General features: G+C 75.8%; 61 protein-coding genes and 1 pseudogene (1 of these 62 cut by a window edge). 45 read left to right on the top strand and 17 right to left on the bottom strand.

Annotated elements, in window-relative coordinates; all coding sequences use genetic code 11:
* Together ACI79V_RS18260 and ACI79V_RS18255 are read right to left on the bottom strand one after the other, a co-directional pair.
* Positions 1-98, bottom strand: partial view of an endonuclease/exonuclease/phosphatase family protein gene (locus ACI79V_RS18260; RefSeq protein WP_456891451.1) — the start only. Its footprint begins 730 nt before the window's first position; 98 of the gene's 828 nt are visible here — the first part of the coding sequence; the start codon lies at positions 96-98; the stop codon falls past the left edge of the window.
* A gap of 4 nt (positions 99-102) precedes the next feature.
* On the bottom strand, positions 103-1818 hold the full coding sequence (locus tag ACI79V_RS18255) for an alkaline phosphatase D family protein (protein ID WP_456891449.1): 1716 nt from the start codon (positions 1816-1818) through the stop codon (positions 103-105).
* A gap of 70 nt (positions 1819-1888) precedes the next feature.
* On the opposite strand from ACI79V_RS18255, the gene ftsY reads away from it, so the two are divergent.
* Positions 1889-3121, top strand: a complete 1233-nt coding sequence (ftsY, locus tag ACI79V_RS18250; RefSeq protein WP_456891448.1) for a signal recognition particle-docking protein FtsY — start codon at positions 1889-1891, stop codon at positions 3119-3121.
* 112 nt (positions 3122-3233) lie between these two features.
* On the opposite strand, the gene ACI79V_RS18245 is transcribed toward ftsY, so the two are convergent.
* The 4 genes from ACI79V_RS18245 to ACI79V_RS18230 are packed head-to-tail and all read right to left on the bottom strand — an operon-like array spanning position 3234 to position 5775.
* Positions 3234-3983, bottom strand: coding sequence for an energy-coupling factor ABC transporter ATP-binding protein (locus ACI79V_RS18245; protein ID WP_456877040.1), 750 nt, complete (start codon positions 3981-3983; stop codon positions 3234-3236).
* A complete protein-coding gene (cbiQ, locus tag ACI79V_RS18240) occupies positions 3980-4759 on the bottom strand; it encodes a cobalt ECF transporter T component CbiQ (protein ID WP_456891446.1) in 780 nt (259 codons plus the stop codon). Before cbiQ ends, ACI79V_RS18245 begins: the two co-directional genes overlap by 4 nt.
* A 3-nt stretch (positions 4760-4762) precedes the next feature.
* Positions 4763-5074: a PDGLE domain-containing protein gene (locus tag ACI79V_RS18235; RefSeq protein WP_456891444.1), complete on the bottom strand. Its 312-nt coding sequence runs from the start codon at positions 5072-5074 to the stop codon at positions 4763-4765.
* Entirely contained in the window at positions 5071-5775 is a 705-nt protein-coding gene (locus tag ACI79V_RS18230) for an energy-coupling factor ABC transporter permease (protein WP_456891442.1), read from the bottom strand. The genes ACI79V_RS18235 and ACI79V_RS18230 overlap by 4 nt, the downstream gene beginning before the upstream one ends.
* A 313-nt stretch (positions 5776-6088) precedes the next feature.
* Here ACI79V_RS18230 and ACI79V_RS18225 point away from each other — a divergent pair, with 313 nt between their 5' ends.
* The 4 genes from ACI79V_RS18225 (at position 6089) to ACI79V_RS18210 (ending at position 10572) form a co-directional block, all read left to right on the top strand.
* A complete protein-coding gene (locus ACI79V_RS18225; RefSeq protein WP_456891440.1) occupies positions 6089-7459 on the top strand; it encodes an ammonium transporter in 1371 nt (456 codons plus the stop codon).
* Positions 7456-7794: a P-II family nitrogen regulator gene (locus ACI79V_RS18220; protein ID WP_073421809.1), complete on the top strand. Its 339-nt coding sequence runs from the start codon at positions 7456-7458 to the stop codon at positions 7792-7794. Before ACI79V_RS18225 ends, ACI79V_RS18220 begins: the two co-directional genes overlap by 4 nt.
* Positions 7795-7891: 97 nt before the next feature.
* Complete coding sequence (locus ACI79V_RS18215) at positions 7892-10291, top strand: [protein-PII] uridylyltransferase (RefSeq protein ID WP_456891438.1); 2400 nt, start codon at positions 7892-7894, stop codon at positions 10289-10291.
* Between the two features lie 89 nt (positions 10292-10380).
* Complete coding sequence (locus ACI79V_RS18210) at positions 10381-10572, top strand: hypothetical protein (protein WP_456891437.1); 192 nt, start codon at positions 10381-10383, stop codon at positions 10570-10572.
* Positions 10573-10645: 73 nt separating this feature from the next.
* Here the strand turns inward: ACI79V_RS18210 and ACI79V_RS18205 are convergent, their stop codons facing one another.
* Both ACI79V_RS18205 and ACI79V_RS18200 read right to left on the bottom strand, forming a co-directional pair.
* Entirely contained in the window at positions 10646-11692 is a 1047-nt protein-coding gene (locus ACI79V_RS18205; RefSeq protein WP_456891435.1) for a baeRF3 domain-containing protein, read from the bottom strand.
* Positions 11689-12120, bottom strand: a complete 432-nt coding sequence (locus ACI79V_RS18200; protein WP_456891433.1) for a hypothetical protein — start codon at positions 12118-12120, stop codon at positions 11689-11691. The genes ACI79V_RS18205 and ACI79V_RS18200 overlap by 4 nt, the downstream gene beginning before the upstream one ends.
* 188 nt (positions 12121-12308) lie before the next feature.
* Here ACI79V_RS18200 and ACI79V_RS18195 point away from each other — a divergent pair, with 188 nt between their 5' ends.
* The 3 genes from ACI79V_RS18195 to ACI79V_RS18185 all read left to right on the top strand — a co-directional run bounded on the left by ACI79V_RS18195 (position 12309) and on the right by ACI79V_RS18185 (position 15408).
* On the top strand, positions 12309-12611 hold the full coding sequence (locus ACI79V_RS18195; RefSeq protein ID WP_456891431.1) for a helix-turn-helix transcriptional regulator: 303 nt from the start codon (positions 12309-12311) through the stop codon (positions 12609-12611).
* Between the two features lie 152 nt (positions 12612-12763).
* Entirely contained in the window at positions 12764-14329 is a 1566-nt protein-coding gene (gene ffh, locus ACI79V_RS18190; protein ID WP_456891429.1) for a signal recognition particle protein, read from the top strand.
* A complete protein-coding gene (locus ACI79V_RS18185; protein WP_456891427.1) occupies positions 14326-15408 on the top strand; it encodes an amidohydrolase family protein in 1083 nt (360 codons plus the stop codon). Before ffh ends, ACI79V_RS18185 begins: the two co-directional genes overlap by 4 nt.
* Positions 15409-15499: 91 nt before the next feature.
* Here ACI79V_RS18185 and ACI79V_RS18180 read toward each other — a convergent pair whose 3' ends face one another.
* Positions 15500-16084, bottom strand: a complete 585-nt coding sequence (locus tag ACI79V_RS18180) for a hypothetical protein (RefSeq protein WP_456891425.1) — start codon at positions 16082-16084, stop codon at positions 15500-15502.
* A 148-nt stretch (positions 16085-16232) separates the two neighbouring features.
* Here ACI79V_RS18180 and ACI79V_RS18175 point away from each other — a divergent pair, with 148 nt between their 5' ends.
* The 17 genes from ACI79V_RS18175 to ACI79V_RS18095 all read left to right on the top strand — a co-directional run bounded on the left by ACI79V_RS18175 (position 16233) and on the right by ACI79V_RS18095 (position 30086).
* Positions 16233-18002, top strand: a complete 1770-nt coding sequence (locus ACI79V_RS18175) for a proline--tRNA ligase (RefSeq protein ID WP_456891423.1) — start codon at positions 16233-16235, stop codon at positions 18000-18002.
* Positions 18003-18198: 196 nt separating this feature from the next.
* Complete coding sequence (gene rpsP, locus ACI79V_RS18170; RefSeq protein ID WP_456877026.1) at positions 18199-18663, top strand: 30S ribosomal protein S16; 465 nt, start codon at positions 18199-18201, stop codon at positions 18661-18663.
* A 3-nt stretch (positions 18664-18666) separates the two neighbouring features.
* Positions 18667-18903 carry an RNA-binding protein gene (locus tag ACI79V_RS18165; protein ID WP_456877025.1) on the top strand — a complete coding sequence of 79 codons (237 nt, stop codon included), beginning with the start codon at positions 18667-18669 and terminating at the stop codon, positions 18901-18903.
* A 17-nt stretch (positions 18904-18920) separates the two neighbouring features.
* The gene (gene rimM, locus ACI79V_RS18160) at positions 18921-19445 is read left to right on the top strand and encodes a ribosome maturation factor RimM (protein ID WP_456891421.1); all 525 of its coding nucleotides are present in this window, start codon (positions 18921-18923) and stop codon (positions 19443-19445) included.
* Positions 19442-20182: a tRNA (guanosine(37)-N1)-methyltransferase TrmD gene (gene trmD / locus ACI79V_RS18155; protein ID WP_456891419.1), complete on the top strand. Its 741-nt coding sequence runs from the start codon at positions 19442-19444 to the stop codon at positions 20180-20182. Before rimM ends, trmD begins: the two co-directional genes overlap by 4 nt.
* Entirely contained in the window at positions 20175-20675 is a 501-nt protein-coding gene (locus tag ACI79V_RS18150; RefSeq protein WP_456891417.1) for an NUDIX hydrolase, read from the top strand. Before trmD ends, ACI79V_RS18150 begins: the two co-directional genes overlap by 8 nt.
* 178 nt (positions 20676-20853) lie before the next feature.
* A complete protein-coding gene (rplS, locus tag ACI79V_RS18145) occupies positions 20854-21210 on the top strand; it encodes a 50S ribosomal protein L19 (RefSeq protein ID WP_456877021.1) in 357 nt (118 codons plus the stop codon).
* 78 nt (positions 21211-21288) lie between these two features.
* Positions 21289-22194: a signal peptidase I gene (lepB, locus tag ACI79V_RS18140; protein WP_456891415.1), complete on the top strand. Its 906-nt coding sequence runs from the start codon at positions 21289-21291 to the stop codon at positions 22192-22194.
* A 258-nt stretch (positions 22195-22452) separates the two neighbouring features.
* The gene (locus tag ACI79V_RS18135) at positions 22453-23169 is read left to right on the top strand and encodes a LuxR C-terminal-related transcriptional regulator (protein ID WP_456877019.1); all 717 of its coding nucleotides are present in this window, start codon (positions 22453-22455) and stop codon (positions 23167-23169) included.
* A 229-nt stretch (positions 23170-23398) separates the two neighbouring features.
* Complete coding sequence (locus tag ACI79V_RS18130; RefSeq protein ID WP_456891413.1) at positions 23399-24199, top strand: ribonuclease HII; 801 nt, start codon at positions 23399-23401, stop codon at positions 24197-24199.
* On the top strand, positions 24196-24516 hold the full coding sequence (locus ACI79V_RS18125) for a DUF2469 domain-containing protein (RefSeq protein ID WP_387993427.1): 321 nt from the start codon (positions 24196-24198) through the stop codon (positions 24514-24516). Before ACI79V_RS18130 ends, ACI79V_RS18125 begins: the two co-directional genes overlap by 4 nt.
* A 131-nt stretch (positions 24517-24647) precedes the next feature.
* Complete coding sequence (locus ACI79V_RS18120; protein WP_456877017.1) at positions 24648-25007, top strand: YraN family protein; 360 nt, start codon at positions 24648-24650, stop codon at positions 25005-25007.
* Positions 25004-26524, top strand: coding sequence for a YifB family Mg chelatase-like AAA ATPase (locus ACI79V_RS18115; protein ID WP_456891411.1), 1521 nt, complete (start codon positions 25004-25006; stop codon positions 26522-26524). The genes ACI79V_RS18120 and ACI79V_RS18115 overlap by 4 nt, the downstream gene beginning before the upstream one ends.
* Positions 26521-27795, top strand: a complete 1275-nt coding sequence (gene dprA, locus ACI79V_RS18110) for a DNA-processing protein DprA (RefSeq protein ID WP_456891409.1) — start codon at positions 26521-26523, stop codon at positions 27793-27795. The genes ACI79V_RS18115 and dprA overlap by 4 nt, the downstream gene beginning before the upstream one ends.
* A gap of 84 nt (positions 27796-27879) precedes the next feature.
* Positions 27880-28815, top strand: coding sequence for a tyrosine recombinase XerC (locus ACI79V_RS18105; RefSeq protein ID WP_456891406.1), 936 nt, complete (start codon positions 27880-27882; stop codon positions 28813-28815).
* A gap of 88 nt (positions 28816-28903) precedes the next feature.
* Complete coding sequence (gene whiG, locus ACI79V_RS18100) at positions 28904-29707, top strand: RNA polymerase sigma factor WhiG (RefSeq protein ID WP_456891403.1); 804 nt, start codon at positions 28904-28906, stop codon at positions 29705-29707.
* Positions 29708-29714: 7 nt separating this feature from the next.
* Positions 29715-30086, top strand: coding sequence for an antibiotic biosynthesis monooxygenase family protein (locus tag ACI79V_RS18095; protein ID WP_456891400.1), 372 nt, complete (start codon positions 29715-29717; stop codon positions 30084-30086).
* Here the strand turns inward: ACI79V_RS18095 and ACI79V_RS18090 are convergent.
* The gene (locus ACI79V_RS18090; protein ID WP_456891399.1) at positions 30014-30616 is read right to left on the bottom strand and encodes a TMEM175 family protein; all 603 of its coding nucleotides are present in this window, start codon (positions 30614-30616) and stop codon (positions 30014-30016) included. The genes ACI79V_RS18095 and ACI79V_RS18090 overlap by 73 nt on opposite strands.
* Before the next feature lie 48 nt (positions 30617-30664).
* Positions 30665-31171 carry a M23 family metallopeptidase gene (locus tag ACI79V_RS18085; RefSeq protein ID WP_456891397.1) on the bottom strand — a complete coding sequence of 169 codons (507 nt, stop codon included), beginning with the start codon at positions 31169-31171 and terminating at the stop codon, positions 30665-30667.
* A gap of 300 nt (positions 31172-31471) precedes the next feature.
* Here ACI79V_RS18085 and rpsB point away from each other — a divergent pair, with 300 nt between their 5' ends.
* The 5 genes from rpsB to ACI79V_RS18060 all read left to right on the top strand — a co-directional run bounded on the left by rpsB (position 31472) and on the right by ACI79V_RS18060 (position 36019).
* The gene (rpsB, locus tag ACI79V_RS18080) at positions 31472-32413 is read left to right on the top strand and encodes a 30S ribosomal protein S2 (RefSeq protein ID WP_456891395.1); all 942 of its coding nucleotides are present in this window, start codon (positions 31472-31474) and stop codon (positions 32411-32413) included.
* A gap of 92 nt (positions 32414-32505) precedes the next feature.
* On the top strand, positions 32506-33321 hold the full coding sequence (tsf, locus tag ACI79V_RS18075; protein WP_456891393.1) for a translation elongation factor Ts: 816 nt from the start codon (positions 32506-32508) through the stop codon (positions 33319-33321).
* Positions 33322-33488: 167 nt separating this feature from the next.
* Positions 33489-34277 carry a UMP kinase gene (gene pyrH, locus ACI79V_RS18070; RefSeq protein WP_456877007.1) on the top strand — a complete coding sequence of 263 codons (789 nt, stop codon included), beginning with the start codon at positions 33489-33491 and terminating at the stop codon, positions 34275-34277.
* A gap of 66 nt (positions 34278-34343) precedes the next feature.
* Complete coding sequence (gene frr / locus ACI79V_RS18065; RefSeq protein ID WP_456891391.1) at positions 34344-34901, top strand: ribosome recycling factor; 558 nt, start codon at positions 34344-34346, stop codon at positions 34899-34901.
* 290 nt (positions 34902-35191) lie between these two features.
* Entirely contained in the window at positions 35192-36019 is an 828-nt protein-coding gene (locus ACI79V_RS18060; RefSeq protein ID WP_456891389.1) for a phosphatidate cytidylyltransferase, read from the top strand.
* On the opposite strand, the gene ACI79V_RS18055 is transcribed toward ACI79V_RS18060, so the two are convergent.
* The 3 genes from ACI79V_RS18055 to ACI79V_RS18045 are packed head-to-tail and all read right to left on the bottom strand — an operon-like array spanning position 35980 to position 38506.
* Positions 35980-37059, bottom strand: a complete 1080-nt coding sequence (locus ACI79V_RS18055; protein WP_456891387.1) for a GNAT family N-acetyltransferase — start codon at positions 37057-37059, stop codon at positions 35980-35982. The two genes, ACI79V_RS18060 and ACI79V_RS18055, sit on opposite strands and share 40 nt — an antisense overlap.
* Positions 37056-37820 (bottom strand): polyphosphate kinase 2 family protein, encoded by a 765-nt coding sequence (locus tag ACI79V_RS18050; protein WP_456891385.1) that lies wholly within the window; start codon positions 37818-37820, stop codon positions 37056-37058. The genes ACI79V_RS18055 and ACI79V_RS18050 overlap by 4 nt, the downstream gene beginning before the upstream one ends.
* A gap of 44 nt (positions 37821-37864) precedes the next feature.
* Complete coding sequence (locus tag ACI79V_RS18045) at positions 37865-38506, bottom strand: TrmH family RNA methyltransferase (protein ID WP_456891383.1); 642 nt, start codon at positions 38504-38506, stop codon at positions 37865-37867.
* Positions 38507-38611: 105 nt separating this feature from the next.
* Here ACI79V_RS18045 and ACI79V_RS18040 point away from each other — a divergent pair, with 105 nt between their 5' ends.
* The 3 genes from ACI79V_RS18040 to ACI79V_RS18030 all read left to right on the top strand — a co-directional run bounded on the left by ACI79V_RS18040 (position 38612) and on the right by ACI79V_RS18030 (position 41786).
* Entirely contained in the window at positions 38612-39835 is a 1224-nt protein-coding gene (locus tag ACI79V_RS18040; protein WP_456891381.1) for a hypothetical protein, read from the top strand.
* 62 nt (positions 39836-39897) lie between these two features.
* A complete protein-coding gene (gene rlmN, locus ACI79V_RS18035) occupies positions 39898-41073 on the top strand; it encodes a 23S rRNA (adenine(2503)-C(2))-methyltransferase RlmN (RefSeq protein WP_456891379.1) in 1176 nt (391 codons plus the stop codon).
* The gene (locus ACI79V_RS18030; protein ID WP_456891377.1) at positions 41070-41786 is read left to right on the top strand and encodes a VIT1/CCC1 transporter family protein; all 717 of its coding nucleotides are present in this window, start codon (positions 41070-41072) and stop codon (positions 41784-41786) included. The genes rlmN and ACI79V_RS18030 overlap by 4 nt, the downstream gene beginning before the upstream one ends.
* A 63-nt stretch (positions 41787-41849) precedes the next feature.
* On the opposite strand, the gene ACI79V_RS18025 is transcribed toward ACI79V_RS18030, so the two are convergent.
* Positions 41850-42170 (bottom strand): DUF2631 domain-containing protein, encoded by a 321-nt coding sequence (locus ACI79V_RS18025; protein WP_456877681.1) that lies wholly within the window; start codon positions 42168-42170, stop codon positions 41850-41852.
* A gap of 83 nt (positions 42171-42253) precedes the next feature.
* On the opposite strand from ACI79V_RS18025, the gene dxr reads away from it, so the two are divergent.
* Genes dxr through ACI79V_RS18000 form a run of 5 tightly spaced genes read left to right on the top strand, consistent with a single transcriptional unit; the run spans position 42254 to position 48867 of the window.
* A complete protein-coding gene (dxr, locus tag ACI79V_RS18020; RefSeq protein ID WP_456891374.1) occupies positions 42254-43456 on the top strand; it encodes a 1-deoxy-D-xylulose-5-phosphate reductoisomerase in 1203 nt (400 codons plus the stop codon).
* The gene (locus ACI79V_RS18015) at positions 43408-44835 is read left to right on the top strand and encodes a M50 family metallopeptidase (RefSeq protein WP_456891372.1); all 1428 of its coding nucleotides are present in this window, start codon (positions 43408-43410) and stop codon (positions 44833-44835) included. Before dxr ends, ACI79V_RS18015 begins: the two co-directional genes overlap by 49 nt.
* Positions 44836-44876: 41 nt before the next feature.
* Entirely contained in the window at positions 44877-46037 is a 1161-nt protein-coding gene (gene ispG, locus ACI79V_RS18010) for a flavodoxin-dependent (E)-4-hydroxy-3-methylbut-2-enyl-diphosphate synthase (protein WP_456891370.1), read from the top strand.
* A gap of 15 nt (positions 46038-46052) precedes the next feature.
* A complete protein-coding gene (locus ACI79V_RS18005) occupies positions 46053-46931 on the top strand; it encodes a GNAT family N-acetyltransferase (RefSeq protein WP_456891369.1) in 879 nt (292 codons plus the stop codon).
* A 43-nt stretch (positions 46932-46974) separates the two neighbouring features.
* On the top strand, positions 46975-48867 hold the full coding sequence (locus tag ACI79V_RS18000; RefSeq protein WP_456891367.1) for a penicillin-binding transpeptidase domain-containing protein: 1893 nt from the start codon (positions 46975-46977) through the stop codon (positions 48865-48867).
* A gap of 3 nt (positions 48868-48870) precedes the next feature.
* On the opposite strand, the gene ACI79V_RS17995 is transcribed toward ACI79V_RS18000, so the two are convergent.
* On the bottom strand, positions 48871-49326 hold the full coding sequence (locus ACI79V_RS17995) for a ferritin-like domain-containing protein (RefSeq protein WP_456891365.1): 456 nt from the start codon (positions 49324-49326) through the stop codon (positions 48871-48873).
* A gap of 12 nt (positions 49327-49338) precedes the next feature.
* Positions 49339-49839, bottom strand: coding sequence for a hypothetical protein (locus tag ACI79V_RS17990; protein ID WP_456891362.1), 501 nt, complete (start codon positions 49837-49839; stop codon positions 49339-49341).
* Positions 49840-50063: 224 nt separating this feature from the next.
* On the opposite strand from ACI79V_RS17990, the gene rimP reads away from it, so the two are divergent.
* From rimP to ACI79V_RS17955, 7 genes and pseudogenes are all read left to right on the top strand, one after another.
* Positions 50064-50702, top strand: coding sequence for a ribosome maturation factor RimP (gene rimP / locus ACI79V_RS17985; RefSeq protein WP_456891360.1), 639 nt, complete (start codon positions 50064-50066; stop codon positions 50700-50702).
* Positions 50699-51832 (top strand): transcription termination factor NusA, encoded by a 1134-nt coding sequence (gene nusA, locus ACI79V_RS17980; RefSeq protein ID WP_456891358.1) that lies wholly within the window; start codon positions 50699-50701, stop codon positions 51830-51832. The genes rimP and nusA overlap by 4 nt, the downstream gene beginning before the upstream one ends.
* Before the next feature lie 8 nt (positions 51833-51840).
* Positions 51841-52251, top strand: coding sequence for a YlxR family protein (locus tag ACI79V_RS17975; protein WP_456891356.1), 411 nt, complete (start codon positions 51841-51843; stop codon positions 52249-52251).
* A 69-nt stretch (positions 52252-52320) separates the two neighbouring features.
* Positions 52321-52464 (top strand): annotated as a pseudogene (locus ACI79V_RS17970) (translation initiation factor IF-2 N-terminal domain-containing protein); the annotation flags it as partial.
* Between the two features lie 1017 nt (positions 52465-53481).
* Entirely contained in the window at positions 53482-55314 is a 1833-nt protein-coding gene (gene infB / locus ACI79V_RS17965; protein WP_456877689.1) for a translation initiation factor IF-2, read from the top strand.
* 153 nt (positions 55315-55467) lie between these two features.
* On the top strand, positions 55468-55764 hold the full coding sequence (locus tag ACI79V_RS17960) for a DUF503 domain-containing protein (RefSeq protein ID WP_456877670.1): 297 nt from the start codon (positions 55468-55470) through the stop codon (positions 55762-55764).
* 75 nt (positions 55765-55839) lie between these two features.
* Positions 55840-56119, top strand: a 280-nt coding sequence (locus tag ACI79V_RS17955; protein WP_456891354.1) for a ribosome-binding factor A, incomplete at its 3' end; no start/stop codon positions are given.

Raw genomic sequence — 56119 nt, 5'->3', positions numbered from 1 at the left:
TGGTGGGTGTTGAAGGTGACCAGGCGGACGGGGATCGGGGGCTGGTCGGGGCCGGGTGCCGGCTTCGTGCCGTGCTCCTGCTCGTGGGGATCGGTCACGCCGTCAGCCTGTCACCCCCTGCGCCCCCACCGCCGCCGGGACGGGGTCGGCCAGCGGCAGGTCGAGCACCTGCTGCAGGCACTCCTCGCCGTTCTCGCGGTGGTCGCTCACGTGCAGGACGAAGCGCGCCGAGCGGCCGTCGAGCACCAGCTCGCCGACCTGGTTGCCGAAGAACGGCCCGGCGGCCTTGGCCCACTCGACCGACGGCGGGCGCACCCGCGCGGCGCGGGCCAGCGCCTGCGTGAACCGCCGCGCCCACCGGCTCCAGCCGATGCGGAAGCCCACCCGGATGGGGTGCGGCGCCTGGTTGTGCAGCGGGGAGACGGTGAGCTGGTGCACCCGGCCGGTCAGGCCGCCGGGCTCGACCACCTCGGCGGCGTAGGCGTGGTGGACGTCGCCGGAGAGCACCACCGCGGTCGCAGGCGCCCGGCCGTGCTCGCCGCGGGCCACCGCCAGCAGCGCGGCGGCCAGCCGGTCGAAGCTGTGCCCGAACGCCGCCCAGTGCTCCAGGTCGGCGGCCTGCCGCGCCGCCTCGGCGGCCCGCCCGACCAGCCGGCCCTCGTGGCGCACCGCCAGCGCCTCGTCGACGCGCTCGATGGAGTCGATGGCGTGGGGGAGCAGCCAGGGCAGCGACGTGCCGACCAGCAGGTGCGAGACACCGTCCCGCACCGCCTGCCGCATCTGGTCCTCGATCCAGGCGAACTCGTCGTCGTCGACCATCCGGCGGGCCTGCTCGTCGAGCACCCGGCCGGCCCGGCTGTCGACCACGAGCAGCCGGGCGTCGCCCCACTGCCGGGCGTAGCTCCAGCGCACCGTCCGCGGGTCGCGGTCGGCGGCGAGGGCCATCTCGCGCAGCAGCGGCCCGGCGTCGGCGTCCTCGGGCAGTGCGCGCACCGCCTGCCAGGTCGCGTTCTCCGCCAGCTCGGCGGGGGAGAGGTTGCCCAGGTGCTGGTAGACCCAGTAGGTGGCCAGCCCGCCGGCGATCCGCTCGTCCCACCAGCCGGTGGCGGTGACCCGGCGCCGCCAGGCCGCCGAGGTGTTCCAGTCGTCGATCATCTCGTGGTCGTCGAACACCATCGACGACGGGATGGTCGACAGCAGCCAGCGCACCTGCGGGTCGGTCCAGGACTCCGCGTAGAGCCGGGTGTACTCCTCCAGGTCGCGGGTCTGGGCGTCCTCGGGCACCGCCTCGCCGCGGCGCACCCGCAGCCACGAGCGGGTCGCCGGGGTGAGCTCGTCGGCGTAGACCTGGTCGCCCAGCAGCACCAGCGCGTCGGGCCACTGGTCCTCGGGCAGCCGGGCGACCCGCTGCGCGTAGGCGTCCAGGGCGTCGGGCGGGATGCCCTCGGCGACGTCGACGGTGCTCGGTGCGGCGTACCGGCAGGAGCCGAACGCCAGCCGGAAGGGACCGGGCCGGCCGGGGGTGCGGATGCGGCTGGGCGGGAACGGCGAGCTCGACTCCGGCCACACCCGGACGCCGTCGGTGCCGTCGGTGGAGAGCCGCACCTCGTAGGGCGTGGTGCTACCCGGCTCGAGGCCCTCGACGACGACCAGCGCGTACCAGTGGCCGCCGACGCGGAAGGTCCGCGCGGTCCGGCCGAGGACGTCGACGGTGCAGGGCCGGTCGGTCTCCACCCACACCGTGGCCGACACCGGGTCGACGTGCCGCAGCAGGGGTCCGAGCAGCAGGGCGGGGGTGTCCCGGTCGGGTGGCGGCATGGGTTCAGCGTGGCCCACGGTCCGGGTTCCGCCCAGACCCGGCTGCACGGCGGCTGGGAGACTGACCGGCATGGAGTTCGTGCTGATCGCGATCGCGATCCTCCTCGTGGCCCTGGTCGCCGGGGTGAGCCTGCTGGTCGGCCGCGGCCGGCGCACCACCCGGCTCGACGACGACGCCGTCGCCGGCACGACGCTCACCCGCCCGCGCCCGCCCAGCGCCCCTCCCGCCCCGCCGGAGGACCGGCCGGCCGGCGCGACCGCCTCCGGTCAGGGCCTGGCGCCGGCCGAGCCCGACGCGGTGACGCCCGAGGCACCGCCGCCGGTCGACCTGCCCCCGGCGGTCGCCGAGCCGGACGTCGTCTTCGAGACGCCGCCGCCGTCGGCCGGCCGGCTGGTGCGGCTGCGCTCGCGGCTGGCCCGCTCGCAGTCCTCCCTGGGCCGCGGCCTGCTCACCGTGCTCGCCCGCGAGCGGCTCACCGAGGACGACTGGGAGGAGGTCGAGGAGACCCTGCTGGCCGCCGATGTCGGCGTCGCGGCCACCCAGCAGATCGTCGACCGGCTGCGCACCCAGTCGATGGTGCTCGCCACCGCGTCGCCCGCCGACCTGCGCGCGCTGCTGGTCCGCGAGCTGACCGCCGTGCTCGGGCCCGACCTGGACCGCCGGCTGGGCACCGACCGGCGCGAGGGGCGGCCCGGCGTCGTCCTGGTCGTCGGGGTCAACGGCGCGGGCAAGACGACGACGGTCGGCAAGATCGCCCGCGTGCTCGTCGGCGACGGCCGCAGCGTCGTGCTCGGGGCCGCCGACACCTTCCGCGCCGCGGCCGCCGACCAGCTCGAGACCTGGGGCGAGCGGGTCGGCGTGCTCACCGTCCGCGGCCGCGAGGGCGCCGACCCGGCGTCGGTGGCCTTCGAGGCGGTGCGCACCGGCGTCGAGGCCGAGGTCGACACCGTCGTCGTCGACACCGCAGGCCGGCTGCACACCAAGTCCGGCCTCATGGACGAGCTCGGCAAGATCAAGCGGGTCGTGGAGAAGCAGAGCCCGGTCACCGAGGTGCTGCTGGTGCTCGACGCCACCACCGGCCAGAACGGCATCGTGCAGGCGCGGGTGTTCACCTCCGCCGTCGACGTCACCGGCGTGGTGCTCACCAAGCTCGACGGCACCGCCAAGGGCGGCATCGTCGTCTCGGTGCAGCGCGAGCTGGGCATCCCGGTGAAGCTGATCGGGCTGGGGGAGGGCGCCGACGACCTCGCGCCGTTCGAGCCCGAGGCGTTCGCCGAGGGCCTGGTCGGCGCAGCCGACTGAGAGCCGGGTTCCGGTCACCTCCAGTCGCGTCGAGTGAGCAGCTGAGGTCGCCGACACGGCGTGACTCGCCGCCGGAGCCGACCGGAACTGCTCACTCGGCCCGCCCGGCCGGTCAGGGCACGGTGCGCGGGTCGAACCCGTAGGGCAGCTCCAGCCGGTGGGCGGCCAGCAGGTCGGTGTCGGCGAGCACCTCGCGGGTCGGCCCGTCGGCGACCACCACGCCGCCGTCGAGCACCACCGAGCGCGGGCACAGCTGCAGCGCGTAGGGCAGGTCGTGGGTGACCATCAGCATCGTCACCGGCAGGCTCGTGAGGACCTCGGCGAGCTCACGGCGGCCGGCCGGGTCGAGGTTGGACGACGGCTCGTCGAGCACCAGCACCTCCGGGTGCATCGACAGCACCGTGGCCACCGCGACCCGGCGGCGCTGGCCGAACGACAGGTGGTGCGGCGGGCGGTCGGCCACCCCGGCCATGCCCACCTGGTCCAGCGCCGCGGCGACCCGGGCGGCCACCTCCGGCTCGGGCAGGCCCAGGTTGCGCGGGCCGAACGCGACGTCCTCGCCGACGGTGGGCATGAACAGCTGGTCGTCGGGGTCCTGGAAGACGACGCCGACCCGCCGCCGGACCTCCCGCAGGCTGCGCCGCTCCACCGGCAGACCCGCGACGCTGACCCGGCCCCGGCCTCCGCCGAGGATGCCGTTGAGGTGCAGCACGAGCGTCGTCTTGCCGGCGCCGTTGGGGCCCAGCAGCGCCACCCGCTCGCCGCGGTCGACGCGCAGGTCGACGCCGAACAGCGCCTGGTGCCCGTCGGGGTAGGCGAAGGCCAGGTCCTCCACCAGGAGCGAGGGCTGGGGGCCGGTCACGCCCCGAGCATCCCCGTCGCCAGCACGGCCCCGGCGGACAGGGGCAGCGCCAGCCCGGTCAGCCACACCCGCGCGGGCACGGCGACCGCGGGCCCGGCGGGCAGCCGGCCGTCCCCGCCGCGCGCCAGCATCGCCAGGTGGACCCGCTCGCCGCGCTCGTAGGAGCGGACGAACAGCGCACCCGCGGTGCCGGCGACGACCCGCAGCGCACCCGGCCCCCGGCCGCGGAAGCCCCGGGACTCGCGGGCCACCCGCATGCGCCGCAGCTCGCCGGCCACGACGTCGGCGTAGCGGACCATGAACGACAGGATCTGCACCAGCACCGCCGGCAGCCGCAGCCGCTGCAGGCCGCGCACCAGGTCCTGCGGGGGAGTGGTGGCCGCGAGCACGGTGGCGGCGAGCACCGACAGCGTCGCCTTGGCCAGCAGCCCGCCGGCGGCGACCAGGCCGCTCTCCGACAGCGACAGGCCGAGCACCTCCACCCGCGGGCCGCGGGCCACCAGCGGCAGCAGCAGCGCGAAGACCACGAAGGGCACCTCGACGGCCAGCCCGCGGGCCAGCCGGGCGGCGGGCACGCGCGCCAGCGCCGCCGCGGCGAGCACCAGGACGGCGTACCCGGCGTAGGCCGGGGCCCAGGCCGGCCGCACCGGGGTGGCGACGACGACCAGCGCGAAGCCCAGCACCGCGACCAGCGAGACGTGCGCCGGCAGCCGGTGGACGACGGTGTCGCGCGCGACGTGGGCCGCGCCCAGCGGGCCGCCGTGCCCGGCACCCACGGGTCAGTCCCGGGTGCCGGAGCGGCCGCGCCGGCGCAGCAGCAGCGCGAGGCCGCCGGCGAGCGCCAGGGTGACCGCGACGCCGACGACGCCGGCCAGCCCGCCCGAGACCCGGGCGTCGTCGACCCCGGCGACGCCGTAGTCGGCCAGCGGCGAGCCGACGGCCGCGCTGTCGCGGGCCGTGTCGGCGAAGCCCGACTCACCGGCGGCCCACTCCAGGCCGTCGGGGGAGGCGCTGGCGTAGGAGCTGAGGACCCCGGCGACGAGCAGCGTCAGCAGCAGGCCGGCGAGCCAGAACGCGCGGCGGCGGTTCACCGGAGGGCCTCCTCGGCGCGCAGGCCCGGACGGGTGGCGAGGTCGGCGCTCCGGCGCAGGTGGGCGGCGCCGTGCACGAGGTCGGGCCGCACCGACAGGACCGCGCCGAGCACCGCGACGGTGATCAGCGCCTCCCCGATGCCGATGAGCAGGTGGATCCCGCCCATCGCGGCCAGCACCAGGCCGAGGGAGACGTCGGCGACCCCACCGGCGGCGAACAGCGCGACGAACGCCAGCGCCGCGGCCGGCACCGACAGGAAGGCGCCCGCGCCCGCGGCGGCGAGCAGGCCGGTCCGGGTGCGCGGCAGCAGCCGCAGGAGCAGGCGGAACACCCCGTAGCCGACGCCGACGGCCACGACCGCCAGCAGGGTCACGTTGGTGCCCAGCGCGGTCAGGCCGCCGTCGGCGAACAGCAGCGCCTGGACGAGCAGCACGACGGTCATGCAGAGCACCGCCGTCCACGGGCCGACCAGCACCGCGGTCAGCGCGGCCCCCACCAGGTGGCCGCTGGTGCCGGCGCCGACCGGGAAGTTGACCATCTGGACGGCGAAGACGAAGGCCGCGGTCAGCCCGGCGAGGGGAGCGGTGCGCTCGTCGAGCTCGCGGCGGGCGCCGCGCAGGGCGACGGCGACCGCGCCGGCGGCGACGGCGCCGGTGGCCAGTGACGTGGGGGCGTCGAGATACCCGTCGGGGACGTGCACGCGGACCTCCCGGGACCGGCTGGGCGCGGGGCGGCCGGACGCCGTCCCCCGGGCACCTTATTGCAACCGAGTTGCACCTGCACCCGTCTCGCACGGGGCCGGTGCGGGCGGACCGGGGCGGGCCGCAACACGGCGGACACACGGGGGGCGGACACGCGGCGCGGAGTTCACCGTCCGGAAACGGCCGGACGACGGCTCCGGAAACACCGGCCCGGCACGGTGGTCGCCGCACCCCCCGGGCTCTCCAGCGCGCTCCGGGTCCGTCCTGTGGCCTGCCCCGTCGCACGGCCACACCACACGTCAGGAGGTTGCCGTGGACACCGGCGACACCGCCTGGGTCCTGGTCAGCGCCGCGCTGGTGCTGTTCATGACCCCCGGTCTGGCGCTCTTCTACGGCGGCATGGTCCGCGCGAAGAGCGTGCTGAACATGATGATGATGAGCTTCGGGGCACTCGCGCTGATCAGCGTGCTGTGGGTGCTCTACGGCTACTCGATCGCCTTCGGCGACGACGTGGGCGGCGGCCTGCTCGGTGACCCGACCGAGTTCTTCGGCCTGTCCTCGCTGATCGGCACCGCGGGCCTGGAGGGCGCCTTCGCCCCGGACAACCTCGTCTTCACCATCCCCTCGCTGGCGTTCGTCGCCTTCCAGGGCGTCTTCGCGATCCTCACCGTGGCGCTGATCTCGGGCGCCGTCGCCGACCGCGCCCGCTTCGGCCCGTGGATGGTCTTCGCCGGCATCTGGGCGACGCTGGTCTACTTCCCGGTCGCGCACTGGGTCTTCGCCTTCGACGGCGCCGAGTCCGAGACCGGCGGCTGGATCGCCAACGACCTGCTGGCCATCGACTTCGCCGGCGGGACCGCGGTGCACATCAACGCCGGTGCCGCCGGGCTGGCGCTGGCGCTGGTGCTGGGCCGGCGCCGCGGCTTCGGCCGGGACCCGATGCGGCCGCACAACCTGCCGCTGGTGATGATCGGCGCGGGCATCCTGTGGTTCGGCTGGATCGGCTTCAACTCCGGCTCGGCCCTGGCCGCCAACGGGCAGGCGGCCGAGGTCTTCGTCACCACGCTCGCGGCCACCGGCGCGGCCACCCTCGGCTGGCTGCTCACCGAGAAGCTGCGCGACGGGCACGCCACCTCGCTGGGCGCGGCCTCCGGCGTCGTCGCGGGCCTGGTGGCCATCACCCCGGCCTGCTCGTCGGTGACGCCCCTGGGCGCGATCGCCATCGGCCTGGTCGCCGGCGCCGTCTGCGCCCTCGCCGTGGGCCTCAAGTACCGGCTGGGGTACGACGACTCGCTCGACGTCGTCGGTGTCCACCTCGTCGGCGGCCTGTGGGGCACCCTGGCGGTGGGCCTGTTCGCCTCCGGCGCCACCACCGCCGGCGTCGACGGGCTGTTCTACGGCGGCGGGGTCGACCAGCTGTGGCGGCAGGCGCTAGGCGCGCTCGCGGTCCTGGTCTACTCGTTCGTGCTGACGCTCGTCATCGGCACCGCCATCGCGAAGCTGATGCGCTTCCGCATCACCGAGGAGGACGAGGTCGCCGGCATCGACGGCGTCGTGCACGCCGAGACCGGGTACGACCTGGCCTCCCTGGGTGGCGGCGGTGGCGGCTCGGCTCTCGCGGCCGCCGGCCAGACCCGCGCCGAGGCGCGGGGTACCGACCTCACCGACAGGAGCCGGGTGTGAAGCTCGTCACCGCCATCATCAAGCCGTTCAAGCTCGACGACGTGAAGAACGCCCTCGAGCTGATCGGGATCACCGGCCTCACGGTCAGCGAGGTCCAGGGCTTCGGCCGCCAGCGGGGTCACACCGAGGTCTACCGCGGTGCGGAGTACCAGGTCGACTTCGTGCCCAAGGTGCGCATCGAGGTCGTCGTCGGCGAGATCGAGGCCGCCCGGGTGGTCGACGCCGTCGTCGAGTCGGCCTCCACCGGCCAGATCGGCGACGGGAAGGTGTGGGTCACCACGATCGACGAGATCGTGCGGGTCCGCACCGGCGAGCGCGGCGAGGACGCGCTCTAGGGGGACCCGGGTGAGCAGCGTCGGCCGGGGTGGCGGGAGGACCGCCGTCCCGGCCGACGCCGTCCCGGCCCCGACCCACCGACCGACAGGGGGGACCGTGCCCGACCTCGGGTCGCTGCCCGAGCTGACCCGCGCGGAGCGGGTGCAGCAGCTCGACGCCTGGCTGGGCGGCCTGCTGACCGCCGCCGTCGCCGGGACCCCGCCGTCGCGGCGGGGCCGCGGTGCGGGTGGGCGGGCAGCGACACCGCCGCGCACCGGCACCGACGGCGTCGCACTGGTGGCCGTGGGCAGCCTGGGCCGGCGGGAGCCCCCGCCGCATGGCGACCTCGACCTGGTGCTGGTGCACGACGGCCGCCCCGAGGTGGCCGCCCTCGCCGACGCCGTCTGGTACCCGATCTGGGACGCGGGCGTCCGGCTGGACCACTCGGTGCGCTCGGTGCCCGAGGCGGTCGCGGTGGCCTCCACCGACGTCAAGGCCGGCCTCGGCCTGCTCGACGCCCGCCTGGTCGCCGGGGACGCCGGCCTCGCGGCCGCGCTGCGCACCGCGACGCTGGCCAGCTGGCGGCAGTCGGCGTCCCGGCTGCTGCCGCAGCTGCGCGACCTGCGCCGCCAGCGGGCACGGCAGGTCGGTGAGCTGGCGTTCCTGCTCGAGCCCGACCTCAAGGAGGCCTACGGCGGGCTGCGCGAGGGCCAGGTGCTGCGCGCGGTCGCCGCCGCGCAGCTGGGCGACGAGCCCGCCGCGGAGGTGGAGGCGGCCTACGCCCTGCTGCTCGACGTCCGCGACGAGCTGCGCCGCCGCACCGGCCGGTCCTCCGACGTGCTGGTCCGCCAGGAGCAGCGGCCGGTCGCCGCCGCGCTCGGCTTCGGGACCGACGGCGCCGCCGACGAGGACGTGCTGCTGCGCGAGGTCAGCCTCGCCGGGCGGCGGCTGGCCTTCGTCGCCGACGACACCTGGCGGCGGGTCGAGGCGGCACTGGTCCGCCGGCCCCGTGGCCGCTACCGCCGGGTGCGCCGCGAACCGCTGGCCGAGGGGGTCGTGCGGCAGGGCGACGAGGTGGTGCTCGCCCGCGACGCCCGCCCGGCCACCGACCCGGGCCTGGCCCTGCGCGGTGCGGCCGCCGCCGCCCGGATGGACCTGCTGCTCTCGCCCTACACGCTCAAGGTGCTCGCCGTGCACTCCCCGCCGGTGCCCGAGCCGTGGCCCGCGGAGGTGCGCTGGTCGTTCCTGCGGCTGCTGGCCGCCGGCCGCCCGGCGGTCCCGGTCATCGAGCAGCTCGACCAGGAGGGCCTGCTCGGCCGGTTCCTGCCGGAGTGGGAGCAGGTGCGGTCGCTGCCCCAGCGCCATCCCTGGCACCGGTTCACCGTCGACCGGCACCTGGTGGAGGCCGCGGCGGCCGCCGCCGAGCTCACCCACGACGTCGACCGGCCCGACCTGCTGCTGGTCGCCGCGCTGCTGCACGACATCGGGAAGGGCCGGCCCGGCGACCACAGCGTCGTGGGGGAGCCCGTCGCCCGCGGCATCGCCGCCCGCATGGGCTTCGCGCCGGCCGACGTCGCCGTCGTGGGCACGCTGGTCCGCCACCACCTGCTGCTGCCCGACACCGCCACCCGCCGCGACATCGACGACCCCGCGACGATCGAGCGGGTCGCGGCCACCATCGGCGCCGACCCGCAGGTCCTGCAGCTGCTGCACGCACTCGCACAGGCCGACGGCGCGGCCACCAGCTCCTCGGCGTGGTCGCCGTGGAAGGCCCACCTGGTCGCCCAGCTGGTCGCCCGCGTGCAGGCGCACCTGGGCGGGGCGCCGGTGGCCGATCCCGACCCCGTCCTGGCCCCGACCGAGCCCACGGTCACCCAGTCCGGCGGCGACGGCGCGGTGACCGTGGGCGTCGAGGACGTCGCCGACGGCCAGCAGGTGACCATCGGGGCGCCCGACGAGCAGGGCCTGTTCAGCCGGCTCGCCGGGGTGCTGGCGCTCAACCAGCTCGACGTCCGCGCCGCGAAGGTCGACGTCACCGACGGCCGGGCGACGGCGGTGTTCGCCGTCCGCCCCCGGTTCGGGCGCGCGCCGCAGCCGGCGATCCTGGCCGACGCCGTCCGGGCCGCCCTGGAGGGGACGCTGCCGCTGGCCGAGCGGCTCCGGCAGCGCGAGGCCGACTACCGGCAGGACGCCGCCCGGTCGGCGCCTCCGCGCATCTCCTGGCACGACGCGGAGGTCAGCGGCGAGGCGACCAGCATCGTGGAGGTCCGCGCGGGCGACCGGGCCGGCCTGCTCTACCGGCTCACCGCCGCGCTGGGGTCGGAGGGGCTCGACGTCACCTCCGCCCGCATCGAGACCCTCGGTGCCGACGCCGCCGACTACTTCTACGTGAGCAACCCCGACGGGGGCCCCCTCGACCCCGGCCGGCGGGCGCGGGTCGAGGCGGCGCTGGTCGCCGCGGCGCGGGGGGCGGTCCTCGACCCGGCGTACAGCGGGGGAGCGGACACGCCGCGCTGAGGTGCGCGGGACTGTCGGTGGCCCGTGCGACCGTCGGGCTCAGTCGCGGGACGGAACGGTCCCGCCACCGACGGCGAGGGGGAGTCGACGTGCACGACCAGCAGACCTGGCCCTGCTCCACCTGCGGGGAGGACACGGTGTTCGAGCAGCCGCCGTGCGCCGACGGGCACACCGACGAGGGCGGCGAGTGCCCCGAGTGGATCTGCACCGGGTGCGGTGCCGGGTTCCTCCTCGGCGCGCTCGAGCCGGTGCTCGAGGCGGCGGTCCGCCGCGCCGCGTGACGAACGGCCATCCTTCCCCCCACGCCCTCGCTCCGCTCGGCGCGGGTCCCTGGAGGGTGGCCGTTCCAGCACCTCACCTGAGAGCGAGGGCGACCCGGCCGGCGTCGGCGAGGGCGCCGTCGGCCACGAACGCGATCCACCCGCCGCGCAGCAGCACCGTCTCGATCAGCTCGTCCACGACATCGTCGACCACGTCGGGGTGCTCGACGTCGTCGGCGGGGACCAGGAAGTCGCCGTCCGCGCTGAGCCGGGCGGCGAGGGTGAAGCCCTCCTCCACCGCGAGCATCTCCGGCCGTTCCCGCCGGGCGGCCAGCCAGGCGGCGTCGATGCCCTCCACCACGGCCGAGCGGGACCGCCGCCGGTCCAGGTGCGCCAGCGCCTCGTCCTGCCGCGACAGCAGGTAACCGTCGAGCACCTCGCGCACGCGCGGCACGAGCACCGACAGGGGTGCGCGGGTGAGGTTGCCCGTCACCGTGCCCGCCAGCCGGCCGGTGTTGCGCGACAGCCGGCGGAACCGGCCGACCACCCGGTGCCCGCCCACCAGCACCAGCGGGGCGGGGTGCAGCCGCAGGAAGGTGCCCAGCGCCCGGTCGACGCGGCGCAGGAACGCGTCGCCGGCGTCGTCCTCGGCCCGCAGCGGGAACGGCGAGCGCCGCGGCGGGCGCAGCGTCCCCGCGCCGCCCTCGAGCAGTCGCGCGTCCTGCTCCGAGAGCAGCAGCACCACGTGCCGCGGGATCCGGTGCAGCGCCCGCACCAGGTCGCGGGTGGCGAAGGTGGGGTCGACCACCACCCGGTCGGGGACCGGCACCGGCAGGCGCACCACCTGGCGCAGCGCCCGGTTGACGTACAGCGCGATGCCCGCGCCGGTCGGCTCGGTGCGGGCGGCGGCGACGAGGTCCTCCAGCGCGGTGGCGAGCTCGGCGGGCGCGCCGTCGCGGGCCAGGCGGGCCCCGGCCTCGCCGGCCAGCCGCTGCAGCGTCCGCGCGTCGGCGTCGGTCATGCGGGGTGCAGGGGTGGTCGTCGCCAGCAGGGACACGCAGGGCTCGTCGCGCACCGACTGCAGCAGGACGACCTGCTCGGGGGAGGGGCCGGCGACCCGCCGGGGCACGGTGGCGGTCACGGGACCGGCCACCCGACCGGGACGGCGTCCAGCCGCCGGGCGAGGCGGGCGACGGCGCGGTCGAGGACGCGCTCCCGGCGCCGGCCGCGCAGGCCGCCCAGTCGGTGCACGGTGATCCGCGCGGGCAGGCCGGCCGCCGCGGCGCGCTGCGTGGTCAGCGCGACGAGGTCGGCCACCTCACGCTCGACCTCCTCGCCGAGCCGGGCGGCCACAGCGGCATCCAGCGCGACAGCGGTGCGGGGCAGCAGCAGCGCGGTGTGCACCTCCGCCCCGGTCTCCCTCGCGCGGGCGTGGGCCTCGTCGAGGACGGCGAGGGCGCCCTCCTGTCCGGTGAGGACGGCCAGCAGACGGGGCGGGTGTCCCTTGGCCGGGCGGCGGAGCGGCGCGGCTACCGGCGCCAGGGGGACGGGTGGGGCGAGAGCGGCCACGGGACCTCCTCCGGGGCGGCGAGGTCTCCCCCGGTCCCGGAGGACCGGCCGCGCCCGGGCCGGGGCCGGGACTGACGGGCGGCGGCTTCGCGGATGCGGTCGGGTACTCCCCTCGCACGAAACACGATACAGGAAATCAACTTCTGTGACGAGGGTCGCGCCAGGCCGTGACGAGTACGGTGCTGCCCGTGGCCGGCTCCGCACCCGGGTGGACGTTCCTGTCGAACCACGGCCACGTCCTGGTCAGCCTGGCGGCCGATCCCGACGCCCGGGTCCGTGACGTCGCGCAGCGGGTCGGCATCACCGAGCGCGCGGTGCAGATGATCGTCGCCGACCTCGAGGAGGCCGGCCACGTCGTCCGGGAGCGCGTCGGGCGCCGCAACCGGTACACGGTGTCCACCGAGGGCCACTTCCGGCACCCCCTGGAGGCACACGTGCGCACCCGGGACTTCCTGGCGCTGGTGCTCGGTGACGGGGCCGTCGGGGACTGACTCCGCCCGGCGCCACCTGTCGCCGGCCCGCTCGGCGCGTCGCGGTCGATACGCTGGGGACAGGAGGCGCGAGGACCCGGCCGGGTCCGAGCCGTGTCGCCGGTCGGTCTGACCGGCGGGCCCGCGCCCGCGACACCCGACGAGGACGTGCTGTGTTCGAGACCCTCTCCGACCGCCTCGACAAGGTCTTCACCGGCCTGCGGGGCAAGGGCCGGCTGACCGACGCCGACATCGACGCCACCGCGCGCGAGATCCGCATCGCGCTGCTCGAGGCCGACGTCGCGCTGCCGGTCGTGCGGGCGTTCATCGCCGCCATCAAGGAGCGGGCGCGCGGCGCCGCGGTCTCGCAGGCGCTCAACCCGGCCCAGCAGGTCATCAAGATCGTCAACGAGGAGCTCATCGAGATCCTCGGCGGCGAGACCCGCCGGCTGCGCCACGCCAAGCAGTCGCCGACGGTCATCATGCTCGCCGGTCTGCAGGGCTCGGGTAAGACCACCCTGGCCGGCAAGCTCGGCCGCTGGCTCAAGGGCCAGGGCCACACGCCGCTGCTGGTCGCCGCCGACCTGCAGCGGCCGAACGCGGTCAACCAGCTCACGATCGTGGCGCAGCAGGCCGGCGTCGACGTCTACGCGCCCGAGCCCGGCAACGGCGTCGGCGACCCGATCCGGGTGGCCGCCGACTCGATCGACCACGCCCGCCGCACCCTGCACGACGTCGTCGTCGTCGACACCGCCGGCCGGCTGGGTATCGACGCCGAGCTGATGGCCCAGGCCGCCGGCATCCGCGACGCCGTGCAGCCCGACGAGACGCTGTTCGTCGTCGACGCGATGATCGGCCAGGACGCCGTCACCACCGCCGAGGCCTTCCGTGACGGCGTCGGCTTCTCCGGTGTCGTGCTCACCAAGCTCGACGGCGACGCCCGCGGTGGTGCCGCGCTCTCGGTCCGCTACGTGACCGGGCAGCCGATCATGTTCGCCTCCACCGGCGAGAAGCTCACCGACTTCGACGTCTTCCACCCCGAGCGGATGGCCTCGCGCATCCTCGGGATGGGCGACGTGCTCACCCTCATCGAGCAGGCCGAGCAGGCCTTCGACGCCGACCAGGCCGAGAAGATGGCCGGCAAGCTGGTCAGCCGCGAGGGCTTCACCCTCGAGGACTTCCTCGAGCAGATGACGGCCATCCGCAAGATGGGCCCGATCGCCAACCTGCTCGGCATGCTGCCCGGCGCGGGCGCGATGAAGGAGCAGCTCAAGCAGGTCGACGACCGCGACCTGGACCGCACCGCGGCGATCATCCGCTCGATGACCCCCGAGGAGCGGGTCAACTCGAAGATCATCAACGCGTCGCGGCGGGTGCGCATCGCCAACGGCTCCGGCGTCACGGTCACGGAGGTCAACCAGCTGCTGGAGCGCTTCGCCCAGGCGCAGAAGATGATGGGCCAGATGGCCGGCAGCATGGGCCTGCCCGGCATGGGCCCGATGTCGAAGAAGGCCCGCGGCCGCCAGATGCAGGCGCAGTCGAAGAAGGGCAAGGGCAAGAAGGGCAAGGGCGGCAAGGCCCCCGCCCGCCGGCCCATGGGCGCCCCGGGGCTGCCGACCGGCGCCGGGTTCCCCGGGCAGCTGCCCGGCGGCATGCCCTCGCTCCCGCCCGGGCAGGCCCTGCCCGACCTGTCCAAGCTCGACTTCAGCAAGTTCGGGGACGAGCGGCCCGGGCGGTGAGCACGCCCGCGCTGCACCTCTCCGGTGTCGTCCTCCCCGAGGGCGAGCACCGCGACCTGTGGGTTCGCGACGGCCGCATCACCACCGAGCCGGTGCCCGGCGCGGAGACGGTCACCCGCGGCGGGTGGCTGCTGCCGGGCCTGGTGGACGCGCACTGCCACGTCGGCATCGGCCGCGGCGGGGTGCTCGTCGAGGACCTCGCCGGGCTGCGGGAGCAGGCGCTGGCCGAGCGCGCCGCGGGTGTGCTGGCGCTGCGCGACTGCGGCTCCCCGGTCGACACCCGGGCGCTCGACGACGAGCCCGACCTGCCGCGGATCGTCCGGGCCGGGCGGCACATCGCCCGCACCCGCCGCTACATCCCCGGGCTCGCCGTCGAGCTCGAGCCGGAGGACCTCGCCGCCGAGGTGCGGGTGCAGGCCCGTCGCGGCGACGGCTGGGTGAAGCTCGTCGGCGACTGGATCGACCGGTCGGTCGGCGACCTGGCGCCGGAGTGGCCCGCCGAGGCGGTCCGCGAGGCGATCGCCGCCGCGCACGAGGAGGGCGCCCGGGTCACCGCGCACACCTTCGGCACCGACGCGCTGCCCGACCTGGTCCGCGCCGGCATCGACTGCATCGAGCACGGCACCGGACTCACCGAGGACCTCGTCGCCGAGATGGCCGCGCGCGGCACCGCCGTCGTCCCCACGCTGGTCAACGTCGAGAACTTCCCCGAGTTCGCCGCGGCGGGGGAGAAGCGCTTCCCCAGCTACGCGAGCACCATCCGGCGGCTGTACGCGACCTCCGGCGCGGTCGTGCGGGCGGCGTACGAGGCCGGGGTGCCGGTGTTCGCCGGCACCGACGCCGGCGGCGGCATCGAGCACGGCCGGATCGCCGACGAGGTCCGCGCCCTGTGCGCCGCGGGGCTGCCCGCCGAGGCGGCCCTGGGGGCGGCGTCGTGGGCCGCGCGGGCCTGGCTGGGGCTGCCGGGTCTCGAGGAGGGCGCGCCGGCCGACGTCGTCGTCTACGACACCGACCCGCGCGCCGACCTCGACACCCTGGCCCGGCCGCGCCTGACCGTGCTGCGCGGCCGGGTGGTCTGAGCCCGCGCCACGATCAGGTGACCTGATCGTGCGGCGTCCTCCCTCACGGTGGGCGGTGAGGGAGGACGCACTGCGGTGAGGGTGGACGAGCTCAGACGCTCACGCCGGCCGCGGTGCAGGCGGCGCCGAAGTCGGTGACCGGCTGGGTGAGGCCCTCGAACGCGGCGAACACGTCGGTGCCCGACTCGATGTCGCCGATCGCGGCGTCGGTGGCCGCGGACACCTCGTCGGCGGCGGTCAGCAGCGGGGCGCTGGCGTCCTGGTGGTCGGCGGGGGCGTCGCGCAGCGCCTCGAGCAGCGGGACGACGTCGGCCGGGTCGACGTACCCGGTCTCGTCCACCGAGATCAGCGCCAGGCCGGCGTAGCCGAACCGCCCGGCCACCGCCTGGCACAGGCCCAGGTCGCCGGGGACGCCGGCGCCGGGCACGGGCAGGTCCTCGCCGGGGTCGGCCGGCACGGACCCCCCGGCGGGGTCCTCCGCGGGCCCCTCGGGGGTCGGCTCCTCGGGGTCCGGGTCGGTGACCGGCTCGGGCGGGGTCTCCGCGCTGCCGGGGGCGGTCTCCGGGGCGGGGGCGGCGAGCGTCGCCTGCCCGGCCACCGACGAGGTGCAGGCGGTCAGGGACGCGCCGGCGGCCAGGGCGAGCGCCAGGCCGGCGACGCGGGAACGGGTGCGCATGCGGGGACTCCGGGATCCAGGGCCACCGGTCGGTGGCTCGCTGGCCACGACGCTCGCCCGGTCCCCTTGCGGCGCGATTGCGAGCGACTGGCAGGGACGTGCACCGGTGTCCGCAGAACCGGCTCGCGCGGCCTGGGAGACTCTCCCCGTGCTGTTGCGGATGTCCACGCTGTTCCTGCGCACCCTGCGCGACGACCCGGCCGATGCCGAGGTCCCCAGCCACCGGCTCCTGGTCCGGGCCGGCTACATCCGGCGGGCCGCGCCGGGAGGCTTCACCTGGCTGCCCCTGGGCTACCGGGTGTTCCGCAACGTCGAGCGGGTCGTCCGCGAGGAGATGGACGCGATGGGCGCCCAGGAGGTGCACTTCCCGGCGCTGCTGCCGCGGGAGCCCTACGAGGCGACCAACCGCTGGACCGAGTACGGCCCCAACCTCTTCCGGCTCCAGGACCGCCGGGGCACGGACCTCCTGCTCGGGCCCACCCACGAGGAGATGTTCACGCTCCTCGTGAAGGACCTGTACTCGTCGTACAAGGACCTGCCCCTGTCGCTGTACCAGATCCAGACCAAGTACCGGGACGAGGCCCGGCCGCGGGCCGGGCTGTTCCGCGGCCGCGAGTTCACGATGAAGGACAGCTACTCCTTCGACGTCGACGACGCCGGCCTCGACGCCTCCTACGCCGCGCACCGCGCCGCCTACATCCGGATCTTCGACCGGCTGGGCCTGGACTACGTCATCGTCTCGGCGATGTCGGGGGCCATGGGCGGCTCGAAGAGCGAGGAGTTCCTGCACCCCACCGAGATCGGCGAGGACACCTTCGTCCGCTCGGCCGGCGGGTACGCCGCCAACGTCGAGGCGGTCGGCACCGTCGTCCCCGACCCCCTGCCGATCGACGGCCCGCCCGAGGCGCACGTCGAGGACACCCCCGACACCCCGACCATCGAGACGCTGGTCGCCGTCGCCCGGCAGCTCTTCCCCGATGCCGGGTACACCGCCGCCGACACGCTGAAGAACGTCGTCGTCACGCTGGTGCACCCCGACGGGACCCGCGAGCCGCTGGTCGTGGGCATCCCCGGCGACCGCGAGGTCGACGCCAAGCGGCTCGAGGCCCAGGTGGCTCCCGCCGAGGTGGAGCCCTTCACCGACTTCGAGCGGCACCCCGCGCTGGTCAAGGGCTACATCGGCCCCCAGGTGCTGGGCAAGGACAGCGAGTCGGGCATCCGCTACCTCGTCGACCCGCGGGTGGTGCCCGGCACCCGGTGGGTCACCGGCGCCAACGCGCCCGGCAAGCACGTGTTCGACCTGGTCGCCGGCCGCGACTTCTCCTGGGACGGCACCGTCGAGGCCGCCGAGGTGCTGCCCGGGGACCCCGCGCCCGACGGCTCGGGCCCGCTGGAGCTGGCCCGCGGCGTCGAGATCGGGCACATCTTCCAGCTGGGCCGCAAGTACGCCGAGGCCCTGGACCTGCAGGTGCTCGACGAGAACGGCAAGCTCGTGACCGTCACGATGGGCTCCTACGGCATCGGCGTCTCCCGTGCCGTGGCCGCGATCGCCGAGTCCATGCACGACGAGCTCGGCCTGGTCTGGCCGCGGGAGATCGCCCCGGCCGACGTCCACGTCGTCGCCACCGGCAAGGACGCCGCGGTCTTCGAGGCCGCCGAGGCCCTGTCCGGGGAGCTGGTCGCGGCCGGGCTGACGGTCCTCTACGACGACCGGCACAAGGTGTCGCCCGGCGTGAAGTTCAAGGACGCCGAGCTGCTCGGCATGCCGACGATCGTCACCGTCGGCCGCGGGCTGGCGCAGGGCGTGGTCGAGGTGCGCGACCGGGCCACCGGGGAGCGGAGAGAGGTCGCCGTGGCCGACGCCGCGGCCGCCGTGCTCGCCGAGGTCCGGGGCGGATCCGCGTCAGCGGGCGCCTGACCGTCGGAGGCGTGGCGGAGCCGACCCCGCCTGGTTCCTGCACGTCCCGCCGCGTCTGGCATCATGGACGGTCGAACACGGCGGCGCGCGGCCCTCTCACCGACGTCGGCCGTGTCCCTGGCTCCGCCCCGGCGTAACCCCACGCGTCCGTCCGGCGAGCACCGACGAACAGCGTTCGAGGAGAATCCGAGCCACCGTGGCCACCAAGATCAAGCTCATGCGTCTGGGCAAGATGCGTGCTCCGTACTACCGCATCGTCGTCGCCGACTCGCGCACCAAGCGCGACGGCCGCTCGATCGAGACGATCGGCAAGTACCACCCGAAGGAGGACCCCTCCTTCATCGAGGTCGACAGCGAGCGCGCGCAGTACTGGCTCGGCGTCGGCGCCCAGCCCACCGAGGCCGTCGCGGCCATCCTCCGCGTCACCGGTGACTGGCAGAAGTTCAAGGGCGAGCCGGCTCCGCCGCCCATGAAGGTCGCCGCCCCCAAGCCCGACCGCAAGGCCCTCTACGAGGAGGCCGTCCGCAGCTCCGGCGAGGAGCCGGCCGCGGGTGCCACCACCCCGAAGAAGAAGGCCGCCCCCAAGGCCGACGCCGCCGGGGACACCGCCGCCGCCGACACCCCCGCCGGTGACGCCGCGGCCGAGACGCCCGCCGAGTAAGACGTGCTCGAAGAGGCGCTCGAGCACCTGGTCAAGGGCATCGTCGACCACCCGCGCGAGGTCACCGTCGACCTCGTCGGCGGTCGTCGCGGCAAGACCCTCGAGGTCCGGGTCCACCCCGACGACCTCGGCAAGGTGATCGGCCGTGGCGGCCGCACGGCCAAGGCCCTGCGCACCGTCATGGCCGGGGTCGGCGGCCGCGGCCTGCGGGTCGACGTCGTCGACACCGACGGGCGCTGAGCCCCCTCGTCCCGCACGTGGGACCCACTCCACCGGACACCGTGGTGGTCGGCCGCATCGGCCGGCCCCACGGTGTCCGCGGTGAGGCCACCGTCGAGGTCCGCACCGACGACCCCGACGCCCGGTTCCGTCCCGGCGCGGTGCTGCGCACCGACCCCGCCGGCCGTGGACCGCTGACCGTCGCCGGCGCCCGCTGGCACCGCGAGGTGCTGCTGCTCGCCTTCGAGGGGTACGACAGCCGCGAGGCGGTCGAGACGCTGCGCGACACCCTGCTCGAGGTCCCGGTCGAGGAGCTCCCCGACCTCGAGGACCCCGACACGTACTACGACCACCAGCTCGTCGGGCTCGCCGCGCGGCTCCCCGACGGCTCGCCGCTGGGCGAGGTCACCGCCGTCCGCCACGAGGGCGCCGACCTGCTGGTCGTGCGCCGCACCGACGGCGGCGAGCTGCTGGTCCCGTTCGTCGCCGCGATCGTGCCGACCGTCGACGTCGCCGGCGGTGTGGTGGTCGTCGACCCGCCCGAGGGGCTGCTCGACCTGTGAGCGGCTTCCGGGTCGACGTCGTCACCATCTTCCCCGAGTACCTGGCCCCACTGCGGCAGTCGCTGCTGGGGAGGGCCGCCGAGCGCGGGCTGGTCTCCGTCGGCGTGCACGACCTGCGGCAGTGGACCGACGACGTGCACCGCACCGTCGACGACGCCCCCTACGGCGGCGGTCCCGGCATGGTCATGCGCCCGGAACCGTGGGCGCGGGCGCTGGAGGCGGTCCGCCCGCCCGGCACGCGGCTGGTGGTCCCGACCCCGGCCGGGCGCCCGTTCACGCAGGCCGTCGCCGCGCAGTGGGCCGCCGAGCCCGGCCTGGTCTTCGCCTGCGGCCGCTACGAGGGCATCGACCAGCGGGTGGCCGAGTGGGCCGCCCGGTCGGGCCCGGTCTCCGAGGTCTCCATCGGCGACTACGTGCTGGCCGGCGGCGAGTCGGCGGTGCTGGTGATGGTCGAGGCGGTGACCCGGCTGATCCCCGGCGTCGTGGGCAACCGCGAGTCGGTGGAGTTCGACTCGCACGCCGACGGCCTGCTCGAGGGCCCCTCCTACACCCGGCCGGCGTCGTGGCGCGGCCTCGACGTCCCGCCGGTGCTGCTGTCGGGCGACCACGCCGCGGTGGCGCGCTGGCGGCGCGCGGAGTCCCTGCGGCGCACCGCCGAGCGCCGTCCCGACCTGCTGGCCGCGCTGCCCGAGGACGCGCTCACCCCGGCCGACCGGGCGGTCCTCGACGGTGCCTGACCGGCCGTGGGTGCGCCCGACCGCGCGGGTCGTCGTCCTCGACCCCGACGGGCGGGTGCTGCTGCTCGGCGCCCGGCTGACCGACCCCGCTGTCCCGCCCGGGGACGTGCTGTTCTGGTACACGCCCGGCGGGGGAGTGGAGGACGGCGAGAGCGTCCGCGCGGCCGCCGCGCGGGAACTGGCCGAGGAGATCGGGCTGGTCGTCGAGCCGGCCGCGCTCGAGGGGCCGGTGTGGTTCCGCCGGCACGTGGGCCCGTTCGCCGGCGTCGACGTCGACAGCCGCGAGACCTTCTTCGTCCTGCGCGACGTCGTCCACGAGGTCGACCCCGCCGGCCGCACGGAGCTGGAGTTGCTCGGTGAGGAGCCGCACCGCTGGTGGACGGCCGAGGAGGTCGCCGCGAGCGACGAGGAGTTCGCGCCCCGGGAGCTGGCCGCCGTGCTGCCCGAGCTGCTCGCCGGGCCGTGGCGCCGGCCACCCCGCGTGGTCGACTGACCTCCCGCGCTCGGCACGCCGGCCCGGATGTGGCACAGTAGAGAGTCGCTGCAGACCGGAGGCGCCCGCCGACGGGCACTCCCCTCCCGGAGTCGCAGCCGCACACCTGGTCCGGAGCGTGGGGCACCCCGCTGCCCGGGCCGACGACGAGCCACTGCTGAGACCGAGGAATGCTGCGATGAACACCCTGGACGTACTCGACGCCGACTCGCTGCGCGACGACATCCCCGAGTTCCGCCCCGGGGACACCGTCAAGGTGCACGTCCGCGTCGTCGAGGGCAACCGCTCGCGCATCCAGGTCTTCCAGGGCGTGGTCATCCGCCGCCAGGGCGGCGGGATCCGCGAGACCTTCACCGTCCGCAAGGTCAGCTTCGGCGTGGGCGTCGAGCGCACCTTCCCGGTGCACACCCCGGTCGTCGAGAAGATCGAGGTCGTCACCCGCGGTGACGTGCGCCGCGCCAAGCTGTACTACCTCCGCGAGCTGCGCGGCAAGGCCGCCAAGATCAAGGAGAAGCGCGAGACCGTCGCGCGCTGACGACTCCGCACGACGCCGAGGCCCGGGGCGACCGGGCCTTCCCCCGGCGGGTCCTCCACGGCCGTACGCTGACTCCCGATGAGCAGTGACCGGTCCGGGGGGCCCGCCGACGTCGTCCCGGGGGAGGACCCCCCGCCCGAAGGCACCCCGTCCCGCCGGACCTGGCGGCGCCGGCCCGCCCAACCGGAGAAGAAGAGCTCGCTGCTGCGGGAACTGCCGGTCCTGCTGGTCGTGGCGTTCGTGCTGGCGCTGCTGGTCAAGACCTTCCTGGCCCAGGCGTTCTTCATCCCGTCCGGGTCGATGGAGCAGACGCTGCACGGGTGCCCGGGCTGCACCGGGGACCGGGTGCTGGTGAACAAGGTCCCGTACTGGTTCGGTGATCCCGAACCCGGCGACATCGTGGTGTTCGAGGGTCCGGACACCTGGGTGCCCGAGGTCCAGATCGAGGAGCCGTCCAACTGGTTCACCGGCGCGCTGCTGTGGCTCGGCCGCGCCGTCGGCGTCGCGCCGCCCAGCGAGGACGACTACGTCAAGCGGGTCATCGCCACCGGCGGGCAGACCGTGCAGTGCTGTGACGCCGAGGGGCGGGTGACCGTCGACGGCGAGCCCCTCGACGAGCCCTACGTCTACGAGAACTCCCCGCTGGAGAGCCGCGCCTTCGGCCCGGTCACCGTGCCCGAGGGCCGCCTGTGGGTCATGGGCGACCACCGCTCGGCCTCCGCGGACTCCCGCTCGCACGTCAGCGACCGCTACGGCGGCACGATCGCCGTCGACGACGTCATCGGCAAGGCCGCGCTCATCGTGTGGCCGATCGACCGCTTCGGCACCCTCGACTCCCCGGACATCCAGGGCCTGGAGGCCGCCGCGGCCGCCGAGGCCGCCGGCGCGGTCGGGCAGGCGCTGCCCCTCGGGATGGGCCTGGCCGGCGCGCTGCCCGTGGCCATCTGGAACCGCAACCGACGCCTGCGCCCGCCACCGGGCTGACCCTCCCCACCTCCTCCGACGGCGCCGTCCCGCACCAGGGACGGCGCCGTCGCCGTTCCCGGACCGGCATGCCGGACCATTCCCGAAATGGTCATCGCCATGTCGACAATCCCCGGCGGGTCGCCGAGTGGCGTTTCTCCTGTGACTGTCACCGCGCAACCAGGGTCGCAAAGAAAATCTCAGAAAGCGTTCAAGCAAGGGTCAATACCGCCCGATGGAGTGGGTGAGAACAATCCGGTTCCCGAAATGGAGTAAGTCGTGTCCGCACCCCTGGCGAGCGCCACCCGCGGCGTCACCCGCGTGCTCCTCCTCGCCGACGCCCCCGTCCTGCGCCGCGGCCTGGTCAGCATGGTCAACGAGACCGCCGGCATGCAGTCGGTGGGCACCCCGGGCGAGCTGCGCCGGGCCCTGACCCTCGTCGAGACCGCCCGTCCCGACGCCGTGGTCGTGGAGCTGGGCGCCGGGCGCGCGGCCACCCTCAACGTCGTCCGCGACCTGCGCCGCCGTTTCCCGCGGGTCGCCGTCGTCGCGCTGGCCACCTCCGAGGACCCGGCCGTGGTGAACGAGGCCGTCGCCGCCGGTGTCCGCGGGTACCTGATGCTCAACACCTCGCCGACCCTGCTCGGCTGGGCCATCCTGGCCGCCCGCGCCGGCCGCACCGTGGTCGACCCGCAGATCCGCCGCGTCGAGCCCAGCGCCGCCCCGGTGGGCAAGCCGCTGACCCCCGAGGTGCCGCTGACCCGCCGCGAGTCCGACGTCCTCGACGAGCTCCTGCAGGGCCAGTCCAACCGGCAGATCGGCCGGAACCTGTTCATCAGCGAGGACACCGTCAAGTCGCACGTCAAGGCGATCCTGCGCAAGCTGGGTGCCCGCGACCGGGCGCACGCGGTCTCGCTGGTCCTCTCCTCCCGCGGCTCGGGTGCCTGCACCTGCGGCGCCCACGGCCTGACCGCCCCCTCCCCGGTGGAGGCCTGACGAAGGACTCCTTCGCCCCCGCCGCTCGCTCCGCTAGCGGCGGGCCCCTGCGAAGGAGCCGTTCCAGATCGTCTTCCGGACCGTCCGCCTCCTCGGCGGTCCGGACCGCGGGCCTCCCGGCCCGCTCCGGTCCGCGGGCCGGTCCCCTCTGACCCCGGGGACCGGCCCGCGGTCGTCCCGCCGGGCGCCGGCCCGGCCCGTCGGTGTGGCGTCGTAGTGTCGGACGGCGATGGCAGGCCGTCTTCCCCCCGCCCACCGGGCCGCCGCCGCACCGGCCGCCCGGACCCGCCGTCCCGCCGTGCTCGCGGCCGCCGGCACCGACACCCCCGGCGACGCGCTCTACGACATGGAGCGCTCGCTGCGCCGTCGCGGCTTCGCCGCCGTGGCCGGCGCCGACGAGGCCGGGCGCGGCGCGTGCGCGGGCCCGCTGGTGGCCGCTGCCTGCGTCCTGCCGGCCGGCCGCCGCGGCCGCGTCCCCGGGCTCGCGGACTCCAAGCTGCTGACCGCCGCCGCCCGGGAGCGCGTCTACGACGAGGTCGTCGACCGTGCGCTCGCCTGGTCGGTGGTCGCGGTCCCGGTGGCCGAGCTGGACGCCCGGGGCATGCACGTGACCAACCTCGAGGCGCTGCGCCGCGCGGTGAGCGCGCTCGACCACGCCGCCGACTACGTGCTCACCGACGGCTTCGCCGTGCCCGGGCTGGGCGTGCCCACCCTCGCCGTGTGCAAGGGCGACCGGGTCGCGGCCTGCGTGGCGGCGGCGTCGGTGCTGGCGAAGGTCACCCGGGACCGGATGATGCTCGACCTGCACGAGCGCTTCCCGGAGTACGACTTCGCGGTGCACAAGGGCTACACGACCGACGCGCACACCGCGGCGCTCGAACGTCACGGCCCCTGCCCCGAGCACCGGTCCCGGTTCGTCAACGTCGTCCGCGCCCGCGACGCGCAGGCCGGACGGAGACTCCAGCTCACCGCCGCGGGCGGCATGGTCGATGATGGGGGCATGCGCACGATCTCCGGAGAGCCGCGATGAGCACCGAGGACCTGGAGAAGTACGAGACCGAGATGGAGCTCCAGCTCTATCGCGAGTACCGGGACATCGTCCGGCAGTTCACCTACGTGGTGGAGACCGAGCGCCGCTTCTACCTGGCCAACGCCGTCGACCTGCAGGTCCGCGAGGCCGGCGGCGAGGTGTTCTTCGAGCTCAAGCTCTCCGACGCCTGGGTCTGGGACATGTACCGCCCGGCCCGGTTCGTGCGCAACGTACGGGTGCTGACGTTCAAGGACGTCAACGTCGAGGAGCTCGACAAGCCCGACCTCGAGCTGCCCGACGGGCCACGCATCACCTGATCCGATCCGCACGCCCGGGAGGCTGACCGCCCGGGCCGACGGGACCGTCCCCGCCGTCCACAGCCCGGTCCGCCGTCCACAGGCGGCGTCCCGGTCCGACTCCCGGCGTCTCGACCGGCGACGGTCGGCGGGTGTCCACGACCACCGAACTCGGCAGCCGCGGCGAGTCGATCGCCGCGACCTACCTCACCGACGCCGGGCTGCGCGTCCTCGACCGCAACTGGCGCTGCCGCGACGGCGAGCTCGACATCGTCGCCCGCGAGGGCGCGGCGATCGTCTTCTGCGAGGTGAAGACCCGCCGCGGCACCGGCTTCGGCCACCCGGTGGAGGCGGTGCCGGCGGCCAAGCGGCGGCGGCTGCGCACGCTGGCCCAGCGCTGGCTGGCCGCCCACGACCAGCACGCGCCGGACCTGCGCTTCGACGTCGTCGGCGTGCTCGTCCCGGCGGTCGGCCCGGCCGTGGTCACCCACCTGCGCGGGGCGTTCTCGTGACCCTCGCCCGCACCTGGTCGGTCGGACTGGCCGGGGTCTCCGGCGCCATGGTCGAGGTCGAGGTCGACATGTCCGCCGGCCTCCCCGGCGTCGTGCTGGTCGGCCTGCCCGACGCCGTGGTGCGCCAGTCGGTCGACCGGGTGCGCGCCGCCGTCGTCAACACCGGCGCTCCGTGGCCGATGCGCCGGATCACCATCGGGCTGTCCCCGGCGTCGATGCCCAAGCAGGGCAGCGGGTTCGACCTCGCACTGGCTGCCGCGGTCCTGGCGGCGGCGGGCACGCTGCCGGCCGATGCCGCCGACGGCCTGGTCCTGCTCGGTGAGCTCGGCCTCGACGGCTCGGTGCGCCCGGTGCGCGGCGTCCTGCCGGCGGTGCTGGCCGCGGCCCGGGCCGGGCACGCCACCGTCGTCGTCCCGGCCGGCAACGCCGACGAGGCGGCGCTGGTCGCCGGGGTGGAGGTGCTTGCCGCGGCCACGCTGGGCGACCTGGTGGCGCACCTGTCCGGCCGCGCCCGCCTCCTGCCGCACGTCCGGGGGCCACTGCCGCCCCCGGCACCCGTCCCCGACCTCGGGGACGTCGTCGGCCAGGCCGCGGGCCGGCGCGCGGTCGAGGTGGCCGCCGCCGGCGGGCACCACCTGTTCCTCAGCGGGCCGCCCGGTGCGGGTAAGACGATGCTCGCCGAGCGGCTGCCCGGGCTGCTGCCGGTCCTCGACGAAGCGGCGGCGCTCGAGGTCACCGCCATCCACTCGGTCGCCGGCACCCTGCCGCCGGGTGCGCCGCTGGTGGGCCGGCCGCCGTTCGAGGCGCCGCACCACTCGGCCACGATGGCGGCCCTGGTCGGCGGCGGGTCGGGCGCCATCCGTCCCGGGGCACTGTGCCGGGCCCACCGCGGGGTGCTCTTCCTCGACGAGGCGCCGGAGTTCCCGCGGGCGACGCTGGACACGCTGCGCCAGCCGCTGGAGCGCGGATCGGTGACCATCAGCCGGGCGGCGGGGTCGGCGACCTTCCCGTGCCGCGCGCAGCTGGTGCTGGCGGCCAACCCCTGCCCGTGCGCGAGCGCGGCCGGGGACGCCGCGTGCACCTGCAGCCCGCTGGAGCGGCGCCGCTACGGGTCACGGCTGTCGGGCCCGCTGCTCGACCGGATCGACCTGCGGGTGGAGCTGCCGCCGGTCACGCGGGCCGCGTGGCTGGCCACCGACGTGGCGCCCGAGTCCACCGCCGCGGTGGCCGCCCGGGTCGCCGCCGCGCGGGAGGCCGCGGCCGCCCGGCTGCGGGGGACCGGCCTGTCCCTCAACAGCCAGGTGCCCGGCCGGCTGCTGCGCGAGCGCTGGCCGGTGCCGCGTCCGGCGCTGGCCCTGGCCGAGCGGGCGCTCGACCGGGGGATGCTGTCGGTGCGGGGGCTGGACCGGGTGCTGCGCGTGGCGTGGACCGTGGCGGACCTGGCCGGCCGGACGGTCCCGGGTGCCGGTGACGTGGCCGAGGCGCTGGGCATGCGACTGCAGCGGGCGGCGGCATGAGCGCGCCGGCCCTCGAGGAGGACCTCGCCGCGGCGGTCGAGGACCCGCGCTCGGCCGACGGGGCCGCCGGGCTGCGGCGGGCGCGGGCCTGGCTGACCCGCGCGGCCGAGCCGGGCTCGGTCGACCTCTGGCGCTTCGTCGAGGACGCCGGCCCGGCCGCGGCGGTCGCGGCGCTGCGGGCCGGGACGGCGCCGCCGTCGGTCCGCGGGCTGGTCGGCGCCCGAGCGGACCAGGACGCCAGCCTGGCCGACCTGCGCCGCGCCGAGCGCTGCGGCGCACGGCTGGTGGTGCCCGAGGACGACGAGTGGCCCGCGCTCGCGCTGCACCCGCTGACGCTGGCCGCCTGCGGCGGTGGCGGTGGCGGGGTCGGTGGCGGTGACGGCAGCGGCCGGCGTGACCGGACGACCGCGCTGGTGCCGCCGCTGGCGCTGTGGGTGCGCGGCGACGCCCGGCTCGACGAGACCGTCGACCGCTCGGTGGCCGTGGTGGGCGCCCGGGCGTCGACCGCCTACGGCGAGCACGTGGCCGCCGACCTCGGCGCGCAGCTGGGCGAGCGCGGCTGGACGGTGGTCTCCGGAGGCGCCTACGGCATCGACGTCGCCGCGCACCGTGGCGCGCTGGCCGTCGAGGCGCCCACCGTCGCGGTGCTGGCCTGCGGCGTGGACCGGGCGTATCCGGCGGCGCACTCGGTGGTGTTCGAGCGGATCGTCGACGGCGGTGGGCTGCTGGTCAGCGAGTGGCCGCCGGGCGCGGCGCCGCACCGGCACCGCTTCCTGGTCCGCAACCGGATCATCGCCGGGCTGACCCGGGGCACCGTGGTGGTCGAGGCCGCCGCCCGCTCCGGCGCCCAGGCCACCGCCCGGCGCGCCCGCGGGCTGGGCAAGCAGGTGTTGGTCGTACCCGGCCCGGTGACCAGCGCGATGTCGGTGGGCTGCCACGAGCTGCTGCGCGAGGAGGACACCGGTGCCCGGCTGGTGAGCAACGCCGCGCAGGTCATCGAGGCGGTCGGCAGCCTGGGCGAGGACCTCGCCGCCCCGGTGGAGCGGCCGGACTCCCCGCGTGACGGCCTGTCCGACCTCGCCCGCCGGGTCCTCGACGCCTGTCCGGTGCGCGTCGGCGTCAGCGCCGAGCGGCTGGCCGCGGTCGCCGGCTGCGACCCGCTGGAGGCCATGCGGGTGCTCCCGGCCCTCGAGGTCGCCGAGCTCGTCCAGTGGACCGGCACCGGCTGGCGCCTGACCCCACCGCCGAAGGAGCAGCGCCGGGTGCGCTGAGGAGGGTGGGACGCCGGTTCCGTCGCGGACGACCGACCGGCGCGGCGCCTTGACCGGGCGACGGCGCCGTCGGACGGTCGGACCGTGACCGCCCGGACCGCCGACGCCCGCGCCGCGCTGCCCCCGGCGCTCGCGGCGGCGCTCGAGGGGTACGAGGAGTTCCTGACCGGTGAGCGGGACCTGTCCTCGCACACCGTCCGTGGATACGTCACCGACGCCGTGTGGCTGCTCGACCACCTGGCCCGGCGCGGCGGCACCCGCGTCGACGAGCTCGACCTCGCGACCCTCCGCAGCTGGCTCGCCCAGGGCCGGACGAAGGGCGCCGGCCGGGCGACCACCGCCCGGCGCGCGGCCGCGGCCCGGTCCCTCACCGCCTGGCTGCGCCGCTCGGGACTCACCCCCGAGGACGTCGGCCTGCGGCTGGTCAGCCCGAAGGCCCACCGCACGCTGCCCGACGTGCTCGCCCCCGACCAGGCCCGCGCGGTCGTCGAGTCCACCGCCGGCGCGGAGGACCCGGCGGGACTGCGCGACGCCGTCGTGCTGGAGCTGCTCTACGCCAGCGGCATCCGGGTGAGCGAGCTGGTCGGCCTCGACGTCGACGACGTCGACCGCGGCCGGCGACTGCTGCGGGTCCTGGGCAAGGGCCGTAAGGAGCGCAGCGTCCCCTACGGCGCCCCCGCCGAGCGGGCCCTCGACGCCTGGCTGGTACGCGGCCGCCCGGCGCTGGCCACCGCGGAGTCCGGGCCGGCGCTGCTGCTGGGGCTCCGCGGGCGCCGGCTCGACCCGCGCGAGGCCCGCCGGACGGTGCACGCCGCCGTCGCCCGCGCCCCCGGTGCCCCCGACGTCGGGCCGCACGGCCTGCGGCACTCCGCCGCCACCCACGTGCTCGAGGGCGGCGCCGACCTCCGCTCGGTCCAGGAGCTGCTCGGCCACGCTAGCCTCGCCACCACGCAGATCTACACGCACGTGACCGTCGAGCGGCTGCGAGCCGTGCACGCCCAGGCCCACCCCAGAGCCTGAGCGGTGCCCCGTGCCCGACGCGATCTCCACCACCGTTCCCCCGCGCCAGCGCGGGGCCCGAGCCCACCACGAAGCGGGGAGTCCTGACGTGCCCGAGGCGACCATCCACCGGATCGGCGGCCACCCCGACGAGGACGCCGACGCCGTCCTCGCCGACCTGTGGGCCCAGTACGTCGCCGACCGCGCGCCCGCGCTGCGCGACCGGCTGATCCTGCACTACGCGCCGCTGGTCAAGTACGTCGCCGGCCGGGTCGGCAGCGGCCTGCCCGCGCACGTCGAGCAGGCCGACCTGGTGTCCTACGGCACCTTCGGCCTCATCGACGCGATCACCCGCTACCAGCCCTCGCGCGAGGTCAAGTTCGAGAGCTACGCCATGGCCCGCATCCGCGGCGCGATCATCGACGAGCTCCGCAGCACCGACTGGATCCCGCGGTCGGTGCGCAACCGCGCCCGGCAGTTCGAGCGCACGGTCGCCGCCCTCGAGAGCCGGCTGCAGCGCAGCCCGACCGACGAGGAGATCGCCGCGGAGATGGACATGGACGTCGAGGAGGTGCGCAAGTTCCTCGGCCAGCTGTCGCTGGTCAACGTCGTCGCCCTCGACGAGCTGCTCACCGACGACGACGGCGGCGCGCCCCGGCTGGTCGACACGCTGCAGGACGCCAACGCGCTCGACCCGCAGGCCGTCGCCGAGCACGGCGAGTCCCGCCAGCTCCTGGCCCGCGCCGTCGAGCAGCTGCCCGAGCGGGAGAAGGTCGTCGTCAGCCTCTACTACTTCGAGGGGCTGACCCTGGCCGACATCGGCCGCGTCCTCGGCGTCACCGAGAGCCGCATCTGCCAGTTGCACACCAAGGCCGTGCTCCACCTGCGCACCAAGCTCGCCGACATCGCCTGAGGCGGCGGTGGTGCTCGAGCACGCGCTCCTCCCGGTCCGCCCCGGCCGGGAGGACGCCTTCGAGGCGGCATCCGCGCGCGCCCGGCCGATCGTCGAGGCGTCCCCGGGGTTTCGCTCGCTGCGGCTGTCCCGCTGCCTCGAGCGCCCGGGCACCTCCCTGCTCCTGGTCGAGTGGGACCGGCTGGAGGACCACACGGAGGAGTTCCGCGGCTCGGCCGCCTACCAGGAGTGCAAGGCGCTGCTGCACGGCTTCCACGACCCGTTTCCGGTGGTCGAGCACTTCACCGACGTGGCGGCGAGCGGGGATCAGGCGGCAACGCGGCGCCGTAGCGCGGCCTCGATCGGCCCGGACAGGAACAGCAGGAACATCGCCCAGTAGTGCACGCCCGGCAGCAGCGTGCCGGCCAACAGGGCGGCGAGGAACAGCCCGCTGGCGACCAGTGACGGCCACGGAGGTCCGACCGGCGCGGCCGCCTCGCGGCGCAGGGCGGGGCGCCGCCACAGCAGCAGGCTGATCGTCGTGAGGCAGAACGAGCTCAGCGTGATCGTGCCGATGTACAGCGCGACCGCGGGCCGGTCGGTGCCGTACCGGGCCGACACCTGGGTGGCGAACGGGAGCAGGACGATCGTGAGGATCCACAGCAGGTTGGCGGTGAGGAATGCCCGGTCGTAGGACCCCACGGTCTCGACCACCCGATGGTGTACCCGCCAGAGCCGCGCGATGACGACGAAGCTGAGGAAGAAGGCGCCGATCTGCGACGACTCGTCGGCCAGCAGCGTGCCGAGGCCGGTCCGCGGCCCCGCGCCGTCGAGCAGCTCGGTCAGCGGCAGCACCAGCAGGGTGATGGCGATGGCGACGACCGCGTCGAGGAACGTGACGAAACGGTCGAGGCCCCGTTCGGTCTGCACCCCGCGCAGGCTAGGGGCGGCGGCCGGTCGGGCAGCGGTCCGTACGCGTCACCCGACCGGCAGCAGGCGCACCCGCGGCGGGCGCAGCAGGGACAGCGGGTCGAGGTAGGTCTCGCCCCGCCGGAGGCCCCAGTGCAGGCACGCCGCGACGGGGCAGCCCTCGTGGCCGGCGACCAGCGTGCCGAGCGGGTCGCCGCGCCGCACCGCCTGCCCGGCGCCCACGGTGGGCGTGACCGGTTCGTGGGTCGTCCGGAGCCCGTCGGGGTGGTCGACGCTGACCACCGGCCGGCCGGCGACCATCCCGGCGAAGGCGACGACGCCGTCGCCGGCCGTCCGGACCACGTCGCCGGGCGCTCCTGCGAGGTCCGCGCCACGGTGCCCGGGCCCGTACGGCGAGGGCGGGGGAGCGAAGGGCCGGGTCACCACCGGCGGGTCGCCGAGCGGGGACACCCACGGCGGGGCGGCGGCCGGAGCGGCCGGCTCGGCGACCGCCGCGACCGGGGCGAGGGCGGCCGCGCAGGCCACGAGGAGGACGAGGAGCAGGCGGGCGGGCACGCGCCCGAGCCTGCGCCGTCTCCGACCCCGGACGGGCCGACCGCCCCCACCTGTGGACGGACCGGACAGCGGGGGAGGAGCCCCATCAGCACGGCGTATGCTGTCCGGTGCGACCCGTCCGTTCGGGTCGACTCCGCGCGTCCTCCTCCCGCCGCACCGGCGGGGCAGCCCCACCTCGGTCCCGGTCTCGCACCGGGTCGGTGGCGCCGCGGGACGCCAGGGCGGGCCGTCACCCGGCGCCCGCGTCAACCGAGGAGCGTGGCCGCCCGGCGGTCGCGCGCAGACAGGAAGGCTGCGGCCATGGCAGTCGTCAGCATGAAGCAGCTGCTCGACAGCGGCGTCCACTTCGGGCACCAGACCCGTCGCTGGAACCCCAAGATGAAGCGGTTCATCTTCACCGAGCGCAACGGCATCTACATCATCGACCTGCAGCAGACGCTCGGGTACATCGACTCGGCCTACGAGTTCGTCAAGCAGACGGTCTCGCACGGCGGCTCGATCCTCTTCGTCGGCACCAAGCGCCAGGCGCAGGAGGTCGTCGCCGAGCAGGCGCAGCGCGTCGGCATGCCCTACGTCAACCAGCGCTGGCTGGGCGGCATGCTCACCAACTTCCAGACCGTCCACAAGCGGCTCCAGCGGCTCAAGGAGCTCGAGGACATGGAGCAGACCGGCGTCATGGCCGGCCTGTCCAAGAAGGAGCAGCTGGGCCTGACCCGCGAGAAGGCCAAGCTCGAGCGCAGCCTCGGCGGCATCCGCGACATGCAGAAGGTGCCCAGCGCCATCTGGATCGTCGACACCAAGAAGGAGCACATCGCCGTCGGCGAGGCCCGGAAGCTGGGCATCCCGGTCGTGGCGATCCTCGACACCAACTGCGACCCCGACGAGGTCGACTACAAGATCCCGGGCAACGACGACGCGATCCGCAGCATCACCGTGCTGACCCGCGTGGTCGCCGACGCCGTCGCCGAGGGCCTCATGGCCCGCTCGGCCGCGCAGGCCAACGCCGGTCGCGAGGACGGCGGCGAGCCGGCCATCGGCGGCGGCGAGCCGCTGGCCGACTGGGAGCGCGAGCTGCTCACCGGCCAGTCCGACGCCGCCCCGGCCGCGGACGCCGAGGCGACCCCGCTGCCCGAGACCCCCGTCGCCCCGCCGGCCGTGACCGCCGAGCAGGTCGCCCCGGTCGAGGGCGTGCCCGCCACCGGCGACACCGCCACCGGCACCCAGGGCGCCCAGAACGGCTGACCCGCCGGCGCCGCAGCCCCGCCCCCACCGGGCCGGGCGGCGGCGCCGCGGCACGTCCGCACCCACCCGCTCCAGATCCGTGAGGAAGTGACATGCCTGCCTTCACCGCCGCCGACGTCAAGCGGCTCCGCGACGCCACCGGCGCCGGCATGATGGACGCCAAGAAGGCCCTGACCGAGGCCGACGGCGAGTACGACAAGGCCATCGAACTGCTGCGCATCAAGGGCGCCAAGGACGTCGGCAAGCGCCTCGAGCGCTCGACGACCAACGGCATCGTCGTCAGCAAGCACGGCGCGCTGCTCGAGCTCGACTGCGAGACCGACTTCGTCGCCAAGAACGCCGACTTCGTGGCGCTCGCCGAGCGGCTGATCGAGATCGTCCTCGAGAAGTCGCCGGCCAGCCTCGACGCGCTGCTGGCCACCGAGGTCGACGGGCAGACCGTCGCGCAGCTCATCGAGGGCGAGTCCGCCCGCATCGGCGAGAAGCTCGTCCTGTCCCGCTTCGCCACCTTCGAGGGCCCGACCGCGGTGTACCTGCACAAGCGGGCCACCGACCTGCCCCCGGCCATCGGCGTCGCGGTGCAGTACCGGGGCGGCGACGAGGAAGCCGCGCGGTCGCTGGCGATGCACATCGCCGCCGCCCGCCCGCGCTACCTCACCCGCGACGAGGTCCCGACCGAGGCGGTCGAGACCGAGCGCCGCGTGGCCGAGCAGACCGCCAAGGAGGAGGGCAAGCCCGAGCAGGCGATCGTCAAGATCGTCGAGGGCCGGGTCAACGCCTACTACAAGGACTTCGTCCTGCTCGAGCAGCCGTCGATCACCGAGCCCAAGCGCACGGTGAAGCAGATCCTCGACGACGCCGGCCTGACCGTGCAGCGGTTCGCCCGCTTCGAGGTCGGCCAGGCGTAACGAGCCGCACAGGAGGACCCCGTCGTCCCCACCCGGCCCCGCTCCAGGGGCCCGCGCCGAGCGCGCGAGGTGGGGGTGACGGGGTCCTGTGCTGTCCGGCCCCGGCTGGCGCCACCCGGGGCGTTTGGCAGGATCACGCAGAACGACGTCGAGCGAGGGATGAGCAGTTGACCGAGACCGCCGCGCCGCAGACGACCCCCCTGACGCACGCACCGCTGTCCGCACCCACCGCGTTCCAGCCCGCCGACGGCAGGGGCTACAAGCGGGTGCTGCTCAAGCTCTCCGGAGAGGCCTTCGGCGGCGGCAACGTCGGCGTCGACTCCGGCATCGTGCAGTCCATCGCCGGTCAGCTGGCCGCCGTCGTCCGCGGCGGCACGCAGGTCGCCGTCGTCGTCGGCGGGGGCAACTTCTTCCGGGGCGCGGAGCTCGCCGAGGCCGGGATGGACCGCCGGCACGCCGACTACATGGGCATGCTCGGCACCGTCATGAACGCCCTGGCGCTGCAGGCGTTCTGCGAGCAGGTCGGCCTGCAGACCCGGGTGCAGACGGCCATCGAGATGGGCCAGGTCGCAGAGCCCTACATCCCGCGCAAGGCCGTGCGGCACATGGAGAAGGGCCGGCTGGTCATCTTCGGCGCCGGTGCCGGCATGCCGTACTTCTCCACCGACACCGTCGCCGCCCAGCGCGCCCTGGAGATCGGCTGCCAGGTGCTGCTCATGGCCAAGAACGGCGTCGACGGCGTCTACGACGACGACCCCCGCAGCAACCCCGACGCCGTCCTGTACGAGGACCTCGACTACGCCACCGTGCTGGCCAAGCAGCTCAAGGTCGCCGATGCGACGGCCATCAGCCTGTGCATGGACAACAGCATGCCCATCGTCGTCTTCAACCTGCTGAGCGACGGCAACATCGCCCGCGCCGTGGCAGGTGAGAGGATCGGGACGCTGATCAGCTGAGCGGGCGCGCCTCGCGCACGCCGCACCGCAGAGACGGCGGGACGCCCCGCCGCAGGAGGAGAGACCGTGATCGACGACACCCTGCTCGACGCCGAGGAGCGGATGGACAAGGCCCTGTCGGTCGCGCGCGAGGACCTCGGCTCGGTGCGGACCGGCCGCGCCGCCCCGTCGATGTTCAACAAGATCCTGGTCGACTACTACGGCGCCCCGACCCCCGTTCCGCAGATGTCCTCGATCACCGTGCCCGAGGCGCGGATGGCGGTCATCAAGCCCTACGACAACAGCCAGCTCGCGGCGATCGAGCGGGCCATCCGCGACAGCGACCTGGGCGTCAACCCCACCAACGACGGCCAGATCATCCGCGTCGTCTTCCCGCAGCTGACCGAGGAGCGTCGCCGCGACCTGGTGAAGATGGCGCGCAGCAAGGGCGAGGACGCCAAGGTCGCCATCCGCAACGTGCGCCGCCGGGCCAAGGAGGAGCTCGACCGCATCGCCCGCGACGGCGAGGCCGGCGAGGACGACGTGCGCCGCGCGGAGAAGGAGCTCGACGACCTCACCGCCCAGCACGTCGCCAGCATCGACGACGCCGTGAAGAACAAGGAGGGTGAGCTGCTCGAGGTCTGAGCCGCTCGCCCGGGCCCCGCCATGACCTCCCGTCCCGACGCCGCCGGGGCCGGCGCGTCGGGCGACGCCGCCGACACCGGGCCGATCCCGGTCGTCCGGCGCGTGTCGCCCCCGCCGCCGCCTCCGCCGCTGTCGGCCACCGCCGCGCGCGGCCCCGCCACCGGTCCGGTCCGGCCCGCCGCGCCGCCCACCAGCCCGCTCGCCGTGCCGCCGGTGCCCTCGCCGGCCACCCAGGAGATCGCCGTCCCGGCGCCGGGCCGGACGGCGCCCCGGACCCCGAGCCCGACCTGGTGCCGCCCTCGAGCAGCCGCGCCGGCCGCGACCTGGTCGCCGCCATCGCCGTCGGGCTCGGCCTGGGCGCGGTCATCCTGGTCTCGCTGTTCGCCTACCGCCCGTCGTTCCTGGTGGTCGTCGGGGTGGCGGTCCTGGTCGGCGTCGCCGAGCTGGTCCGCGCCCTGGAGGCCGGCGGCGCCCGGGCCCCGCTGGTGCCGCTGCTGGTCGGCACGGTCGCGATGCTGGCGCTGGCCTGGGCCCGGGGCGCCGACGGGCTCGTCGTCGCCTTCCTGTTCACCGTGGTCGCCGTCCTGCTGTGGCGGCTCGGCGACGGGCCGGAGGGATACCTGCGCGACGCCACCACCGGCGTGTTCGTCGCCCTCTACGTGCCGCTGCTCGCCGGGTTCTGCGTGCTGCTGCTGGTCCCCGACGACGGCGCGCTGCGCGTGCTCGCGTTCATCGCCACGGTCGTCGGCAACGACGTCGGCGGGTACACCGCCGGCGTGCTGTTCGGCCGGCACCCGATGGCACCGTCGGTCAGCCCGAAGAAGTCCTGGGAGGGCATGGCCGGGTCGATCGTGGCCTGCGTCGCGGTCGCCACCCCGATCGTCGTCCTCGCCCTCGACGGGCCGTGGTGGGGCGGGGTGCTCCTCGGCGCGGCGCTGGCGGTGACCGCCACGGTCGGCGACCTCGGCGAGTCGCTGATCAAGCGCGACCTCGGCATCAAGGACATGGGCACCCTGCTGCCCGGCCACGGCGGGATCATGGACCGCCTCGACAGCCTGCTGCCCTCGGCCGCGGTGGCCTACCTGCTGCTGTCCTGGGTGGCGCCTCCCGCGGGCTGAGGGCCGGTCACCTCCCACACCGACCCGACCGCGGTGAAGCCGCGGCGGGCGTACCAGTGGCGCGGCCAGTCGTCGGCGAGCGCCTCGAGCACCACCAGGTCGCACCCGGCCCCGGCGGCCACCGCCAGCGCCCGCGCCAGCACGGCGTCCCCGTGCCCGCGGCCGCGGGCCGCAGGATCGGTCATCACCGACTCGACCGCGGCCGTCGCGCCGTCGACCCGCAGCTGCCCGGCGGCCAGCACCCGGCCCTCCGCCCGCACCGCCACGTCGTGGACGGCGACCACCCGGCCGGTGCGGTGCTCCCGGCCCACGAGCTGGGCGACGACGGTGTCCAGGTCGGCCGTCCCGGCCAGGTCGCGGCGCCACGTCGCCTCCCAGAGCGGGTGCACCGCGCGCTGGTCGACCACCTCGGCCCGGTCGGCGCCGGGCAGGGCGGGCGTCGCCGGGCGGGCCATGACCACCAGCTCCTCGGCGTGCCACCCCCGCCCGGCCAGCCGCGCGGCGACGTCGCCGGCTCCGGTCCAGGTCAGCGTGGCGGCCGGGTGCGGCAGGCCCGCGTCGACGGCGGCCCGCTCGACCGTGTCCTCGTCGACCGGCTGCCCGAGCACCAGCCGGTTGTCGTCCCGGGAGTGCGCGTAGCGCGGGTCGAGCACCGCCACCCCGCCGGGCACGTCCCGGACCTCGGCGGCCCGGCGGGTCCGCACCGACAGCGACAGCGCCAGCGCGCGGCCCAGGGCGTCCCCGGGTGCGGGGAGCACGGGCTGCGCCGGCGGCCGGTACGGGACCACGGCGACCACCGCGTGCGCCGGCACCGGCCCGGCGTCCACCTCACCCTCCCCGTCCCCGGTGGGCCCGGAGCGGGCCGGCAGCCGTGCCGGGTCGACGACGAGCAGCACCAGGTCCCGCCGGCCCGGGTACAGCCGGGCGGTCAGCCGGTGCACCTGCTCCGGGGGGCACAGCGGTGCGCCCGGTCCGAGGACGCCGGTGTCGAGTGCGGCGCGCCAGTCCGCCGGGTCGCAGGGACAGACCAGCGGGCTCACGCGGGCGGTGCGTCCGGGTCGACACCGCGAGCGGCCAGCGCCGACTCGACCGCCGCGTTCACCGTGCGGACGACGGCGACCCGCGCGTACCGCTTGTCGTCGGCCGGCACGACCGTCCACGGCCCGCCCGGGTGGTCGGTGCGCTCGAGCATCTCCTCGACCGCGTCCTCGTAGGCCTCCCGCTTGTCGCGGTTGCGCCAGTCCTCGTCGGTGAGCTTCCACGCGCGGTAGGGGTCGTCGCGGCGGGACTCGAAACGGCGCAGCTGCTCCTCGGGGGAGACGTGCATCCAGAACTTGACCAGCACGGTGCCCTCGGCCGCCAGCGTGGTCTCCAGGTCGACGATCTCCTGGTAGGCGCGTTGCCACTGCTCGTCGGTCGCGAAGCCCTCGACCCGCTCCACCAGCACGCGGCCGTACCAGGTGCGGTCGAGCACGGCCATGCCGCCCCAGCCGGGCAGCACCGGCCAGAAGCGCCACAGGAAGTGGTGCCGCTTCTCGTCGTAGGAGGGAGCGGCGAACTGGGCGACCCGCACGTGCCGCGGGTCGAGCTCGTCGACCAGCCGCTTGATCGCCCCGCCCTTGCCCGAGGCGTCCCAGCCCTCGAACAGCACGCACAGCGGCGGACCCAGCTCGCCGGACCCGATCTGACCGCCGAGCAGCAGGCGCAGGTGCACCAGCCGCCGCTGGGCCTGGGCCAGCTGCTGCTTGCCGTCCTTCTTGGACAGCTGGGCGGACAGGTCGACGTCGTCGAGTCGGCTCACCCCGCCGAGCCTGGCGCACCGGGCCGTGGTCGGCACCCGGGCGCTCAGCCCCGCTCCGGGCCGGCGTGCTGCCGGATCCACGCGTGCATCGCGATGCCCGCCGCGACGCCGGCGTTGATCGAGCGGGTGGAGCCGAACTGGGCGATCGACAGCACCTCGCCCGCCAGCGCCCGTGCCTCCTCCGACAGCCCCGTGCCCTCCTGGCCGAACAGCAGCACGCACGCCCGGGGCAGCGCCGCGGTCTCCAGCGGCCGGGCACCGGGCAGGTTGTCGACGGCCAGCACCGGCAGGCCGGCGTCGCGCGCCCAGGCGCCCAGCGCCGCGGCGTCGGGGTGGTGCCGCACCGAGAGGTAGCGGTCGGTGACCATCGCGCCGCGGCGGTTCCACCGCCGGCGCCCGACGACGTGCACCTCGGCGGCCAGGAACGCGTTCGCGGTGCGCACGACGGTGCCGATGTTGAGGTCGTGCCGCCAGTTCTCGATGGCGACGTGGAAGGCGTGCCGGCGCGGGTCGAGGTCGGCCACGATGGCCTCGACGGTCCAGTAGCGGTACCGGTCGATGACGTTGCGCCGGTCGCCGGAGGCGAGCAGCTCCGGGTCGTAGCGGGGGTCCTCGGGCCACGGGCCCTCCCACGGGCCGACGCCGACGCTGTCGAGCGGGACGGGCGTCTCCTCGGCCGGGATCACCCGGCCGACGCTAGCTGGCCGCGCCTCCGGCACCCGGGCCCCTCCGTCGGGCACGATGACTCCACGGGGTGAGCGCAACATGACCAACCGTGACTGCGAGGTGGGATGACGGCACAGCAGGAGGACGACATCCCGGTGACCGAGGTACCGCTCCCGCCGGCGGACGAGGACTGGCAGCACTGGCTGCCCGGGTGGCTGACCGAATCGGCCGAGCCGGTCCGGCCGGAGGACGCTCCGGAGGAGGGCGGCACCGAGGGCGCCGCCCTCGCGGCCGACGGCGGACAGCCCGCGGCCGAGGCCGCCGTCGCGCCCGAGGTCGCTCCCGTCTGCGAGGAACCGGACGAGCCCGAGCAGGCGGAGGACCCCGAGCAGGCGGAGGACCCCGAGCAGGCGGAGGACCCCGAGCAGGCGGAGGACCCCGAGCAGGCGGAGGACCCCGAGCAGGCGGACGCCCCCGAGCAGGCGGACGCCCCCGGGGGAGCGGACGAGCCCACGATGCCCGAGGTGTCCGACGGGCTCGACGTGGCGGCGCCGACCCCCTTCGACGGCGACCCCGTCGGCGGGACCGTGGTGCCGCGCGTCGTGGTGCGACCGCAGGTGCGGCCGCGACGCCGGATGGGTCTCGCCGTGCTGGTCGGCCTGTTCGCCATCGGCGGCGTCGCGGGCGCCGCCCTGATGGAGACGTCGTCCTCCGGACCGACGCCGTCGTCGGCCGTGCAGTCGCCGCCGAGCGCGGTGGCCACACCCACCCCGGCCCTGCGCCCCGTCCGCCCCTCGGGGATCGCCGACGCGGTCTCGGCGGCCCCGACGAGCAGCGCCCCGGTGCCGACGACCGCGGAGCGGACGGCCCGTCCCACCCCGGTGACGCCATCCAGGGCCGCTCCCCGCGCCACCGCGCCGGTGCCCACCCCGGCCGCCGAGGCGCCGCTGCCCGCGGTGGTCGCCCAGGTGCTGCCCGACGCGCCGCCCCCGCCGCCGGAGCCCGCGCCGCCCGTAGCGCCGGAGGCGGCTCCCATCGCGGGGCCGGTGGTCCCGCCCCAGGAACCTGCTGACGAGTCCGGGGAGGCCCCGACGGAGGAGCCGGTGGAAGACGGCAGCGGCACCGATCCGGTGACCGATCCGGGAACGGGCCCGACCGATCCGCTGGACCCGGGAACGGGTCCGATCCATCCGGGGACCGACCCGCAGACGCCGACGGAGGACACCACGGTCGATCCGGGGACCGGGGCCACCGGTGATGGGGGCTCGACCGACACGACCGGGACCGGCTCGCAGACCCCGGTCACCTCGCCGCCGACCCTGCTGGACGTCCTGCTGCCGCCGTCCTGAGCGAGCGACCTCACCCGCGCAGCGGCCCGGAGCGCGCACGCGGGTGGGACGATGGGGATGCCATGACTGCCCTGCCGCTCGTCTTCGACGCCCCCCGCCGGGGCAAGCCGCCGCGTCACCTCGCCGACCTCACCCGCGAGGAGGCCCGCGCCGCCGTCACCGAGCTCGGGCAGCCGGCGTTCCGCGCCGACCAGCTGGCCCGGCACTACTTCCGCGGGGTCACCGACCCGGCGCGGATGACCGACGTGCCCGCCGCCGTGCGCGAGACCCTCGGTGAGGCCCTGCTGCCGGGGCTGCTGACCCCCGTGCGCACCCTGAGCGCCGACGGGGGACGCACCCGCAAGACGCTGTGGCGGCTGCACGACGGCGCGCTGGTCGAGAGCGTGCTCATGCGCTATCCCGACCGGGCCACCGTCTGCATCTCCAGCCAGGCCGGCTGCGGCATGGCCTGCCCCTTCTGCGCGACCGGCCAGAACGGGCTCACCCGCAACCTCTCGGCCGCGGAGATCATCGGCCAGGCGGTCGCGGCGGCCGCGGCGATGGCCGACGGCGAGGTCCCCGGCGGGCCGGGGCGGCTGTCCAACGTCGTCTTCATGGGGATGGGCGAGCCGCTGGCCAACTACGCGCGGGTCCGCAGGACGCTCGACGCCCTGGTGACGCCGGCACCGCACGGCCTGGGTCTGTCCCAGCGCTCGGTGACCGTCTCCACCGTCGGCGTCGTCCCGGCCATCCGGCGGCTCACCGAGGAGGGGCTGCACGTCACCCTGGCGGTCAGCCTGCACGCGCCCGACGACGAGCTGCGCGACACCCTGGTGCCGATCAACACCCGGTGGAAGGTGGCCGAGGTGGTCGAGGCCGCCGACGCCTACGCCGCCCGCACCGGCCGCCGGTACTCGGTGGAGTACGCGCTCATCCGCGACGTCAACGACCAGCCCGAGCGGGCCGACCTGCTCGGCCGCCTGCTGGCCGGGAAGCGCGCGCACGTGAACCTCATCCCGCTGAACCCGACGCCGGGCAGCCCCTGGGACGCCAGCCCGCTGCCCGCGCAGCGGGAGTTCGTCGCGCGGCTGCGCGCCGCGGGGGTGCCGACGACGGTGCGCGACACCCGCGGTCAGGACATCGACGGCGCCTGCGGGCAGCTGGCCGCGGCCGACCGGGTCGAGGGCGTCCCCGCCGTGGCCGTCCCCGCGCCGTCCCTGGAGCCGCCGGTGGAGCTGGGCGCCGAGGCCGACGGGTGAGCTCGGAGGCGCCGGCCGCCGAGGCCCACGAGCACAGCCACGCCGACGTCTCGGGCGGGTGGCTGCGGGCCGCCGTCTTCGGCGCCATGGACGGGCTGGTGACCAACACCGCGCTGGTGGCCGGCGTCGGCGGCGGGGGTGCCTCGTCCCGCGCGATCGTGCTCTCCGGGGTGGCGAGCCTGGTCGCCGGCGCCATCTCCATGGCGCTGGGGGAGTACACCTCGGTGCGCACGCAGAACGAGCAGCTCGACCTCGAGGTGGAGAAGGAGCGGCGCGAGCTCGAGCGCAACCCGGGCGGTGAGCTCGCGGAGCTGGTCGAGATGATGCGGGCCCGCGGCGTCGACGCCGACCTGGCCCGGCAGGTGGCCGTCCAGCTGCACCGCGACCCCGACACCGCGCTGCGACTGCACGTGGTCGCGGAGCTCGGGCTCAACCCGGCCGACAAGCCCTCGCCGTGGACCGCGGCGGTGTCGTCGTTCCTCACCTTCGCCACCGGGGCGGTGGTCCCGCTGCTGCCCTTCCTGTTCGGCTTCTCGCTGCTGTGGGTGGCGCTGCTGTGCGGCGGGATCGGCCTGTTCGCCGCCGGGGCGCTGTCCTCGCGCTTCACCCCGCGGGCCTGGTGGTACGCGGGGCTGCGGCAGCTGCTGTTCGGTGCGCTGGCCGCGGGGATCACCTACGCCGTCGGCGCGGCGATCGGGGTCACGGCCACCTGAGACGCGTCGACCCGGCCCGGCAGAGCCGGACCGGGTCGCGTGTGGTGCTGGAACGATCCTCTGTTAGGGGCGCCAGGCCGTGCGCTTGCGCCGCAGGTCCCACAGGAGCGAGCCGGCCATCAGCCCGGCGATGGCGAGCAGCCAGAGGTCCTCCATGCGGGCCTCGTGGTTGCCCCACAGGTAGGACAGGATCGCCAGGGTCATCAGCCAGCCGACGATCTGCGCCCACTTGCCGGCGCGGCCGTGCCAGCCCCAGTCCTCGGGGCGCTCCTCCTCGATCGGGTGCTCCCCGGCCCGGACGACGCCCTCCTCACGGTTGGGCTGGTTGACCCGCGTGGTGGCGGGGTTGTGCTGGCGGACCCCGGGACCGTGCTGCTCGCTCACGAGGCCCATCCTGCCAGCCGGGACCGGCCACCACCGGGCGAGGTCGGATGCTGTACGCCGGGCGCGTCGGGGAGGATCAGGGCATGAGCGAGCCGCGCGAGGTCACCGTGCTGGGCTCGACCGGCTCGATCGGCCGGCAGGCGATCGCGGTCGCCGAGCAGAACCCCGACCGGCTGCGGATCACCGCACTCGCCGCCGGCGGCGGCGACGTCGCCCGGCTGGCCGAGCAGGCGCTGACCCTCGGCGTGCGCACCGTGGCCGTGGCGCGGGCCACCGCCGCGCAGGACCTGCAGCTGGCCTTCTACGCCGCCGCGTCGCAGCGCGGCTGGGCGAGGGGCGAGTACGCGCTGCCGGAGATCCTCGCCGGGCCGCGCGCCGCCGAGGAGCTGGCCGCCCGCCCCGCCGACGTCGTCCTCAACGGCATCACCGGCTCGATCGGCCTGGGCCCCACGCTGGCCGGGCTCCGGGCGGGCAACGTCGTCGCCCTGGCCAACAAGGAGTCGCTGGTCGCCGGTGGCGACCTGGTCACCGCGGCGGCCGGGCCCGGCCAGCTGGTGCCGGTCGACTCCGAGCACTCCGCGCTGGCGCAGTGCCTGCGCGGCGGGCACCGGAGCGAGGTGGCCCGGCTGGTGCTCACCGCCAGCGGCGGGCCGTTCCGCGGCCGCAGCGCCGCCGACCTCGCCGACGTCACGCGCGAGCAGGCACTGGCGCACCCGACCTGGGACATGGGCCCGGTCGTGACGATCAACTCCGCGACCCTGGTCAACAAGGGCCTCGAGCTCATCGAGGCCCACCTGCTCTTCGGCGTCCCCTACGCCGACATCGACATCGTCGTGCACCCGCAGTCGATCGTGCACTCGATGGTCACCTTCGCCGACGGCGCCACCATCGCCCAGGCCAGCCCGCCGGACATGCGGCTGCCGATCGCGCTGGCACTGGCCTGGCCCGACCGGCTGCCGCACGTGCAGCCGGCGCTGGACTGGTCGACGGCGAGCACCTGGGAGTTCGCGCCGCTCGACGAGGAGGCGTTCCCGGCGGTCCGGCTCGCGCGCGCCGCGGGCGAGGCCGGCGGCGTCGTCCCGGCGGTGTTCAACGCCGCCAACGAGGAGGCGGTCGCGGCGTTCCTCGCCGGCCGGCTGCGTTTCCCGGACGTCGTGGGCCTGGTCGCGCGTACCCTCGACGACGCGCCGGACCTCGGCGCCCCCACCTGCGTGGACGACGTGCTGGCCGCCGAACGGTGGGCCCGGCAGCACGCCCGCGCCGCCCTCGTCGGAGGCCCCAGCTGAGCACCCTGCTGACCGTCCTCGGCATCGCCGCGTTCTTCGTCGGGCTGCTCGCCTCCATCGCGTTCCACGAGGCCGGTCACTTCTGGTGGGCCCGGAAGTTCGGCATGCGGGTGCCGCAGTTCATGGTCGGCTTCGGCCCCACGCTGTTCTCCCGCCGCCGCGGCGAGACCGAGTACGGCATCAAGGCCATCCCGCTCGGCGGCTACGTCCGCATCGTCGGCATGATCCCGCCGGCCGAGGAGGGCGAGAGCGTCCGCGCCACCCGGATGCGCAGCTTCATCGCCGAGGTGCGCGGCCAGGCGCTCAACGACGTCCGGCCCAGCGACGCCGGCCGCGTGTTCTACGCCAAGCCCTGGTGGCAGCGCGTGATCGTCATGGCCGCCGGCCCGCTGCACAACCTCGTCCTGGCGGTCCTGTTCTTCACGATCACGCTCACCGCCATCGGCACCAACGTCATCACCACCCAGGTGCAGACCGTCCCCGCCTGCGTCGTGCCCGCGGGCGCCGAGAGCATCGCCGTCGCCGAGGCCGAGCGCCGGGACGTGTGCGACATCCCGATCGTCACCAGCGGCGCCGGTGCCGGGCAGGTCTGCGAGGAGGGCAGCGCGAACTGTGCCCGGCCGGTGGCCAGCCCCGCGGCCGAGGCCGGCCTGCGCCCGGGCGACACGATCGTCGCGATCGACGGCCGGGCGGTCGACCCCACCGCCCACGACAGCTGGACCGTGGTGCAGCAGGCGATCCGCGGCTCGGCGGGGGAGCCGCTGGCGCTCACCGTCGAGCGCGACGGCGCGGCCCGCGAGCTCACCGTCACCCCGATCGAGAACGTCGTCGCGACCGAGGACGGCACCGTCACCGCCGGCTACCTCGGCGTCGGTCCGGTGGTCGGCTTCGCCCGCCAGTCCGTCGCCGACCTGCCCGGCTACTTCGGCATGGTGGTCAGCCAGTCGGTGCAGCGGCTCGTCGAGATCCCCGAGAAGGTCCCGCAGCTGTTCCGCGCGGCCTTCCTCGGCGAGGAGCGCGACGAGAACGGGCCGATCGGCGTCGTCGGCGTCGGCCGGATCTCCGGCGAGGTGTTCGCCATCCAGGAGTTCAGCGGCGCGGAGAAGCTCAGCTTCTTCCTGAGCCTGCTGGCCAGCGTGAACCTCGTGCTGTTCCTGTTCAACCTGCTGCCGATCTACCCGCTCGACGGCGGGCACGTGGCCGGTGCGCTGTACGAGAAGGCCCGCTCGGTCGTCGCCCGGCTGCGCGGCCGCCCCGACCCCGGCCCGTTCGACATCGCGCGACTGATGCCGGTCGCCTACGTGGTGGCGGGCCTGTTCATCGCCCTGTCCGGGCTGCTGCTCGTCGCCGACGTCGTCAACCCGATCACACTCCAGTAGTCGTCGGCACCGACCCCGTGGGACCGGGGATACTCGCAGGCATGGCGACCTCCGTCGGTCTCGGCATGCCCGCACTGCCCCCGCCCGTCCTCGCGCCCCGGCGCAAGACCCGCCAGCTGATGGTGGGCGACGTCGGCGTCGGCAGCGACCACCCCGTCAGCGTGCAGTCGATGACGACGACCAAGACCGCCGACGTCAACGCGACGCTGCAGCAGATCGCCGAGCTCACCGCGTCGGGTTGCCAGATCGTGCGCGTCGCCGTCCCCGACACCGACGACGCCGAGGCGCTGCCGATCATCGCGCGGAAGTCGCAGATCCCGGTCATCGCCGACATCCACTTCCAGCCGCGCTACGTGTTCGCCGCGATCGACGCCGGCTGCGCGGCGGTCCGCGTCAACCCCGGCAACATCAAGAAGTTCGACGACAAGGTCGGCGACATCGCCAAGGCGGCCAAGGCCGCCGGCATCCCGATCCGGATCGGCGTCAACGCCGGCTCGCTGGACAAGCGGCTGCTGGCCAAGTACGGCAAGGCCACCCCCGAGGCGCTCGTGGAGTCGGCGCTGTGGGAGTGCTCGCTGTTCGAGGAGCACGACTTCCGCGACATCAAGGTCTCGGTCAAGCACAACGACCCGGTGGTCATGGTCCGCGCCTACGAGCTGCTCGCCGCGCAGTGCGACTACCCGCTGCACCTGGGCGTCACCGAGGCCGGCCCCGCGTTCCAGGGCACGATCAAGTCCGCCGTCGCCTTCGGTGCGCTGCTGTCCCAGGGCATCGGCGACACCATCCGCGTCTCCCTCTCCGCCCCGCCCGCGGAGGAGGTGAAGGTCGGCACGCAGATCCTCGAGTCGCTCAACCTGCGCCAGCGCGGCCTGGAGATCGTCAGCTGCCCCTCCTGCGGGCGCGCGCAGGTCGACGTCTACAAGCTCGCCGACGAGGTCACCGCCGGCCTCGACGGGCTGGAGGTGCCGCTGCGGGTCGCGGTGATGGGCTGCGTCGTCAACGGTCCCGGCGAGGCCCGCGAGGCCGACCTGGGGGTGGCCTCGGGCAACGGCAAGGGTCAGATCTTCGTGAAGGGCCAGGTCGTCAAGACCGTGCCCGAGTCGCAGATCGTCGAGACGCTCATCGAGGAGGCCATGCGGATCGCCGGTGAGCAGCTCGACGACGGCGTCCCCTCCGGCCCGCCCGTCGTCACCGTCTCCTGACCCTCCGCTCCCACCGTGCTCCGCTCGACCGGGTCGTCCACCCGCCCCACCACCCCGACGGCTCGCGTCCTCGACGAGGGCGACGAGCCGGCCGTCCGCCGGCTGCTGTCCGCCGACCCGGTCGCGGCCTGCGTCCTCGCCGGCCGGGTCGAGGCGGCCGGCACCGGCCCGGCCGCGCTGGGCGCGCCGCTGTGGGGCATCGGCAGCGGCCGCACCCTCGACGCGGTCTGCCTCGCCGGGGCCAACCTGATCCCGTTCGCCGTCCCCGGCGCCGAGCGGGCCGCCGCCACCGCCTTCGCCGATCGGGCCCGCCGGGCCGGCCGGCGCTGCTCGACGATCGTCGGCCCGGCCGCCGCCGTCGGCCCGCTGTGGGAGCTGCTCGAGCCCTCCTGGGGTCCGGCCCGCGACCACCGGCCGCGGCAGCCGCTGCTGGCCATGGAGGGCCCGCCGGCGGTGGTGCCCGAGCCGCGGGTGCGGCCGGTCCGGCCGGCCGAGGTCGACGTCCTCCTGCCGGCCTCGGTGGCGATGTTCACCGAGGAGGTCGGGGTCAGCCCGCTGCGGGTCGACGGCGGCGCCGGCTACCGGGCGCGGGTCGAGGACCTCGTGCGCGCCGGCCAGTCGCTGGCCTGGATCGAGGACGGCCGGGTGCTGTTCAAGGCCGAGATCGGGGCGGTGTCGCGCGCGGTGTGCCAGGTGCAGGGCGTGTGGACCGCGCCCGAGGCCCGCGGCCGGGGGATCGGCGCCGCCGGCATGGCCGCCGTCGTCGAGTACGCCCGGACCTCGATCGCGCCGGTCGTGAGCCTCTACGTCAACGACTACAACGCCCCGGCCCGCGCGGTGTACCGCCGCGTCGGCTTCCGCGAGGTCGGCTGCTACGCCAGCGTCCTCTTCTGAGCCTCCCGCGGATCATCGGCGCGGTCTGACAGGGTGTGCCGACGTGGCAGCACGACGCACGGCGGTCCTCGGCACGGTCCTCACCCTCCTCTCGGCGCCGGTCCTCGTGGCCTGCTCGGGCAGCTCCGAGGACGACGTCCGCGCCGCCGCGCAGGCCTTCCTCGACGACTGGGCCGGCGGGGACACCGGTGCCGCGGCCGAGGCCACCAGCGACCCCGCCGCGGCCACCGCGCTGCTCGAGCAGACCGCCGCCGACCTCCCCGGGGCCACCCTGTCCGCCGACCTCGGGGACGTCACGGTCGAGGACGGCACCGCCACCGCCGGCTGGACCGCCACCTGGGACCTCGCCGCCGCCCCCGACTGGACCTACGACGCCGCGCTGGAGCTGCGCGAGGCCGACGAGGGCTGGCAGGTCGTGGCCGCGCCGACGCTCGTGCACCCCGAGCTCGGGGAGGGCCAGCGCCTGCAGCTGGCCCGGTCGCTGCCCGAGCGCGCCGCGATCACCGACGCCGCCGGCCGGCCGCTGTTCACGCCCACCGAGGTGGTCAACGTGGGCGTCGACCCCGCCCAGGTCACCGACCTGCCGGGGCTGGCGGCCGCGCTCTCGGCGGCCACCGGCGTCGCGGCCGAGGAGATCACCGCCGACGTCCAGGCGGCCCCGCCCGGCCAGTTCGTCCCGGTCATCACCCTGCGCCGGCCGGACTTCGAGGCCATCCGCGCGCAGGTGTTCGACCTGCCCGGTGCTGTGTTCCCCACCGACACCCGGCTGCTCGCCCCGTCCCCCCGGTTCGCCGCCGCGCTGCTGGGCCGGGTGGGCGATGCCACCGCCGAGGTGATCGAGGAGACCACCACCGACGGGGTCGCCGCCTATGCCGCCGGCGACGAGCTCGGCCTGTCGGGGCTGCAGCGCGCCTTCCAGGAGCAGCTCACCGGCACCCCCGGCTTCACCGTCTCGGTGGCGAGCACCGACGAGGCCACCGGCGACCCCGGCCGTGAGGTGGCCGCCGTCGAGCCCGTTCCCGGCCGGCCGCTGCAGACGCCGATCGTGCGCGAGCTGCAGGAGGCCGCCGACGCGGCCGTCGCGACCCAGCCGCTGCCCACCCACCTGGTCGTCGTGCGGCCGGGCACCGGCGAGGTCCTGGCCGTGTCCGCCAACGAGGCCGCAGCGGCCGGCAACGCGCTCACCGGGCAGTACCCGCCCGGGTCGAGCATGAAGGCGATCACGGCCACGGCACTGCTGTCGGCGGGGACGGTGACCCCCGACGCGGCGGTGCCCTGCCCGGGGACGACGGCGGTCGACGGCCGCGAGTTCGAGAACCAGGACCGCTTCGACCTCGGCACCGTCCCCTTCACCGAGGCCTTCGCGCAGTCGTGCAACACGACCTTCATCCAGGCCGGCCTGCAGCTCCCCGACGACGCCCTGGCCACCGCGGCCGCCTCCTACGGCGTGGGCAGCGACTGGCGGCTGCCGGTCGAGGTGTTCTCCGGCAGCGTCCCCTCCGACTCCACCGGGACGACCAAGGCGGCGAACGCGATCGGCCAGGGCGAGGTGCTGATGAGCCCGGCGCAGCTGGCGCTGGTGGCCGCCGGCATCGCCAGCGGCACGCCGGCCGGGCCGGTCGAGGTCGTGGGCGCCGAGCCCGCCGGCGCCGCGCCGGAGGGGCCGGGACCGGCGGTGCTCGACCAGCTGCGGCCGATGATGCGCCAGGTGGTGCTCAGCGGGACGGCGACCGAGCTCGGCGACCGCGGCGAGGTCCACGGCAAGACCGGTACCGCGGAGTTCGGCAGCAACACCCCGCCGGACGCCCACGGCTGGTTCATGGGCTACCAGCTCGCCGGGCCCCAGGGGGACATCGCCTTCGCGACGCTGGTCGAGGGCGGCGGGTCGAGCAGCACCGCGGTCGCCGTCACCGACGCCTTCCTCGGCGGCCTCTGACGCCTACGAGTCGATGCCCGGCAGCGCCGTGGTGGTCTCCGGCCGCCCGGCCGCGGCGCGCCAGGCGACGGCGCGGACCTCCGCGGCCGCCAGTGCGTCGAGTGCGAGCCGGCGCACGTCCGGCTCCTCCGCGGCTCCGAGCAGCGCCACCAGGCTCTCCGACACGCCCTCCTCCAGGACGGCGCCGAGCGCGGCGGCGTCGACGGGGGACAGCACCGGGAACGGCAGCTCGTAGCCGGCCTCCGCCGGCACCGGGTCCGCGCCGCGCTCGTCGACCAGCGCGGCCAGCCGGTCGCGGAGGTCGCGGTGGGCCTGCTCGCCGCCGACCGCGGCGGCGCGCCCGCCGGGCGGCAGCGCCGCGCCGACGACGCCGTAGCCCCACACCGCCGCGTGCTCGGCGGCCAGCGCCTCCCGCAGGGCGCCGTCCTCGTCCCCGGCGGGGGCCCCGTCATCGGCCACGTCGGTCCTCCCTCACGCGGGTCCTCCGGCCGCCAGCGCGGCCTCGTGGCCGCGCAGCCCGGCCGCCACGGAGCCCAGCAGCGCCGCCCGGGCGCCGGAGACCTCCAGGCAGGCGCCGGCGTGCGAGGCGGCGGCCGCGGCCACCTGCTCGCGCAGCCACCCCGTCACGTCCGTACCGGCCGGTGGCGCGGGCGGGGGAGCCGTCGCCGTGGCGGTGGCCGTGGGGACCGCCGCCCGCAGCCGGTCCAGCTGCGTGCGGGCCTGCCCGGCGAGGGGCGCCACCCGGCCGCCGAGGGCGGGGTCGGCGGCCGCGGCGGCGTCGTAGGCGGCCACCACCGCCTCCTGCACGGGCAGCTGGCCGGCCAGCCGGTCGTCCTGCGCCGCGGTGCGCCCGGCGCCGGCCGCCCCGCCGGCCGATCCGCCGGAGGTGCACCCGGCCGCCAGCATCGCCAGGCCGGCGGCGCCGGCCAGCAGGCGGCGCCGGGAGAACCCGGCGGGGGAGGAGGTGGACATCACGGCCATCCTCCCAGGCGCCCCGTCCCGCCCCCGGCAGCGACGGGCGGGCCGCCCGCCGTGGGCCGCGGGCCCGGAGCGGCCGGGGCCGACGCGGTGGGGGAGCGGTAGCCTGACCTCTTCCCGGGTACGCCGCCGGAAGGCGTGCGCGCCGCCGTCCGCGGTCCCCGGGGTGCGGTCCGCCGAGCACGAGCTCCGACCGGTGCAGGAGGGGAGGGGAGCCCGTGTCCGCCACGCGACAGCAGGACCCGGCCGCCACGAGGCTGGCGGGCTGGATCGAGCCGGTGGTCGCCGAGGCCGGGTACGACCTCGAGGAGCTGGTCGTCACCCCCGCCGGCCGGCGCAGCGTCGTCCGGGTCGTCGTCGACCGCGACGAGGGCGTGTCCCTCGACGACGTCGCCGAGGTCAGCCGCGCGGTCTCGGCCGTGCTCGACCGCAACGACGGCGAGCTCGGCCGCGCGCCCTACGTGCTCGAGGTGACCAGCCCCGGCGTCGACCGGCCGCTGACCGAGCCGCGGCACTGGCGGCGCAACACCGGCCGGCTGGTCACGGTCGCCGTCGGCCCGGCCGGCTCGGCCGAGCAGGTGACCGGCCGGGTCACCGCCGTCGACGACGCGGGGGTCACCCTCGCGGTCGAGAAGCCGGGCAAGCCCGGCGCGCGGAAGAAGCCGCCCGTCGAGCGGCAGGTGCCGTGGGCGGAGCTGGGCGCCGGCCGGGTGCAGGTCGAGTTCGGGCGGCCCGGCCGCGACGACGACGCGCAGGACGACGCGCAGGACGACGTGCACGACGACGTGCACGACGACGTGCACGACGAGCCGGTGGACGCGGACGACGACGAGGGCGACGACGGAGGAGGACAGTGAACATCGACGTGACCGCCCTCAAGGCGGTCGAGCGGGAGAAGGGCATCCCCGTCGACACGGTCATCGAGGCGATCGAGACGGCGCTGGTGACCGCCTACCGGCACGCCGACGGCGCCGCCAAGCACGTGCGGGTCCACGTGGACCGCAAGAGCGGCGAGGTCGCGGTGCTGGCCCAGGAGCTCGGCGCCGACGGCGAGGTCGTGCGCGAGTGGGACGACACCCCGTCGGACTTCGGCCGGATCGCGGCCAGCACCGCCAAGCAGGTCATCGTCCAGCGGCTCCGCGACGCCGAGCACGAGCAGACCTTCGGCGAGTACGCGGGCAAGGAGGGCGACATCGTCAGCGGTGTGGTCCAGGCCGACGCCCGCCGCAACGCGCAGGGCTCGGTCCTGGTCGACATCGGCAAGGTCGAGGCGGTGCTCCCGGCCGCCGAGCAGGTGCCCGGCGAGCGCTACCCGCACGGCAGCCGGCTGCGCGCCTACGTCGTGTCGGTCGCCCGCACCTACCGCGGCCCGCAGGTGACCGTCTCGCGCACCCACCCCAACCTGGTCCGCAAGCTGTTCGCCCTCGAGGTCCCCGAGATCGCCGACGGCAGCGTCGAGATCGTCGCCGTGGCCCGCGAGGCCGGCCACCGCTCGAAGATCGCCGTCCGCACGTCCGTCCCCGGCCTGAACGCCAAGGGCGCCTGCATCGGGCCGATGGGCCAGCGGGTGCGCAACGTCATGAGCGAGCTGCACGGCGAGAAGATCGACATCGTCGACTGGTCCGACGACCCGGCCACCTTCGTCGCCTCGGCGCTCAGCCCGGCGCGGGTGGACTCCGCGACCCTGGTCGACCCCAAGGCCCGGGCCGTGCGGGTGGTCGTCCCCGACTACCAGCTCTCGCTCGCCATCGGCAAGGAGGGGCAGAACGCCCGCCTCGCCGCCCGGCTGACCGGCTGCCGCATCGACATCCGCAGCGACGCCCAGGCCGACGACGCGGAGCCCTCGCCCGGGGTGGGCCGCCCGCCGCTGCGCTCGGGCCCGCCGCCGGTGCGCGCCGGCGCGCCCGGCGGCCGGACGTCCCCCGGCGGAGGCGGCCCGCGCCCCGGCTACCGGCGCCCGGAACAACGGGGCCCCGCCGCGCGCTAGAGTGTCGGGTGGCCGAAACGTCGATCCCGGTGCGCACCTGTGTGGGCTGCCGGAAGCGCGCTCCGGTCACCGACCTGCTGCGTGTCGTCCACCGGTCCGGGACCCTCGTGCCCGATCCGCGGAGGAGGCTCCCCGGCCGGGGAGCGTCGCTGCACCCCACCCCGGAGTGCCTGCACGCAGCGGAGCGACGCCGGGCCTTCTCCCGGGCGCTGCGCCTCCCCGGAGGCGGCGCCGCGGTGGAGGCCGGTCCGCTCCGGGCCCACGTCCTCGGCGCCGCGGCGCCGCCCGACCCGGGCCCGGGACGGGCGACAGCGAACGAACGACAGACCGCACTTCCCCAGACGGACCGGCACCCGGCCGGTCCGCACGTCGAGAGCAGGACGTCGTCGGATGAGTCAGCCGTGAAGTCCCCACGATGACAAGCCAGACCATGCACCACTGACGACGAGGTCGCGCGGGCGAGCCGCCGGCCTCACCAGAGGAGATCCGTGCCAGGCAAAGCCCGCGTCCACGAACTCGCCAAGGAGTTCGGGGTCGACAGCAAGACCGTGCTCGCCAAGCTCAAGGAGCAGGGCGAGTTCGTGAAGTCCGCCTCCTCCACCGTCGAGGCCCCCGTGGCCCGGCGGCTGCGGGAGGCCCTCGGCGCCGCGTCCGGCGGCGGCAACGGGGGCAACGGTGGCGCCGCCACCGCCGCCCGTCCGGCCGCCCCGCGCCCGTCCGCGCCGCAGCCCGCCGCGCCGCAGGCGCCCGCCGCACCGGCGCCCGCGCCGTCGGCCGGCCCAACCCCGGGGGTCCGCCCGGGCGCGCCGCGCCCCGGCATGCCCACCCCCGGCCCGCGCCCGGCCGCGCCCCAGGCGCCGGCCGCGAGCGCGCCGGTGCAGCAGCCCCCGGCGCAGCAGCCTGCGGCCCCCGAGGGCCCGCGTCCGGCGGCTCCCGGCGCCCCGCGCCCCGGTGCCCCGGCGTCGCGCCCGGCCGGTGGGCCCGTCCCCGGCCCGGCCCGGCCGGCCGCCCCGCGGCCGGCGGCTCCCGGCGCTCCCCGTCCCGGCGGTCCCGCCGCCGCGCCGGGTGCTCCGGGCGCCGGCCCGCGTCCGGGTCCGCGTCCGGCGCCCCGGCCGGGCAACAACCCCTTCAGCAGCGCCCCGCGTCCGGGGCCGGCTGCCGCTGGCCCGCGTCCGGGCCCGGCCGCCGGTGGCCCCCGTCCCGGCCCCGGTGCCGGCGGTCCGCGTCCCCCGGCGGGTGCACCCCGTCCCGGTGGTCCGCGTCCGGGCCCCGGTGCCGGTGGCCCGCGCCCCGCGGCCGGTCCGGGCGGGCCCCGTCCCAACCCGGGCATGATGCCGCCGCGCCCCTCGCCGGGCATGATGCCGCCGCGTCCCGGCGGTGCCGGCCGTCCCGGTGGCGGTCCCGGCGGTCCCGGTGGCCGTGGCCGTCCGGGTGCTCCCGGCGGTGGCGGCGGTTTCCGTCCCGGTGGCGGTGCCCCCGGTGGCGGCGGCGGTGGCGCGCCGGCCGGCGGGTTCCGTGGCGGCGGTGGCCGCGGCCGTGGCCGCGGTGGCTCCGGTGCGGGCACCGCGGGTGCCTTCGGCCGTCCGGGCGGGCGCGGTCCCGTCCGCGGGCGCAAGAGCAAGAAGCAGCGGCGCCAGGAGTTCGACCAGATGGCGGCGCCCAGCATGGGCGGCGTCAGCCTGCCCCGTGGCAACGGCCAGACCGTCCGGCTGCCGCGCGGCGCCTCGCTGACCGACCTGGCCGAGCGCATCGGCGCCCAGCCTGCGGCGCTGGTGACCGCCCTGTTCCACCTGGGCGAGATGGTCACCGCGACGCAGTCGGTGAACGAGGACACCCTGCAGCTGCTCGGTGCCGAGATCGGCTGGGACATCCAGGTCGTCTCGCCGGAGGACGAGGACCGCGAGCTCCTCGAGACCTTCGACCTCACCTTCGGCGACGAGGGCGACGAGGCCGACTGGGTCGCGCGCCCGCCGGTGGTCACCGTCATGGGTCACGTCGACCACGGCAAGACCAAGCTGCTCGACGCCATCCGCAACACCAACGTGGTGGCGCGGGAGGCCGGCGGCATCACCCAGCACATCGGCGCCTACCAGGTCGCCTCCGAGCTGGAGGGCGAGGAGCGGCCGATCACCTTCATCGACACCCCGGGTCACGAGTCGTTCACCGCGATGCGTGCCCGTGGCGCGAAGGTGACCGACATCGTCGTCCTGGTGGTCGCCGCCGACGACGGCGTCATGCCGCAGACGGTCGAGGCGCTCAACCACGCCCAGGCCGCCGACGTGCCGATCGTGGTGGCGGTCAACAAGATCGACAAGGAGGGGGCCAACCCCGCCAAGATCCGCCAGCAGCTCACCGAGTACGGCCTGGTGGCCGAGGAGTACGGCGGCGACACGATGTTCGTCGACGTCTCCGCGACCACCCGGCAGGGCATCGACGACGTGCTCGCGGCGATCCTGCTGACCGCCGACGCCTCGCTGGACCTGCGCGCCAACGCCGAGCAGGACCCGCAGGGCGTGGTCATCGAGGGCAAGCTGGACAAGGGCCGGGGCCCGGTCGCCACGGTGCTGGTCCAGCGCGGCACGCTGCGCGTCGGCGACTCGATCGTGGCCGGCGACGCCTACGGCCGCGTCCGGTCGCTGCTCGACGAGTACGGCAACAAGCTGAAGGAGGCCTCGCCGGCCCGCCCCGTGCAGGTCGTCGGCCTCACCTCGGTGCCGCGTGCCGGTGACACCTTCCTCGTGGTGGAGGAGGACCGCGTCGCCCGGCAGATCGCCGACCGGCGGCAGGCCCGCATCCGCAACGCGCAGAACGCCTCCATGCGCAAGCGGATCAGCCTCGAGGACCTCGACGCCGCGCTCAAGGAGAACCGCCAGCTCAACCTGATCATCAAGGGCGACAACTCGGGCACCGTGGAGGCGCTCGAGGAGGCCCTGATGAAGATCGAGGTGAGCGACGACGTCTCGCTGCGGGTCATCCACCGCGGCGTCGGGTCGATCACCAAGAGCGACATCGACCTGGCGCTGGCCGACGACGTCATCGTCCTGGGCTTCAACGTCCGGGCCGAGGGCCAGGCCACCGAGCTCGCCAACCGCGAGGGCATCGACGTCCGCTACTACTCGGTCATCTACCAGGCGATCGAGGAGATCGAGGCGGCCCTCAAGGGCATGCTCAAGCCGGAGTACGAGGAGGTCGCGCTCGGCACGGCGGAGGTCCGCGAGGTCTTCCGGGTGCCGCGCATCGGCAACGTGGCGGGCTCCATCGTCCGCAGCGGCACGATCAACCGGAACTCGAAGGCCCGGCTGGTCCGGGACGGGGTCGTCGTCGCCGACAACCTCACCGTCGAGTCGCTGCGCCGCTTCAAGGACGACGTCACCGAGGTCCGCGAGGGCTACGAGTGCGGTATCGGCCTGGGGTCGTTCAACGACATCAAGGTCGAGGACGTCATCGAGACGTTCGAGGTCCGCGAGAAGCCGCGCGCGTGAGCGCGAGGTGACGACGGGATCCTGCAGGAGGGCGCCCGGCCCTCCTGCAGGATCCCGCCGCGAGCGTCCGTCGGCCTCTCTGCAGGGTCCCGCCGTGAGCCTGCGAGCGGTGGGGGGCAGGGAGGTCCTTCCAGGGGGGCAGGAGGGTCCTTCGTGTTCACGGGGTCGCTGACCGCCGACCTGCTGCTGGGCGACGTCCACTCGCTCAAGGGCAAGCGCGCCGTCGTCCGGCCGATCGTGGCCGAGCTGCGGCGCCGCTTCGCCGTGGCCGCCGCGGAGGTGGGCGACCTCGACCTGCACCGCCGCGTGCAGGTCGGGGTCGCCACCGTCGCGGGCGACGCCGGTCAGGTGACCGACGTCCTCGACGCCTGCGAGCGGTTGCTGGCCGAGCGGCCGGAGGTGACGCTGCTGTCGACGCACCGGCAGCTGTTCTCCGCCACGGACTCGTAGGTCTGGAGCGACCTCCCCGCTCGCCCCCTGCCCGACCGGGCGCGCCCGACGCGCCCCCGACCACCGGAGTTCTCCATGGCCGACCCCGCCCGCGCCCGCAAGCTCGCGGTGCGCATCCGTCAGATCGTCTCGTCGGCCATCGAGTCGCAGATCAAGGACCCGCGGCTGGGCATGGTCACCGTGACCGACGCCCGGGTCACCAGCGACCTGCGCGAGGCCACGGTCTTCTACACCGTCTACGGCGACGCCACCCAGGCCGCCGACTCCGCCCGGGGGGGGGGGGGGGGCGCCGGCGGGCGGGGGGCGCGGGGGGGGGGGGGGGGGGGGGGGGGGTGGGTCGGGGGGCGGGGGGGGG

Source organism: Geodermatophilus sp. SYSU D00700 (genome assembly GCF_054050255.1).
Note: the sequence above shows the minus strand (reverse complement) of the source record. Positions and strands in the feature narration are given on the sequence as shown.

Excerpts from the sequence above, each read along its gene's own strand:
- ACI79V_RS18255 (WP_456891449.1), bottom strand. The coding sequence starts at position 1,818 with ATGCCGCCACCCGACCGGGACACCCCCGCCCTGCTGCTCGGACCCCTG.
- ftsY (WP_456891448.1), top strand. The coding sequence starts at position 1,889 with ATGGAGTTCGTGCTGATCGCGATCGCGATCCTCCTCGTGGCCCTGGTC.
- ACI79V_RS18180 (WP_456891425.1), bottom strand. The coding sequence starts at position 16,084 with ATGCGCACCCGTTCCCGCGTCGCCGGCCTGGCGCTCGCCCTGGCCGCC.
- rplS (WP_456877021.1), top strand. The coding sequence starts at position 20,854 with ATGAACACCCTGGACGTACTCGACGCCGACTCGCTGCGCGACGACATC.
- lepB (WP_456891415.1), top strand. The coding sequence starts at position 21,289 with ATGAGCAGTGACCGGTCCGGGGGGCCCGCCGACGTCGTCCCGGGGGAG.
- ACI79V_RS18130 (WP_456891413.1), top strand. The coding sequence starts at position 23,399 with ATGGCAGGCCGTCTTCCCCCCGCCCACCGGGCCGCCGCCGCACCGGCC.
- ACI79V_RS18125 (WP_387993427.1), top strand. The coding sequence starts at position 24,196 with ATGAGCACCGAGGACCTGGAGAAGTACGAGACCGAGATGGAGCTCCAG.
- dprA (WP_456891409.1), top strand. The coding sequence starts at position 26,521 with ATGAGCGCGCCGGCCCTCGAGGAGGACCTCGCCGCGGCGGTCGAGGAC.
- rpsB (WP_456891395.1), top strand. The coding sequence starts at position 31,472 with ATGGCAGTCGTCAGCATGAAGCAGCTGCTCGACAGCGGCGTCCACTTC.
- tsf (WP_456891393.1), top strand. The coding sequence starts at position 32,506 with ATGCCTGCCTTCACCGCCGCCGACGTCAAGCGGCTCCGCGACGCCACC.
- ACI79V_RS18040 (WP_456891381.1), top strand. The coding sequence starts at position 38,612 with ATGACGGCACAGCAGGAGGACGACATCCCGGTGACCGAGGTACCGCTC.
- rlmN (WP_456891379.1), top strand. The coding sequence starts at position 39,898 with ATGACTGCCCTGCCGCTCGTCTTCGACGCCCCCCGCCGGGGCAAGCCG.
- dxr (WP_456891374.1), top strand. The coding sequence starts at position 42,254 with ATGAGCGAGCCGCGCGAGGTCACCGTGCTGGGCTCGACCGGCTCGATC.
- ispG (WP_456891370.1), top strand. The coding sequence starts at position 44,877 with ATGGCGACCTCCGTCGGTCTCGGCATGCCCGCACTGCCCCCGCCCGTC.
- ACI79V_RS17990 (WP_456891362.1), bottom strand. The coding sequence starts at position 49,839 with ATGTCCACCTCCTCCCCCGCCGGGTTCTCCCGGCGCCGCCTGCTGGCC.
- infB (WP_456877689.1), top strand. The coding sequence starts at position 53,482 with ATGGCGGCGCCCAGCATGGGCGGCGTCAGCCTGCCCCGTGGCAACGGC.